Genomic DNA, 53,619 nt, shown 5'->3' with positions numbered 1-53,619 from the left:
CGTGGTCGAGCAGGCCGCCGGTCCCGCGGCGGCCCTGAGTGAGCGCGAAGTCGAGCTGCGCGCCGATCTGGACACCCAGCGCAGCTACGGCGAGGTCGTCTCTGCCCTGGCCCGCGCGGCGGGTGGCCTGGACCGCAGCGCGCGCCTGAGCCTGCTGCCCCTCACCGTGGAAACGGCCGCTGAATTGCAGGCGGCCCAGAACGCCCTGGAAGCCGAGCTGCCGGGGCGCTTTGCCCTGGGGACGGAGCGCGTCAGTGACCGCCTGACGGCCGTGGTCGTGGCGGTGCTGCGCACCGAGCGCGACCGCGCCCGCGTGGCGCTGGGCAAGGCCCGCCTGGGCGAACTGCGCCTGCCGGGCCGCTTCGAGCGCCTGCCGCTGTCCGAAGTGGCTGCGGCCTTTGAGCAGGTCACCCGCACCGCGCCCCAGGCGCTGGAGCAGGTCCAGGCCGAGAAGGGCGCCCTGGCCAAGCAACACGGCCCGCTGCTGGCGGCCATTCGTGACGCCCTGGCCGACCGCGTGGGCATCGATGACGCCCGCGCCCAGACGGCGCGCGGCAAGTACGGCTTCGTGCTGCAGGGCTACGTCCCGGCCGACCGCGTGGCCGACCTGCAGGGCGTCCTCGCACCTTTCAAGAACAGCGCGACCTTCGAGCTGCATCATGTGGACGCCCACCACGGCGACGGGGTGCCGGTGCAGCTCAAAAACAGCAGCTACACCGAGAACTTCGAGTTCATGCTGAACATTTCGGACCCGCCCAAGTACGGCACCTTCGATCCTTCGTGGATCGTGGCGTGGTTCTTCCCGCTGTTCTTCGGCTTTATTGTCGCGGACATCGGCTTTGGTCTGGTCTTCCTGCTGGCGGCCCTCTGGGGCCTGGGCAAGGCGCGCCGCGGCGAGAGCCTGCCGATTGGCCTGCTGGGCATCACCCTGGACCCCGCGACCCTTAAGCGCGTGGGCGTGGTGCTGCGCACCATGTCGCTCTGGGCGATTGCCTGGGGCGTGGCCACCGGCGAATTCTTCGGTAACGTGCTGGAAAAGCTGCATGTCTTCTTCTACGATCCGGCCCTGATTCAGCGGGTCTGGGGCGTGCAGTTCAGCGAACTGACCATTGAACACCTGCAGGAAGAAGGCCACCTCAAGGGCCTGATTCCCATCATCTTCCCGCGCGTGCAGTCGGACTTCTCGAACACCATCATGCTGCTGTGCATCGCCGTGGGCGTGATTTTCATGCTCTGGAGCTGGGGCCTCAAGGCGCAGCTGACCTGGAAGCACAAGCACATGCACCACTTCTGGGAAGCGGTGGGCATGCTGGGCGGCCTGGTGGGCCTGATTCTGCTGGCCTACATCTCTAAGGCGGGCCAGAACTTCGGCGCGCTGGGCAACTTCGCTGATCCCCTGGTGCTGGTCATGCTGGTCGGCTTCGTGGTCTTCGTCGTGGGCCTGATCGCCAGCAAGACGCCGCTGATGCTCATCGAGCTGCTGTCCAACGGCGGCAACATCATCTCCTTTACCCGTTTGTTCGCGGTGGGTGTGGCGGCCGCCATTCTGGCCAACCTCGCCACCGATGTCGGCTGGGGTCTGGGCGGCGTGCTGCCGATCATCGGGCCGCTGCTGGGCATCGTGCTGGGCATCCTGGTGCACACCTTCCTGTTCGTCCTGACCATCCTGGGCCACGTCATGCAGCCCATCCGTCTGGTCTGGGTCGAGTACCTCAATCCCACCGGCTTCTACCAGGAAACCGGCGTTCGCTACTCGCCTTTCGCCCCCGCTGCCCGTAAATAAGTTCCGGAGGAATCACATGAAAAATACTGCTTTTGCCGCTGCCAAGTACCTGCCCGCCCTCACCGCCATGACCCTGTTCGGCTCTGCCTTCGCGCAGGAAGCCGCGGGCGGCGACGCCGGCGCCACCGCTGCGGGCCTCAAGGCCATCGGCGCTGGTCTGGCCCTGGGCCTGGGCGCCGTGGGCACCGGTCTGGCGCAGGGCCCTATCGGCGCCGCCGCTGCTGGCGTCGTGGCCGAGCGCCCCGAGAAGTTCGGTCAGATGGCCATCTGGTTCTTCATCCCGGAAACCCTGGTGATCTTCGGCTTCGTCGGCTTCTTCCTGCTGCGCGGTTAAGGTCGCCATGAGCCTAGGTGACATTCTCGAAACCGAAATTCAGGGCGAAATCGCGCGCATCCGCGCCGATGGGCAGGCCCGTGCGGACCAGATCGTGGCCCAGGCGCAGGAACGCGCCCGCACCATGGTCGACAGCCGCCAGCGCGCCCTGCAAAGCGACTACGCTGCCGGGCTGACCCGCGCGCGCAGCGCGGCTGACCTGGATGCCAACGCCCAGCGCCTCTCGGCGGGCGATACCCTGCAGGTTCAGGCCTTTCAGGCCGCTGAACAGACCCTGCAAGAGGTCACGACCGTCGCTGAATATCCGCAGATTCTCGCCCGTCTGATTGACGAGGGCCTCCAGGCCCTGCCAAGCGCCCAGGTGGTCGAGGCCGCCAGCGCCGAGCACGCGGCCGTGCATCAGGCCCTGGCCCAGCTGGGCCGCTCGCTGGACGTGCGCGTCAACGAGCAGGTCAAGACGGGCGTGCGCCTGGTGGGCGAAGGCGGCAAGACCAGCGTGCAGAACACCCTCCTGGGTCGTCTGAACGCGGGCCGCGCCGACCTGAGCGCCCAGGTGTCCCGCCTGCTCGCCGAGCAGTAAAGGGGGAAAGCAGTGAATAACCCCTACGGGTATATCAACGGCCGCGTGCGCATGATGCGCACCGCTCTGGTCGAGTCTCGGGCGCTGGATGAAGCCGCCAGCACCGTGAACTACCAGGAATTCCTGCGGCAGATCAGCGAGACGCCGCTGCGCGAGGACCTGGGCGACGCCACCGCCCAGGGCGCGGGCCTGGGTCAGCTGGACGAGGCCCTGAGCCGCAACTACCTGCGCTCGGTAGCGCACCTGCGCTCGATTGCCACCGGGCAACCCGCCCGTGAAATCGAAGCCCTGCTGCTGCGCTACGACCTGCAAAACGTCAAGACGCTGGTGCGCGGCGTGCTGACGGGCCGCCAGGCCGACGACATCGTCGCCGGTCTGATTCCCGCCGGCACCATGCCCTGGCCCGTACTGCAAGGCGCGGCTCAGAGTGCAGATGTGCCCAGCTTGGCCCAGACCCTGTCGGTGGCTGGGGGCAAGATCGGCCAGATTCTGCGTGCCGCTGTGGCGGGCGGGGCCAGCAGCCTGCTGGACCTCGAAGTGGCCCTGGACCAGGGGTATTACCGCGCGGTGCTGGCGGGTGTGCGCGGCACCAACGTGCGGCGCTACTTCACCCGCGAGATCGACATTCGCAACCTGCTGATCGCGCGCCAGCTGCGCGGCGGCGCCCCCAATGCCCGGTACTTCATTCCGGGCGGGCGGGACGTCACCGAGAGCGACTTCCTGCGCATTGCTGGCGGCGACAACAGCGTGTCAGCCCAGGACCTGCAGGCCGTGACCGAGGCCGTGGACCTGGGGACAGCCGAAGCCATTGCCCGGCGTCTGCTGGACGAAGCCAGCCGCAACGTAGCGATGGCCGACGCGCTGGGTCCCGGCGTGGCGCTGGACTACCTGCGCCGCAAGGAGCAGGAGATTGCCCGCATGCGCCTGATCGGCCGCGCCAAGTACTACGGCCTGAGCAAGGACGAGCTGGCAAAGGAGCTGGAAGGTGCGTAAAGTCGTCGTTCTGACCGACCACGAAACCGCCACGGGCTTCCGCCTGGCGGGCGCCGAGGTGGTGGACACCACCCCCGAAGCGGCCCAGCGCGAACTGGAACGCCTGATCACGGAAGGGGACTACGGCCTGGTGGCCGTGGACACCGGCCTGATTCCGGACCCGGCCACCGCCACGGCCCGCGTGATGCGCGGCCGTGACCTGCCGATCCTGCTGCCGATTCCGAGCCTGAAAGACGCTTTTAACCCCGATACGGTGGACGCCAAGGCCTACATGGGCAAACTGGTGCGCGACACGATTGGGTTCGATATCAAACTGTAAAGATGTCAAAGCGCTAGACGGTCAAAGGGTCTAAGGACGAGACCACAAATGCGGTGTGTCTTCTTCCCTAGACTCTGAGACCCCAAAGCCTTTTCGACCTCTTCTCAAGGAGACTTAAATGACGCAACAGCAAAAGGGCGTCGTGCAGAGCATCGCCGGGCCGGCCGTGATTGCGGACGGCATGTACGGTGCCAAGATGTACGACATCGTGCGCGTGGGCCAGGAGCGCCTCGTGGGCGAGATTATCCGCCTGGACGGCAACACCGCCTTCGTGCAGGTGTATGAAGACACCTCGGGCCTGACCGTGGGCGAGCCGGTGGAAACCACCGGGCTGCCCCTGAGCGTGGAACTGGGGCCAGGGATGCTCAACGGCATCTACGACGGCATTCAGCGCCCCCTCGACAAGATCCGTGAAGCCTCGGGCGACTTTATCGCGCGCGGCATCGAAGTGAGCAGCCTCAACCGCACCCAGAAGTGGTCCTTCACGCCCAGCGTGCAGGCCGGCGACAGCGTGACGGGCTCCAGCATTCTGGGCACGGTCCCCGAATTCTCCTTCACCCACAAAATCCTGACGCCTCCCGAAGTGCGGGGCAAACTGCGCATGGTGGCGCCCGCTGGCGAGTACACCATTGACGACACCATCGCGGAACTGGAAGACGGCACCAAGCTGCGCCTGGCCCACTACTGGCCCGTGCGCGCGCCCCGTCCTGTCCAGAAGAAGCTCGACCCCAGCCTGCCGTTCCTGACCGGGATGCGCATTCTGGACGTGCTGTTTCCCCTGGTCATGGGCGGCGCCGCGGCGATCCCTGGGCCCTTCGGCTCGGGCAAGACCGTGACCCAGCAGTCGGTGGCCAAGTACGGCAACGCCGACATCGTGGTGTACGTGGGCTGCGGCGAGCGCGGCAACGAGATGACCGACGTGCTGGTGGAATTCCCCGAACTGGAAGACCCCAAGACCGGCGGGCCCCTGATGCACCGCACCATCCTGATCGCCAACACCTCGAACATGCCGGTGGCCGCCCGTGAAGCCTCGGTGTACACCGGCATCACGCTGGCCGAGTACTTCCGCGACCAGGGCTACAGCGTGTCGCTGATGGCTGACTCCACCAGCCGCTGGGCCGAGGCGCTGCGCGAAATCAGCTCCCGCCTGGAAGAAATGCCCGCTGAAGAAGGCTACCCGCCCTACCTGGGCGCCAAGCTGGCGGCTTTCTACGAGCGCGCCGGAGCCGTAACGACCCTGGCCGGCGAAGACGGCGCGGTGTCCGTGATTGGCGCCGTGAGCCCCGCCGGCGGCGACATGTCCGAGCCCGTGACCCAGGCCACACTGCGTATTACCGGCGCCTTCTGGCGTCTGGACGCCGGTCTGGCCCGCCGCCGCCACTTCCCCGCGATCAACTGGAACGGCTCGTACAGCCTGTTCACGCCGATCCTCGACAAGTGGTACCGCCAGAACGTGGGCGAGGACTTCCCCGAACTGCGCCAGCGCATCGGCAACCTGCTGCAGCAGGAAGCCGCGCTGCAAGAAGTGGTGCAGTTGGTGGGTCCCGACGCGCTGCAGGACAACGAGCGCCTGATTATTGAGGCCGGCCGCATGCTGCGCCAGGACTTCCTGCAGCAAAATGGCTTTGACCCGGTGGACGCCTCGGCCTCCATGCCCAAAAACTACGGCCTGATGAAGATGTTCCTGAAGTTCTACGACGAAGCCGACACGGCCCTCAAGGGCGGCGCGACCATCGACGAGATCATCCAGAACCCTGTCATTGAGAAGCTGGCCCGCGCCCGCTACGTCCATGAAAACGAGTTCATGGCCTACGGCGAAGGCGTGATGGACGAGCTGCACACCACCTTCAAGGGAGTGAAAGCGTGACCCTTCTTCAGAAGGAATACAACGACGTCGCGTACATCTCGGGTCCGCTGCTGTTCGTGAACGCGGCCAGCGACTTGGCGTACGGCGCCATCGTGAACATCAAAGACGGCTCGGGCCGCGTCCGTGGCGGTCAGGTCATCAGCGTGACCGACCAGAACGCCGTGATTCAGGTGTTCGAAGAAACCCGTGGTCTGGACCTGGCGACTGCCAGCGTGAGCCTCGTGGAAGACGTGGCCCGCCTGGGCGTCAGCAAGGAAATGATCGGCCGCCGCTTTGACGGCCTGGGCCGCCCCATTGACGGCCTGCCCGAAGTGGTTGCGGAAAAGCGCCTGAGCATCAACGGCCAGGCCATGAACCCGGCCGCCCGCGCCAAGCCCGAAGAGTTCATTCAGACCGGCATCTCCACCATTGACGTGCAGACCAGCCTGATTCGTGGCCAGAAGCTCCCGATTTTCTCGGGCAGCGGTCTGCCTCACAACGAACTGGCCGCGCAGATTGCCCGTCAGGCCAAGGTGCCCGGTCACGAAGGCGACTTCGCCGTGGTGTTTGCGGCGATGGGCCTGACCCAGCGCGAAGTGTCGTTCTTCACGCAGGAATTCGAGCGCACCGGCGCGCTGGCCCGCAGCGTGCTGTTCCTGAACAAGGCCGACGACCCCGCCGTGGAGCGTCTGCTGACCCCCCGCATGGCCCTGACCACCGCCGAGTACCTGGCCTTCGAGCACGGCTACCACGTGCTGGTGATCCTGACCGACCTGACGAACTACTGCGAGGCGCTGCGTGAAATCGGCGGGGCCCGCGAAGAGATTCCCGGTCGCCGCGGCTTCCCCGGCTACATGTACACCGATCTGGCGAGCCTCTACGAGCGCGCCGGCGTGGTGGACGGCAAGCCCGGCTCGGTCACCCAGGTGCCGATCCTCTCGATGCCCGACGACGACATCACCCACCCCATCCCCGACCTGACCGGCTACATCACCGAAGGTCAGATCGTGGTGGACCGCACCCTGAACTCCAAGGGCGTGTTCCCGCCGATCAACCCGCTGCCCAGCCTCAGCCGCCTGCAAGGCAACGGCATCGGCAAAGGCAAGACCCGCGCGGACCACAAGAACATCTCGGACCAGCTGTTCGCGGCCTACGCCAACGGGCTGGACCTGCGCAAGCTGGTGGCCATCACGGGTGAAGACGCCCTGACCGACACCGACAAGCTGTACCTGCGCTTTGCCGATGACTTCGAGCAGTACTTCATCGGCCAAGGTGGCCAGGACCGCAGCATCGAAGACAGCCTGACGGTCGCCTGGGGCATTCTCTCCAAGCTGCCCCAGAGCCAGCTGACCCGCGTGTCCAAGGACTCCATCGATAAGTACTACGGCACCAAGATGGACGAGATGTGGAAGGGCAGCCGGAGCATGGGCTAACCTAGACCCAGATGGGAGGGGCGCTCTGTCCTTCCCAACTTCACCCACCTGGGAGGTGAATATGTATGGCAGGACAGATTAGCCCCACCCGCAGCGCCCTGCTGGCCAGCAAGGCCGGCCTCAAGACGGCGTCCGGCGGCGCCGACCTGCTCAAGCGCAAGCGCGACGCCCTGATCGGTGAGTTTTTTGCTCTGGTCAAAGACGCGCTGGCCGCCCGCGAGCAGCTGTCGGGCGTCAGCAAGGGCGCCTACACCAGCCTGTTCGGGGCCAAGGCCTGGGACAGCCCGGAAGCCGTTGAAAGCCTGAGCCTGGCGGGCAGCAGCGATTACACCGTGGATATGCAGATTGACAGCGTCTACGGCGTGAAGGTGCCCCGCATCAGCATCCCTGAGCGGGGTCAGAGTGCGACGTTCAGCCCGATCAATGTTGGCGCACGCACGATTCAGGCGGCGACCGACTTTGGCGGTGTGATGGAAGCCATCGTGAAGGTCGCGGCGACCGAAACGAAGCTGCGCCGCATCGGCGAGGAAATCAAGAAGACCAGCCGGCGTGTGAACGCCCTGGAGCAGATTGTGATCCCCGGCATTGAGGACGACATCCGCTTTATTCGCAGTGTGCTGGACCAGCGCGAGCGCGAAGCCAGCTACACCCAGAAAAAGATCAAGGCCAAGATTGAGGCCAAGGCTGAAGGCCAGAAGGCCAGCAAGCAGGACGCCCAGAGCGGGAACCACGGCTCTGCGGCCGACTAAAACCCTCTTCTTTGCCCCCAGCGTCTCCAGGCCTGTCCTGGGGGCGTTTTGCTATGGACTCTGGTCGAACCGTTGGTGTCATTGATTCATTTCCAGCAGATTTGGGAAGCGGCGCAGTCGGGTGGACAGGAGGCTCCTCCGGGCCTGGGGTTGATAGCCCGCTGCTGTGCCGATTTCAGAACGACACCCAATCCGGTCTACAGCTTGGCCACCGCCCCGGCCAGGTTCGCCCTTGCTGACGCTTCCAGCTCTGCAAACTCTGGCGTCGAGAAAATTCGCTCCCGCTTCAGGAAGCTTTGTAGGACCTTGCGTCGGCCCAGGCGGTACAGCGGCCCGGGCACGACGTGGCGGTATTCCTGCCGGATGGCCTGGTCGTAGGCCGCGAAGTCGGCGGGAGCGGCCCCCAGAACGCTCAGGTCGGCGTCTACCAGCAGCGCTTCATCGCGCGTGGCCGGCAGGGCTTTGTGCTGGGTCGCCAGAATCAGGGTGCGGACCTCGGCCACCAGAGCGGCGTCCGCCCCCTGCTCGGTCAGCCACTCGCCAAAGACCTGGGCGCTGCGGGCCTCGTTGTCACCCGCACGCGGGTCGTAGATCAGGTCGTGGCCCCAGACGGCCAGAGCCAGGGTGGGGGAGAGGACGCCCCGGCGGCGCAGCGCGTCCAGTACTGCCTCCACATGCGCCGCGTTGTGGTAGGCCCGGTGCGCTTCAGCGTAAAAGGGGCGGGCGTAGTGTTCGGCCGCCGTCAACAGGGCGTCCACGCCCCCTTACCCGTGGCGGGCGGCCAGCGCCGCGCCGATCACGCCCGCGTTGCCGCCCAGTTGGGCGCGGCGGATGGTGACGGGCGCAAAGCCCTGCGCGTATTCGTCGGCCGCCGCCTGCACACCGTGAAAGAAATAGTCGCCCACGCTGGCCACGCCGCCGCCCAGCACGAAGACCTCGGGGTCAATGGTTTTTTGCAGGTCAGCCAGGGCAATGCCGATGTGGCGCATGGCCTGGCTGACCACCCGCCGGGCGCCGGGATGACCCTGCTGCGCCAGACCAAAGGCCTCGGCGGTGGTCACGTCGCGGTTGAGGGCGTAACTGGCGTCGCGCGCGATGGCCGTGCCGCTGGCCACTGCCTCCAGGGCGCCGTCCAGCCCCGCGCCGCTGACCGGGCCGCCCGGCAGGGCGGTGACATGCCCAATCTCGCCGGCAATGCCGTGCCGCCCGCGCCAGATGCGCCCGTTCAGCACGATGCCCGAGCCAATGCCGGTGCTGACCGTCACGTAAATGCTGCTCTCGGCGCCGCGCGCCGCGCCCAGGTGGGCCTCGGCCAGGGCCGCCGCCTTGGCGTCATTTTCCAGCACGGCGCGCTGCCCCAGGCGGTCGCGCAGGCCGTCCACCAGCGGCACATCGGTAAAGCCGTAGATGTTGGGCGCAAACTTGACGCGGGTGCGGTCGGCATTCAGCGGTCCTGGAATCCCCACGCCGATCAGGCGGGCCTCGGGGTGGCGCTCCTGAAGGCGCCTGACCTCGCCGGCAATAGCGTCCAGCACGGCCTTCCAGCCTGTTTCGGGGGTGGGGACGACATGGGGGTCGTGTAGCTCGTCGCCGCGCAGCACGCCGCTGGCGATCTTGGTGCCGCCCACGTCAATGCCAATGCTGATGGATTCGGGAGAAAAAGACTGACTCATGTGCGCTCCAGAAGAAAAGGCAAGGCGCGCCGCGCCGGCGGGCACCAGGACAGAAGGACAGAAAAACTCTTCCGAAACTTTACCCGAAGCGCTTCCACGGCTTGCCGCGCTCGTCTGGAAAGGCGGCGGGGGGTGATCAACGGTTCAGCGAGAAGAGGCCGGGTTACGCCTCGTTCGCCGGGTCTTCATCCAGCCCCAGCAGAGTCAGCGCCTCGGGCAGTTGCACCTCGGGCACATACAGGCCCACGTCGCCCAGGTAACCGCCGGTTTCAATTTCAATCACGGGGCTGCTCATGGACCACTGAAAGGGCGTGCGGACCACGCTGACCACCCCGCCGGCCGACAGGGTGCGCCGCCAGCCCTCGGCGAGCAGACGCGGCAGGGTGTCCAGCCGCACCCAGGGGTCGCCCTGATACAGCACGCGGTCCTCGTAGGCGGCCTGGCCCCTCACGGGCGGACCAGCCACGGGGCCACCTGGGCCTTAAGTTCTTCGGGCAGAGGTTCGGGGCGGCCCTGGTCGTCCACCCGCACCACCACGGAACGCGAAAAGGCGCAGGGCACCTGATCCGCCAGAATCCGGGACACGCTGGTCCAGCTGGTGCGGCCGGTGCGCTCGACCAGCGTTTCGATCAGCACCCGCTGGCCAGGGCGGATATCCCGCACATAGTCCAGTTCCAGCCGCGCCAGCACCGAGCGCCCGGCCAGTTCAATGCCCAGATCACGCGCCAGTGCCAGGCGGGCCACCTCCAGAAATTCGGCGTAGCGGGCGTTGTTGACGTGGCCCATGGCGTCCAGATCGCCGTAGCGCAGCTGAATCTCGGTGTGGTGGGCGTCGCCCCAGTTCAGTTCGGGCACGCGCCCGGTGGCCGCGCCCTGCTCAGGCTTCCCAGTCATGCGGCCCAGTGTAGCCCCGCCGCCCTTTTCCCACCTGTGCAGGGTGCGGGAACGCTATGCTGCCGGGCGTGATACGGGCTGCCGTCTGTTGTGTTGACCACCCGGAACAGGGCCGAGGTGCCCACTCTATGCCCGTCAGTCTGCGGGTGCTCCTACTCGCTTTGCCCAGATTGAATCGTCTGTCCAGACGGTGGGGTCGGCGTTCAGATGAGTGACACTCCCCCCCCGCCCCTGCCGGCGCGGCGCGTCTGGTGGCGGCGCCTTCAGCGCCTGCCCCTGAGCATGATGGTGGCCAGCGTGCTGGCGGCGCTGGGCATCGTGCAGCTAAGTTTTCAGCTGGGGCACCTGGCCTACCGCAGTGTGGTCTGGTCGGCGCAGACCCGCGAGACGCTAGACCGGGTGGCGCTGCTGGAAGGCGACGTGCGGGTGCTCAAAGACGCCATCCAGGCTGCCAGTGACCCGGCCTACTTGGAACAGCTGGCCCGCTGCGAGGGCTACGTGGGCAAGACCGAGCAGGTCATCGTGTCCAGCACCGCCCCAGTCCGGCCGCCCGCACCGGGCACCATCTGTAAGGCGCTGCGGCTCCCATAAGCCGGGGGACGGGCACGCTTCTGGCCGTCCACTTCCCTTAGGCCACGCTGAGCGTGGACCTCAGAGCGGTTGAGGGTTGATGACCTTCACCACTCTGAGACGGACAAAGTGAGCGGAACTTGCAGCCTCAACGGCAATAAGAGGCGTGCCCTCCTCCCCAAGGCAGCGCTGGTAGCCCCTCTCAGTTCACCCGGCCCAGAATCATGGGCTCAGGGGTTGGGGCGGCGGCGCTGATGCTCAGGCCAGCGTCCAGCAGTGTCTGGGCGGTGTCCAGGCCCCGGCCTTCCCGGTGGTAGATGCGCAGCACTGCCTCGCCGGCCGCCACCGCTTCGCCGGGCTTTTTCAGCAGCTCGACACCGACGCCGTGGTCAATGGCCTCGCCCTTCCGTTCACGGCCGCCGCCCAGCGCCAGCACGGCGCGGCCCACCGCCAGCGCGTCAACCTTCTCTACGAAGCCGGCGGTGGGCGCCGTCACGTCGGCGCGGCCGGGGGCCACGTCAAACCGGGTGGGGTCATCCACGTAGGCCGGGTTGCCCCCCTGCGCGGCCACGAAAGCGCGGAAGCGCTCCAGGGCGCTGCCGTCTTGTAGGGTCTGCCGGGCACGCGCCTCGGCCCCCGCCTGAGTCTCACCATGGGCGACGAGGGCTTCAACGGCCAGCGCCACACACAACTCGGTCAGGTCGTGGGGCCCCTGGCCGCGCAGGGTGTCCAGGGCTTCTTGCACCTCCAGGCTGTTGCCCGCCATGTGCCCCAGTGGCGTGTCCATGTCGGTCAGCACGGCGCGCACCTGCCGCCCGGCGCGGGTGCCGATGTCCACCATCGCGCGCGCCAAGCCCTGCCCCGCCTCCAGGGTGCGCATAAAGGCCCCGGCGCCGACCTTCACGTCCAGCACGACGGTATGCGCGCCCGAAGCGAGTTTCTTGCTCATGATGGAACTGGCAATCAGCGGCAGGCAGTCCACGGTGGCGGTCACGTCGCGCAGGGCGTACAGCTTGCCGTCGGCCGGGGCGAGGTCCTTGCTCTGGCCCACCAGCGCGAGACCGATCTCCTGCGCCTGGCGCAGAAACTGTTCCTCGCTCAGCTCCGAGGTCCAGCCGGGAATGCTTTCCAGCTTGTCAATGGTGCCGCCGGTGTGCGCCAGGCCGCGCCCACTCATCTTGGCGACGGTCAGGCCCAGCGCTGCCAGCATGGGCGTCAGGATCAGGCTGGTCTTGTCGCCGACGCCGCCCGTGGAATGCTTGTCCACGGTGCGTTCCAGGCCCGCCAGGTTCATGAGGTCGCCGCTCTCGGCCATCACCACCGTCAGGTCGGCGGTTTCCTGTTCGGCCATGCCGCGCAGGTACACGGCCATCAGCCAGGCGCTCATCTGGTAGTCGGGCACCTCGCCGCGCGTGTAGCCCAGCACCAGCTGCTCCAGGTCGGCGCGGCTGTGGCTCTCGCCGTCGCGCTTCTTGCGAATCAGGTCAGGAATGTTCAGAGCGGTCACAGGCCAGTGTACGCCGGGGCCAGCAGAGGCGGACAGGGAAGGCGCGCAGGGCTGCGGTCCGGGCCGCCGAACCGGCTTACAGTAAGGCATGACCATCACGACCGAAAGCGACCTGAGAGGCATGCAGCGCGCGGGGCAGGTGGTGGCCGAGACGCTGCGCGCGCTCCGGGCGGCCATCCGCCCCGGCGTCACCCCGGCCGAGCTGGACGCGCTGGCCGGTCAGGTCTTTGAACGCCACGGCGCCCAGTCGGCCCCCCGCATGACCTACCAGGCCCCGGTCAACGTCTTTATCAGCGTCAATGACGACATCGTGCATGGTCTGCCGACACGCCGCCCGCTGGCGGCTGGGGACGTGGTGAGCCTGGATGTCACGCCTTTTGTCCACGGCTACATCGCTGACGCGGCGGTAACCGTGGCGGTGCCGCCGGCCTCGCCTGTGGTGATGCGGCTGATTGACTGCACCGAGGCGGCCTTCCAGGCGGGCATGGGCGCCGCGACCGCTGGGCGGCCGGTCCATGCCATCGGGCAGGCGGTCGAAACGGAGGTTAAGCGCCGGGGCTTTACAGTGCTGCGCGATCTCTTTGGACACGGGGTTGGCCGCGCCATCCATGAGGAACCAAACGTTCCGAATTACTACCGTCCGCAGGACCGGAAGAAACTGCACGAAGGGCTGGTCATTGCCGTGGAGCCGATGGTGTCCACTGGCCGCTCGCACCGGGTCAGGACGCGTCGGGACGGCTGGACCCTGAGCACCACGGACGGTGGCCTGGCCGCCCATTTTGAGCATACGGTCATGATTACCAAGGAGAAGCCGCTGATTCTGACGGCCTGAGCGTTGTTGGTGCAGGGACGTGGCCACGGCTGTGGGCCGCCCGTACAGCGAGGTCCGCGACCTAACGGGTCAGCAGTCAGCGAAAAGGTCTATGTCCACCTCTGCACCAAGAGAACCCAGGAGGGCCAGGTGTCGGCCCCTTAAGTGAAGGGCTGGGCTGGCGGTGGTTGCGGGGTCCCATTTCACCACCACGGTTACTTCCAGATTCAGTCCGAGGTCGGCCACAGCCTGACCCAGTGCGCTCAGTCCCTTCTCTGCCAGCGTCAGCAGCTCATCCACGAGCAGTTCCAGATCAAATTCTGGACGTTCAGTGAGGCCAAAAGCCCAGTGGTCACACACGGGGACAGTCCGCCCTGCAAGCTGGGGATCGCGCGCACTCCGTTCACCTCGTCGCCACGTCTGGGAAGGAGACAGGCCCACGCGCGCCGTGAAGTCGTCAGGGTCGAAATCGCCCGTAACGGACAGATAAACCCGCATGCGGGGCGCTGGAAGCACCGTCACTCTTGGCTGCTCGTCCAGCCCACCTTGCTGTGGGTGCCGTCGCAGTAAGGCTTATTGCTGCTTTGGCCGCAGCGGCACAGGGCGGCCCTAACATCGCGGACCTGACCTGCCGGCGTGTCCAGCACCAGGTTGCCGCGCAGCACGAGGGGGCCATCCGGCAGGGCGCGCACCTCGGTGGGCTCCTGGGGGCGTTCCGCCTCCTGACTGTCCAGTACGTAATGCAGCGCCCCCGTGGGGCAGGTCCTGACCACAGCGGCGACGGCCTGCGCCCCCGCATTTTCCGCCTGAATCCAGGGGCGCTCCTTGGGCCTGAACACTTCTGGCAGGCCGCGCACGCAGTTGGCCACATGCACGCAGCGGCGGGCGTCGTAATACACGGTGACGCCCTGGCCGGTGTAGGCCTTGCCCTGCGCCAGGTCGTCGTTGGTAGGCGGTGCTGCGGGGGTCATGGGTCAGTGTACCGGCTCGTTGGCCCCCGCATAGGCGCCGCAGCGCGCGTGCAGCCGCGCGAACTCGGCGCGCAGTTCGGGGGGGTGATCCACCCGGAAGTCGCACTCCAGGCCCAGCAGGAAGGCGGCAAAGCTGTGCAGGTCCTCTCGCTGGGCGCGCAGACGGGTGCCGCCCCCCTCGGCGTCCAGGTCGGTGTCCCACAGCGACACCCGGCCCTGCAAGGCTTCGGGTGGGGCCGCCAGCCACACACTGACCGCATGGGCCGTGGGCGGCGCCCGCAGCTGCGAACGCAAGAACGCGGCGGCGTCAAAGTCAGGCGGCGGGAGGAATGTGGTGTCCAGCACGGCCAGGTCGCTCAGACGGTCAAGGCGGAACGACCGCCGCGCCGCCCGCAGGTGGCACCAGCCCACGGCGTACCAGCGGCCCCCAAAATGCACCACGCGGTACACGTCGGCCTGGCGGGTGGTGGCGGCCCGGCCCGGCGCGGCGTAGCTGAACTGTACGGTGCGCGCCTGCCGCACCGCCCGCAGCAGTTCGGCCAGCACCTGTGCCCCCACCCCCACCACCCAGGGTGCCGGGTCCAGATGCACGCTGCCTTCTAAGGCCTGCACGTCGTCGCGTAGGGCCGTGGGTAAGCTGCGCGACAGCTTGGCCCCGGCACTCTCGGCGGCGGGGGCCAGGGCGTGCAGCCCCAGCTGGCGCAGCGCGCGCAGGCCCAGCGCGGCCGCCAGGGCTTCTTCGGGCGTGAACATGAGGGGCGGCAGCCGAAACCCAGGCTTGAGGCGGTAGGCGCCGCCCACCCCCCGGCGGCCCTCCACCGGAATGCCCAGGTCTTGCAGGCGGGTCACGTAGCGCTGCACCGTGCGCGGGCTGACCTCCAGGCGGCGGGCCAGTTCTGCGCCGGTCACGCTTTCGCGGGCCTGCAAGAGTTCCAGCACGGTGAGCACCCGCATGGCTGGGTCGTACATACCCGCAGTCTAGCCGGCAAAGGCGACACATCCTGACGGGAATCACGATTACGCTGAGGGCAGATTCACCCACAGGAGGTTCACCCATGACCCTGACCGCCGATGCCGTTCTGTCGCTGTCCACCTTTCTGCCCCACTGGCAGGGCCACCGCGCCCTGACCCGCCGCACCATCGAGGCCTTTCCCGAGGGCGAGCTGTTCACCTTCACCCCCGCGCCGCCCATGCGTCCCTTTGGGCAGATGGCCGGCGAACTGCTGTTCGTGAGCGCCATGACGCTGGACGGCCTGCGAACCGGCGAATGGCCCGAACCCGACTGGTCCACCATGCCGCAGACAAAGGCCGATCTGCTGGCCGCCTGGGACGCCCTGAGTGACCGCCTGGCCGCCGAGTGGAGCGGTGTGAAGGCCGAGACGGTGGCCCGCCTCCAGCCGCTGCCCTGGGGCGAGATGCCGGGGTGGGTCGCCGCCATGTACGCCGTGGACAACGAGATTCACCACCGGGGCCAGGGCTACGTGTACCTGCGCGCACTGGGCCAAGAGCCGCCCGCCTTCTACGAGCGCTGATGCTGTCGGCCGAACTCGCCGCCCACTGGCTGGGTCACCACCGCCTGACCGGGCACTATCTGGCGGCGTTTCCAGACAGCGCCCTGTTGACCTACGCCCCAGCCGAGCCCCTGCGGCCCTTCGGCGCGATGCTCTGGGAGGTTCACGGCCAGACCGACTATGTGCTGGCGGGCCTGAGCAGCGGGCACTGGGGAGAGCCGCGCTGGGCCGAGGCGCCGAGCACCGACCCCGCCAGTCTGCGCTCGGCCTGGGCCGAGCAAACCGCGCGGTTGTCCCGCGAATTGCCGGGTATTCCCGACGCCCATTACCTGACCCTGCAGCACACAGGCTGGGGCGAGATGACGGGCCTGGCCGCCGCACTGGGCGCTATTGACAACCAGACCCACCACCGCGCCCAAGGCAGCATCTACCTGCGGGAACTGGGTCTGCAACCGCCTCAGTTCTGGGACAGAGGCGCAGGACCGGCATGAGCGCTGTCGCCAGCGGGACGTTTGCCGTCACCTTCCGGCCACCGGGCGACCTGCCCGCTGTGGTGCCCGGCATCCAGGAACTGGCCTTCGACAAACTCTGGACGGGCGACCTCAGCGGCCACAGCCAGGGGCACATGCTGGCCTACGCGCAGACTGCGTATGTGGCGCTTGAGGTGTTTACGGGCACGCTGGCGGGCCGGACAGGTCAATTCGCCTTTGCACATCTGGGCGACCAGGCTCAGGGGCAGCAGCGGCTGCTCTACCGCATCGTGGAGGGCTCTGGTCAGGGCGACCTGAGCGGCATCTGCGGCGAGCTGAGCCTGAGCATCACGGACCAAGAACACAGGTACGCTGTGCACTACACCCTCTAACCCCCTTTGAAAGGAGCCTCTATGTCGAACCTGGATTTTTTGCTGGAATCGTTTCGCCGCAACGCCCGCGTGAACGAAGTCCTCCTGACGGCCCTGAACCCCGCCGACTTTGCCCTCAGTGACGGTCAGGGCGGCTGGACAGTGGAGCGGCACCTGCGGCACATGGCGGGTTTCCGCGTGAGCTGGCTGTGGAACCTGTCGCGCGACCACGCCATGCCCCTGCTGGACCCCACGCGCACAGACGCCGACGGCGACCCCATGTGGCGCTGGCAGGAGAGCCCGCCCGCCGAGCTGAACGCCGCCTTTACAGCCGGCGACGAGGCGGCAGTTAAGGCCGTCGAAGCCCACCTGGCGTCCGGCGAACCGTTTGCCGATCCCTGGAATGAAGGCAGTTACCGCGCCAGCCCCGCTCACTTCTTGCAGCACACCATCGTGCATGACAGCCACCACCGGGGTCAGGTCATGGCGCTGCTGCGTCAGGGCGGGCACACCAAGGACCAGATGGACGAACTGGACAACCACTGGGCCATCTGGCGCGAGTAAAGGCCGGGCGGCTGGGGCACCACATCCCAGCCGCCCGGCCTGTGTTGCCCGCTACGGCAGGGTGGGCTGAAGGTCGGTGCGTTCCAGCTCGCGCTGCACGCCCGCCGTTTCTTCCAGAAAAGTCAGGCGTTGCAGGGCAGGCAGGCGCTCAACCAGCGCGGTCTGCACCTGCCGGTCCAGGCCAACGACCATGCCGGCGGCAAACAGCACCAGCACAGCGCCAAACACCTGCTGAAGGCCGTTCAGGCGGCCCAGCAGCGCGGGCCGGTGCAGCAGGCGCCGACCGCCCCACATAACGCCCAGCATGGGCAGCGCCACGCCCAGCGCGTAGGCCAGGGTCACAGCGGCGGCAAAGGCTGTCACCTGACCGCTTAGGGCCAGGGTGGTCACGCTGGCCAGAATAGGCCCCACGCAGGGCGTCCAGACTACACCCAGGGTCGCGCCCACCAGCACGCCGCCCAGAAACCCGTCGCCCCCGCCGCCCGCCCGCTGGGGCAGGGCGCGGCTGGCCGCACGTTCAAAGCGCGCTTGCAGAGCGGGCACCGCCAGCGTCAAGCCAAAGCCCGCCAGCATCACCACCGCCACCCAGCGAATGGCATCCGGGCTGAGGTTCAGGGCCGTGACCACGCTGGCCAGAAACAGCGTGAGCAGCACGAACGACCCGAGGAATCCGGCGATGATGCCGGGGGGGCGGCCCCGCCCGCCCACCGTGCCCGATAGCAGCACCGGCAACACGGGCAGCACGCAGGGCGACAGCACCGTCAGCAGCCCCCCCACAAACGCCACAAGCAGCAGCAGCACAGCCGCTCACATCTTCTTGGCGGCGGCCGCGTTGGCCACAATCTGCTTCAGGCCGCCGCCACTCCACTTGCGCAGCGCCTTGCCCTGGGCGTCCACCAGCACGAAGGTGTGCTGGTAGGTAATGCCGTACTGCTTTTTCAGGGCCGCTTCCTTGTCGTAGTCGGTCTTGAACACCACGACGCCTGCGGGCAGGCTCCCCAGATTTTTCTGGATGTCGGCCTCGGCGGCGCGGCAGTTGGGGCACCATGACGCCCAGAAGAACAGCACCCGCTGCTTGCTCTTGGCGGCGTCAAAGGCGGCCTTGCTGTAGGGCTGGTAGCCGGTGGCCTTGGCCATGGTGCTTATGTCGTGGCCGGGCATGCTGGCGGCGGCGGTGGCGGCCAGCGCCATCAGCATGAAAGGGGCGGCGGTACTCAGGGCGGTCAGGGTGAATCGGGTCATGGTCTCCCTCCGGTTTGGGTACGGGTGCAGGGGGCCTGCGGGTTCATTCTGGCGGGCGCCCCACTGCCCGCTGCGTCTGAAGGGCGCCGTCCAGCACGCGCAGGCCGCGCCCGCCCTCGGCCACGGCAAAGGTGCCGTCGGGCAGCACCTCCACGTCCATGGGGTGCGTCAGCTGGGTGCGGGTGGCCGGGCCGCCCCTCAGGGGCACCCGCGTCACGGCGCCGCTGCGGTCGGTCAGCACGGCCACGTCGCCGTTCACGCTCAGCTTGTCGGGGTGGCCGCCCACCGCCCAGGTCTGCGCCACACTCAGGTCGCCCCGCAGCCGCAGCAGGCGGCCCTGCACGTCCAGCACCAGCACGCCGTCCCGCACCGCCGCTAGCGCCACGGGCATCCCGCCCAGGGGCAGGCGGCGGCGCACGGCCAGGGTGTCAGGGTCCAGCACGCAAACCTCGCCCCTCAGGTGGTGCGTCACCAGCAGGTGGCCGCCCAGCAGCAGCACGCCGTCCATCGCGTCGGCCAGGGGCATCCCGGCCTCGCGGGCCAGCGTGACCTGCGCGCCGTCCAGGGTGCCCACCGCGCCGCGCACGCTCTTGAAGTACACCCGGCCGCCCGCCGCGCCGCTGTCGGCGCTCAGGCCCGCCACCCCGTCCGGGACGCGGTGGGTGCGGGTGAGGCGCAGCGGCGTCAGCGTCAGTTCCAGCACCCGGTCGTTGGCGGCGTCAGCCAGGAATACCCGCCGCCCCAGGCGCACCCCCTCGGTAAACCAGGGAGTCTGGGCGGCGGGGGCCGTCAGGGTGGCCTGCACCTGCCCGCCGCGCAGCAGGGTCAGGGTGCCCTGGTGATCGTTGCTGGCCACCAGCAGGTCGCGGCCTGCGCTCACCACCACCGCCGGGTCGGGCAGCGCGCCCGCCACCCCGCGCGAGGGACCCAGAAGGTTCAGGGTGAGCAGTGCGCCCACCGCTGCTGCGGCGCTCAGGGCCGCTGGCCACCAGCGCCGGGCCGGGCGGCGGGCGCGGGCCAGCACCTGGGCGCGCACCGCAGGCGGCGGGGCCATAGAGGGCACCTCGGCCAGCAGCGCAGCCTGCACGCCGCGCAGCAGGGCCAATTCCGCGCGGCACTCGGCGCAGCTGCGCAGGTGGGCCTGGGCCGCTCCACTCAGCGGCTCGTTGTGGGCAACGTGGCGGTGCAATTCGCCCTGCACCAGCGGGCAGTGTGTCTCTAGTCCAGCCACGAACGGGCCTCCTCGCCCAGCAGGCGCCTCAGATGGCCCAGCGCGTGGCTGAGCCGACTTTTGACCGTGCCAACCGGCACCCCCATGCCAGCGGCAATATCTTCACGGGTTTCGCCGCGCAGGTACGCGCGCTCCACCGTTTCGCGGTGCGCCGGGCTCAGGCCGCCCAGGGCCTGACGCACGCGGCGGTGCCGGGCTTCATTCTCACTGCGCTGGGCGGGGCCGGGTTGCTCGTCGGGCAGCGGCCACTCGGCGCCGTCCTCGGTGTATAGCGGCGCGGTGACCTTCGTGGCCCGCAGGCGGTCCAGCGCCCGCGAGCGCGCCACGACCAGCAGGTAGGATCGCAGGCCTGCCCGCGCCGGGTCGTAGGCTTCTGGCCGCTCCCACAGCCGCACGAACACGTCCTGCAAGATCTCCTGGGCGCTGGCGGTGTCCAGCAGGCGGGTCAGCACCCCGTACACCGCCGCCGCGTGCAGGTCGTAGGCCTCGGCTAGGGCCCGTTCGTCGCGGCGGCGCAGCCGGGCCGCCAGAAGCAGCTCTGGGGGCGGCTCGGGCTGAGCCTGCTGGGGTGGGCTCGCCTTAGTCATAAGAGTCCACGTCACGTCCAGAGTACGCAGCGCGGCGCCCTGGGGTTCAATGGGCAAGCAGGCCGGGCCGCTCAGCCGCCTCTGCCGGTGGCGTCAGGGCCTTGCGCATCAGGAAGTTGGTGTGGCCGGGCGGGTAGTCCTGTTCCTCGGCGTAGACCACGTAACCCTGCTGCTCGTAAAAGGGGCGCGCCTGAAATTCCCAGGTGCTGAGCTTGGCGCGGGTGCAGCCCAGCGCCGTGGCCTGGGCTTCCACATCGCGCAGCAGACGGGCGCCCCAGCCTTGGCCGCGCAGGGGCTCACGCAGCCACATCAGGTCAATCTCCAGCCAGCCCCACAGCGGCACAGCCCGGCCGGCGCAGCCGCCCAGCACCTCGCCCGCCTCCGAGAGCAGATAGCTTTCCAGAGGCACACTCAGGCGGTGTTCGGGGGTCAGGCGCTGGCGCAGCATCTCACTGCGCTCGTCGTTGTAGGCGACCAGCGCAGCTGACACAGCCGCCTCACGCTCGGCGTCAGTGCCAGATTCCAGACGGTAGGTGGGCATGGGGCCAGTCTGGCGGGGCACGCGGCATCCGCCAGATTGCCCAGCGAGCAAAGCACCAGCCCCTGACCGCGTGGCCAGGGGCTGGTGGAGGAGAAGGCTGGAGGGGCGTTACGCCGTCGTCTGTGGCATGGCCTGCTGCTCGCCGCTCACGCGGGCCACGGCCTCGCGCACCACATCGCCGGTAATCAGTTCCTGACTCAGCAGGGCCTCGGCGACCTCATTCATCGCCTGGCGGTACTGGGTAACCAGCTCGCGCGCGCGCTCGTAGGCGCGGTTAAGGATGCGCTTTACGTCCTCGTCCACCAGCTGACTGGTGTGCTCACTGAACGCCTTGGGCTTGGCCATGTCCTCGCCCAGGAACACGGGGCCGCTGTCGGTGGTCAGCGCCATGTTCTTGAAGTTGTCGCCCATGCCCCACTCCAGCACCATCTTGCGGGCAATGTTGGTGGCCTTGCGGAAGTCGTCGGCGGCGCCACTGGTCACGCTGCCCATAAAGACTTCTTCGGCGGCGCGGCCCCCCAGCGCGACAATCAGCTGGTTTTCCAGGCGCTCCTTGCTCATCAGCACCTGCTCTTCAGGCAGGTAGAAAGCAGCCCCCAGCGCGCGGCCACGCGGAATAATGCTGACCTTTTGCAGCTTGTCGCTGCCCGGAATCACAGCGGCCGTGACGGCGTGCCCGGCCTCGTGGTAAGCGATGGCCTTCTTCTCCTGCTCGCTCACCGTCAGGCTGCCGTTTTCCAGGCCCAGGGTAATTTTGTCCAGCGCCCGGTAAAAGTCGCTCATGTCAATCTGGGTCTTGCTCAGGCGGGCGGCCTCCAGCGCGGCCTCGTTGGTCACGTTCTTCAGGTCGGCACCCGAGAAATACGGTGTGCTCTTGGCAATCTCGTTGACATCCACGCCCTGCGCCATCGGCTTGTTGCGCAGGTGAACTTTGAGAATCGCCTCGCGCTCTTTCAGGTTGGGCAGGTCGATCGTCACCTGACGGTCAAAGCGGCCGGGACGCAGCAGGGCGGGGTCCAGTACGTCGGGGCGGTTGGTCGCGCCCAGCACAATCACGCTGCTGGCCTTATCAAAGCCGTCCATCTCCGAGAGAATCTGGTTCAGGGTCTGCTCGCGCTCGTCGTGGCCGCCGCCAATGCCGGCGCCGCGCTTGCGGCCAATCGAGTCAATTTCGTCAATGAACATGATGGCCGGGGCGCTCTTGCGGGCGTCCTCAAACAGCGTGCGCACGCGGCTGGCCCCCACGCCCACGAACATTTCCATGAACTCAGAGGCGCTGACGCTGAAGAACGGCACGTCGGCTTCGCCGGCAATAGCTCGGGCCAGCAGCGTTTTACCGGTGCCGGGAGGACCCACCAGCAGCACACCCTTGGGAATCTCGGCGCCAATCTGGTGGTACTTGCCGGGGTTTTTCAGGAAATCCACGACTTCTACCAGTTCGCGCTTGGCTTCCTCGTGGCCCGCCACATCCGTGAACTTGGTGGGCACGCGGTTTTCCTTGCCGTACTTCTTGGCGCGCGACTGGCCAAACTGCATGACGCCGTTCTGGCCGCCCTGAGCGCGCATAAAGAAGAAGTACATCATGGCGAACAGCAGGATGATGGGCAGGAAGTTCAGCAGGATGCCGAGCCACTGGCTGGGCTGCTCGAAGCGCAGCTGCACGCCCCGGTCTTCCAGTTCGTTAATCAGGCCGCCGTCGGGCGTGGCCAGGCTGCTGGGCAGCCGCACGGAAAAGTCACGCAGCTCGCGGGGCTGCAACCCCTGGGCGGTGTTCACCTGCACGTCAGTGGGCGCTTTCAGGGTCACGGCGGCGTTGTTTTCACGCACCACCACGCGCTCGACCTGATCGCGTTCCAGCAGAGACTTGAATTCGTTGTAGTTCACGCTGGAGCGTCCGCTCATGGGGGCCTGCGAGAACATCAGGAACAGGGCCAGGACGAACAGGACGATCAGCCAGGGATTGAGCCGTTTCAAGAACAGTCCTCCAGAAGGGAGAAGAAAAGAGGGGTGGGGCGCGCTTCGCCCCGCTGAACTTGAGTGTACCAGACTCAAGGTGCGTGAGTAGGGTCCGCCTTACACCTGCTCTTTAGGGTTTGACAACTTTGGGCCGCCGGGCGCGCCAGGCCAACAGGATCAGCAGGGTCAGCGGCAGCGCCACGAACAGCGCCAGAAACAGCAGCGGAGGCAGGCCATTCAGCAGGAGGCCGGGCCACGGGCCAGACGGCTCGAAGCGCCATTGCACGCCCTGCTCGTTCAGGTCGTTCATCAGGCGGCTGCCGGGGAGGGCGAGACTGCTGGGTAGCTGCACGCTGAAGTCGCGCAGCTCACGGGGCTGCACCCCCTGAACGGTATTGACCTGCACCTCGGCGGGCGCTGTCAGGGTCACGGCGGCGCCCGTTTCGCGCACCACCACGCGCTCAATTTGTCCGGCGGCCAGCAGGCGCTGAAACTCGGCGTAGGGCACAGGCGCGGCCCGGCCTCCGGCCAGCCACTGCCAGCCCAGGAGGCCCAGCGCGGCAAAACACAGCAGGGCCAGCACCCCGCCGGCAACGGGCCACAGGGAAGGTCTGGGAGGGGTCACCTCGCCATAAGACCGCCTGTGGCCGTCTCAGGCAAGCGGCGAAAGGATGAGCCGGGCACGCGCCTCTGCTGGCAACGGCGCAGTATCCTGCGGGGAAATGATTGATGTGGCGACCACCTGGCAGCAAGTGTGCGCGGCGCTCGCCGGAGGCGACTACGACGCCGCATTCGGGATTCTGGACGCCGCCATGAATGAAGCCCGTAAACCAGCGCAGGCCCGGCTGGCCCTCTACCTGGGCCACCTGCACGCCCTGTACGGCGACGCGGCCACCACAGAACTGGAAGCGGCGCTGCGCGCGGCGCGCACCTTGGACCCGGCCCTGCGGGACGACGCCCTGCTCCTGGCCCTGAGCGCCGAACTGGACGCCCGCACGCGCGGCCCGGAGGCCACCGCCCCGGCCCAGAGTGTGCGTGGGGCCGCCGATCCTCTGGCCCGCTTTCACGCCCTGTGTGCCCTGGCGCTGGGTGAAAAGCCGCAAGAAGCCCTGGACATCGAGCTGACCAGCCGCGACCTGCCGGAACACCTGCGCTGGCGTCTGCGGTCCTGGGAGGCCGACGCCCACGAGAGCCTGGGGCAAAGTGCCGAGGCCGCCGCCCTGTACGCCGAGGCGGCGCACCTGGCCAGCGGGGTGAACCGCGCCGTCATGTTGCAGGAACAGGCGGCGCTGCACCTGCAACTGGGCCAGCCTGATGCCGCCAAGGCCGCGCTCGACCAGGCCCGGCCCCTGTACGCCGCGCGCCCCAGCCCCGACGAGGCCGAGGAGCAGGGCCTGAACCTGGCCACCTGGCACTACCTGCGCGCCCAGGCGCTGCTGAATCTGGGCCAGCCCGAGCAGGCCCACGACATGATTCGGGAAGCGGCCCGCCTGGAAGGCCAGCACGGCGACCCCAGCTACGGGGTGGCGCTGGTGCGCGGCCAGGTGCTGACCCATCTGGGCCGCACCGAGCAGGCCCTGGAGGCCTTCGAGACGGCCCTGAACCTGTCCACCGACGCCGACCGCCCCTTTGCCAACCACGAGCTGGGCGTGGCGCTGCTGGACCTCGACCGCCCGGTTGAGGCCCGCGAGAAGCTGGAAGCGGCGCTGGCCGACCCCGAATACCCCTACCTGCCCGAGGTCCTGGCCGACGTGGCCGAATGCGATTACCGCCTGGGCCGCCTGCCCGAAGCGCAGCTCGGCGCCGAGCAGGCGCTGGCCCAGGGGGCCGTGATTCCGGCCAGTCTGGTGCTGGGCAGCGTGGCCCTGGATTACTTTCAGCTGGATGACGCCCTGGAGCACTACGAGCGCGTGATCCGCGAGGCGGCGCCCGGCAGCCGCGACTGGATCACCGCCCACCAGATGGCCGCCGACGTGCTGGCCCAGCAGGGCTTTCCCAACCCAGCTGCCGCCTACGCCTACGCCCAGCAGGCCCTGAGCCACACCCCTGAAAGCGACGACTGGCACGTCACCTTGCAAGAGCATCTGCGGCGCGCCGGGGACCTGCTGGCCCAGCAGGGCGCGCAGGGCGGCCGAACACTGAACTGAGAGGAACTCCGATTGAATCGTTTTTCTCAACGATTCGGCTGGAGAAAGAAGGGGCACAACGGGTGCGGGCGTGGATGTGTAGGCCGGCGCTCTCCGAAGGTGTCAACGAAACAGACGGAATCCTTATGAGAGTGGGGTAGAGGTTAGAGGAGCGAGCCCCCAACCTCCCACCCCCCTTTATTTCTTGACCGTATAAACCGTGGCGCTGCCCGGCTGGCCCAGCAGGCCGGCCCCCACCAGCAGCTGCGAGCCGTCTGCGGCCCAGGCCAGCAGCGAGGTCCGCAGGCTAAAGGCCCCGGTGCGCGTCAGCAGGGCGCCGCTGGCGGTGTCGTACACCTGAAGGGCATTCTGGTTGTCGCCGGTCAGCACCGCCAGTTGCTTGCCGTCGGGGCTAAAGCGCAGGGCGCGCACCGCCTGACTAAACACCAGAGTCTTGAACGCGGTGGCCGCGCCCGGCTTGATCAGCGCAATGCGGTCATCGTTCTCGCTGCCGTAGGCGACGGCCAGCGTGCCGCCCCGGCTCTGCTGGAACTCGTAGGCTTCGGCCCCGGCCGGCAGCTTGAAGGCCACCGTCTTGCGGCCGCTGGCCAGCTCGTAGCGCAGCAGATCGCCCTCATGTGGGATCAAGAGGAGGCTCCGGCCATCCAGGGTGGGCAGGGCGTCGTGAATGTCCTCAACCTTCAGCTTGGCCGCCGTCACGGTGCCCACCACCTTGCCGCTGCGGCTGTCCAGCAGCGCGGCGCCGCCGTAGCCGCTGACGGCGGCCAGCGTGCCGTCAGGCGAGGTGTGCAGCGTTTCGTATTCGGCGTCCTCGTCCAGGGTGGCCACGCGCGTGACTTTGCCCGCGCGGTACACGTTGACGGTCAGGCCGCTCAGGGTCCACAGGCTCTCGCTGTGGGCCTCGGCGGCCAGCAGGTTGTCCCGGTTGCCGGCGTTCAGGGCCACGCCGGTCTTCAGGTTGAGAAACTCGCCCACTCCCGCGTGCGGCACGCCCCCCACAAACGCGCCGGTCCAGGTGTTGCTGGACGGCAGCGTGACGCGCGGGCGCGGCGGGGCGCTCAGGTCGGCGGTGCTCAGGCGGCCCACCGAGCGGCCCAGGGCCAGCACGGCGCCGTCCGGCCCGCCCAGCAGAGGTTCGTAGGCATCGAATTCCAGGGCCTCGCCTACTGCCTCGCCGGTCTGCACGTCGTACAACTGGCCCTCGCCGTACTCGGCATAGACAAACTGCGTGGGGTTCAGGAAGACCACGCTGCCGCTGAGGCTCAGGTCTTCCCCGCCTTCAACCTCGGTGGCCCCGGTCTGGCCCTCCCGCAGAATCAGGGTCTGCTCGCCCAGGCGCACGACGGCCGCCTTGCCGTCCGGCGCAAAGGTGGCGGCCAGTTCGCTCCAGTCCTCGTCCACCTCGCTGGTGGCCAGCACGGCCCCACTGGTCAGCGCTGTGCCGCCGTCCAGCTTCAGCAGCGAGACCTCGGTGTCAGTGAGGGTCACCAGCCGCTGACCGTCGGGGCTGACCGCCACGTCGCCCAGGTCGCCGCCCCCCAGCAGGGGCGTGCGCTGCCCGGTCGCCACCGCCACGCGCACCAGGGTGCCGCGTTCCAGCAGCAGCAGGTCGCCGCGTGCGTCGAAGGCCACGCGGGCGTCCAGGGCGGGGGTGCCGCTGCGCAGTTCGCGGCCAGAAGCCACGTCCCACACCACCCAGCGGTCACGCGACAGGGCCGCCACCCGCTTGCCGTCGGGGCTGGCGCTCAGGCCCAGCACGTCACCGCGCAGGCTGTACCAGCTGCGCACCGTTTTCAGGGCGGCGTCCAGCACCAGCACGCCGTTGTCGGCGTTGACGACGACCTGGCCGCCCGGCAGAAAGGCGGCGACGCTGGTGTCGGCCCCCGGCACCGTGTACACCTTGGGGTCCGCCAGAGTCAGGGCGCTGGCCGCGCCGGACAGGGCCAGGGTGACGCCCAGCAGGGCGGTGCGCAGCAGAACAGGCGGATTCATGGCTGTCACTGTACTCAAGTTGCCCCTGGGAGGGGGCCGGGTTGAGGGCTGGCGGAGCCGCTGGCCCGACCGGAAGACCCAGGAAGGTTACGGATTCTCTCGGTCATGCCCAGACTCTGCGCTGTGCCTTCTTGCGTGAGGCTGTTCTCCGCCGACAGTCTTCTACGGGCTTGAAGGAGAGAGGGCGGGGCCATCTCTTACAGGCGCGGCTCTCGACCCACTTCGTAAGGTCTCCCCAGCACTGCCCAGGGCCTTGCCCCTGAAGAGCGCTGAGTACTGCGGTCAGCCCGGTTTAGCCCGCCAGCGCCTGATTCAGAGCCGCCGCCACCTGCCCCGGATCGGCCCGGCCGCCCGCTGCGCGCATCACCTGGCCGGTAAAGAAGCCCAGCAGCGCGGTCTTGCCGGCGCGGTAGGCCGCCACCTTCTCGGCGTTCTGCGCCAACACCCCCGCAATGATGGCGTTCAGGTCGTCGTCAGACAGGCCGCCAGCCAGCCCCTCGCGCTCGATAATGCCCAGCGGCGCCTCGCCGGACGCGGCGGCGCGGGCCAGGGCGTCGCGCGCCACGCGGGTCGTGACCCCACCCGAGGCCAGCCGCGCCGCCAGCGGCGAGAGGTCGGCGGCTGTCACCTGCACGTTGCCAGCGCGCAGGCCCGGTGCCAGGTCGTTGACCGTCCACGACACCACCTGCGCCAGGGTCGCGTCCGGCACGGCCCCCGACACAAAGGCCTGCAGCGCTTCATCCCGGACCACGGTGCGCGCGTCGGCCTCAGCGGCGCCCAGTGCCGTCAGGCGGGCCACCTCGGCCTCCTGTTCGGGCAGAAGTGGAGCGTGGGCGGTGGCAACCGGAGCCGGCTTGGCCGGGTCTGCCTTGGCCGGCTTTTTCTCGCCTTTCGGCCCTTTGGCGCCGTCAACCTTTTCCGCTTTCTGCCCCCAGGTGTCTTTCAGGGTGATGATGCGGCCAAACACCAGGGCGTCAGGTCGGCTGTCCACCGGGTCGCGCCAGAAATACCCCTGGCGCTCGAACTGGTAGCGGGTGTCACCGGGATCGTCTGCCACGCTAGGTTCCACAAAGCCGCGCGTGACCCGCAGGCTGTGGGGATTCAGGTACCGCATGAACTCGGTGTTCATAGGTCGGCTCTCGTCCTCGTGCCCGATTTCCTCCGGGTCAAAGTGAGGGGCCTGCGGCTCGGCGCCCGCGTCCTCGGGGTTGGCCGCTTCGGGGTTGGGCACGCGAAACAGGCGGTCATACAGCCGGAATTCGGCCGGCAGGGCGCGTTCGGCGCTCACCCAATGAATCACGCCGCTGGCCTTGGCGTCGTCCCCCAGCAAGGTGGCGACAATGTGCGTGACCTGCCCCTGCTCACCGGTCTCGAAGCGCTCGGCGCGGATGATCCCGGCGCCGCGCAGACGCACCGTGCCGCCGGGGGTCAGGCGCTTGTAGCCTTTGGGCGGCTCGGGGCTGAAGTCCTCGCGCTCGATGTACAGCGTCCGGGTCAGGGGCACTGGGCGCGCGGCCTCCTCGGGGGTTACGCGCGCGCCGCCTGGCCGCCCCACCAGGCCGTCAGGGCTGTCACGCACCACGTCAAAGGGCCAGTAAGGGAGGCTCAGGGTCTGCTCGGCCTCCACGTTCTCCAGGGTCACGCGCACCGGGTCCAGCACCGCCATGACGCGCGGGGCGCGGTGGTTCAGGTCGTCGCGCACGGCATTTTCATACACGCTGATGTCCACGGTGCGGTTGGTGCGGCTCACGCCAATGTGGGCGGCAAAGGCGCGCACGGCCTCCGGCGTCACGCCCAGCCGGCGCTGCGCGCGCAGGGTCGGCATGCGTGGGTCGTCCCAGCCGGACACGGCGCGCTCTTTGACCAACTCGCGCAGCTTGCGCTTGCTGGTGATGGTGTATTCCAGGCCCCGGCGCCCAAACTCGTACTGGTGGGGGCGCGGCGCGAAGCCCAGGCGCTCCATCAGCCAGTCATAAATAGCGCGGTTGTCCACGAATTCCAGGCTGCACAGCGAGTGCGTGACACCTTCGAGGGCGTCTTGCAGCGGGTGCTGAAAGTCGTACATGGGATAGATGCACCAGGCGTCGCCCGCGCGGTAATGGGTGCCGCGCAGAATGCGGTACAGCACCGGGTCGCGCAGCTTCATGTTGGGGCTGCTCAGATCAATCTTGGCGCGCAGCACGTGCTCGCCGTCGGCAAACTCGCCGGCGCGCATACGGCGCAGCAGGTCGAGGTTTTCCTCGGGGGTGCGGCTACGGTACGGGCTGGGCGTGCCGGGCGTCCTGGGGTCGCCGCGCAGGCGCGCCATCTCCTTGCCGCTGACCGAATCCACGTAGGCGTCGCCCTGGGTTACCAGCTGCTCGGCGTACCCGTAATACTTCTCGAAATAGTCGCTGGCGTAGTAAAAATGCTCGCCCCAGTCCCAGCCCAGCCATTTCAGGTCCTCGGCAATGGCATCCACATATTCCTGGGCCGCCAGTTCCGGGTTGGTGTCGTCCATGCGCAGGTGGTAGCGCCCGCCGTACTGCGCCGCCGTCTGAAAATCCAGAAACGAGGCGAAGATATGCCCCAGGTGCGCGTAGCCGCTGGGTTCCGGCGGAAAGCGCGTCACGATCTGCGGGTAGGTGCCGGCTTCCAGGTCACGTTCAATGATCTCGGTGATGAAGTTGGGGGCCACGCGCGGCGTGTCCGGGGCAGGGGTGGGGGACTCGGGGGCCGTCATAGGTCCCAGGATAGCGGGCGGGGGCCTATTTCAACGTGGCCAGCGTCTGCTGAGCCAGCGCCTGCACGTCGCGGTCCAGCGCGTCGGTGGGGGCCAGGGCCGCCGCCTGGGCCAGAATCCGCCCGGCCTGGGGGTCGCGCAGCAGCGCCAGGCTGAGGCCTGCGTGCGTCTGCACAAAGACATTCTCGGGGGCGGCCTGCGCGGCGGCCAGGGCCAGGGTGCGCGCCTGCCCGGCGTTGCCGCCGCTAAAGATCCCCGCTTTGGCCCAGGCTCCCGCGTGCCACTCGGCCAGCACCACTTTCACGTCGGCGCGGGCCGGGGCCAGCGTCAGGGCCTGTTCCAGTGCGGCGCGGGCGCCGTGCGCGGTGCGGAGGGCACCCAGCGTGTAGCCTCCGGCGCGGGCTTGCAGGCCCAGGGCGCTGCCCAGCGCCAGCTGGGCGTCGGGGTTAGAAGGGCTGGCGGCGGCGGCTGCCTGCGCACTGGCCACGGCCCGGTCCACCCAGTCGCGGCCTCCCCGGCGGTACTCGGCCACCGCCGCTGCGGCGCGGCTGGCGGTCAGAGAGTCGCCGCTCGCCTGCGCCGCACTGTAGGCACGGGCATACTCCCCCTGACGGAGCAGGTCGCCTGCCGGGCTGGCCCCGGCCCCCGACCACGGCAGCCCTGACCACAGCAGCAAAGACACCAGAACGCCGCGCTTCATCCCGGTCAGCCTAGCGGGCCAGGGTGAAGCGCGGCTGATGAAAGGCGGGCTTTAGGCGGCGGGTTGTTCGGGGGCCGCTTCGCCCTCGGCGGCGCGCCGGCCGCGGGCCGGGCGCTCGGCGCTGGGTTCGGTGGGGGTGGTCGGCGCCGCCGAGATGCGGGTCAGTGTGGTCTCGAAGGCGCGCAGGGCGTCACTGTCCCCCAGCTCGGTCACGGCGCGGGCGTTGAGGGCGCCCAGTTCCTCGCGGGTCACGGCGTACTCGGGCGCGTCGTGCCCTTTGAGGCCCTGCAACACGCGGTAGGCCGTGGCGGCCTCAATGGTGGCGCCCTTGGTGGTCGTCACCTGCGCGTCGCTGTGCATCTCGGCCCCAATCAGCGTGATGCTGCCGGGGCTGATCAGGGTCACGCGGTCACCGCGCTCCTCCATGTGGGCCGCCAGTTGCAGCAGGCCGCGCAGGTCCAGCATGCGGTGAAACAGCTCCAGGTGGGCCAGCATGGCTCCGGCTTTTTTCAGGGTGTCCATAGCTGCATTATTCTGCTGCGGGCAGAATTGTCAAGACCTGTTACGAGAGTATGAAGATGGCTATGCAAAAGAGCCGAAGGCAAGGCGCCTCCGGCCCTTACTTGGCCGTCAGTTGGAGACGGTGCTGCGGCCCACCAGGGTCAGCTTGACCTCCAGCGGCTTGCCGTCGCGCAGCACGCTCAGGGTGATGGTGTCGCCGGGTTTGTACGCGCGCACCGCGTACTGGAACTCCCCGAAGTTGACGATGCGCTTGCCGTTCACCGCCGTCACGATGTCGCCCGAGACCCGCTCGTCGTTGCCATTCAGGACCAGTGGCCTTAGGCCTGCTTTCTCTGCTGGGCTGTTCTTGGACACGCTGCTAAAAAAGGCCCCTGGCGTGTCGCCCAGTTTCAGCAGTTTAGTGAGCTCTGCAAAGTAGCGCTCGGGCAGGAAACTCAGCTCAGCGAAAGGGCCAGCCAGGGTAATGCCGATAATCGGGGCGTCCAACTTGGCGCCGGCTTTCAGTTGGGTCAGCCGGGGGTCTGTGGCCGTCACTGGCACGGCGTAGGACTGCGGCTGCTTGGACTGCGGGTTCAGGCTGATGTAACTCACGATGCCGGTCAGCTCGCCCCGGGCGTTCACGACTGGGCCGCCGCTGTCCCCAGGAATCAGGGGGGTATCCAGTTCCAGGGTGCCGGGCGGAAAGTCGGCGCGACCAGCGTCGGCGTCCAGGCCAGTCAGGCGGCCCACCTTGGTCTTCAGGAAGGCGCCGTTGCCGTTGCCAATCGCCAGGGCGATGTCCCCAATAACCGGGCGTGCGGCGGCCAGCGGCAGGAAGGGCGTGCCGGCCGGCACCTTCACCCGCAGCAGGGCGAGGTCATCCTGGTCGTTGTAACCCACGACCTGCGCCGTGTAGCGGGTGCGGTTCTCGGTCTGCACACTCAGGATGGTGGCGCCCTGAATGACGTGGTAGGCCGTCAGCACCAGGCCGTCGGCCGAGATCAGTACGCCGCTGCCCACACCGTCGCGGCTCGTGCAACTGGTATTGGCACACTGTTCCACACGCACGGTGGCGGGCCGCACCTTGCTGACCAGGGCCTGCAGCGTGGCCTGCTCCTGCGCGCTCAGCGGCTTGGCGCCCTGCATCCGTGGGTTCTGGCCACTCTGAGGGGCGGGCGCGGCGGTGGGGGCCGCCTGCTGGGCTATGCCCACCGTCAGAAAGGCGGACAGGAGCGTCACAAGGAAAGGACGGACGAGGCCGCCCCGAACTGACCTTAGGTTCATGCGCTATTCTGCCCGGCTGCTCCGGGGGCTGTTGTGGCCAAACTTCCCATGTGAATGCGGTGTGAATCTGGCCTCTGGCTGGGGGCGCAGAGGGCCAGCCGCCTTAGCCCTGGTTGTCCTGCTCAGGGGGCAACCGCAGGCCCAGCTGACGCTCGGTCAGGGCGCTGAGGCGGCCCAGGATGGCCGGGCCACTCCAGCCGGTCACGCAGGCCGCCGCCAGCAGCGCGGCGGGGGCTGGGGCCGGAAAGGCCAGGCTGAGCAGGGCCACCACCGTCAAGGCGGCCACTCCGGCGGCCAGGGCCTGGGCAGCGGTGGGGCGCAGACGCAGCCGGCCAGGACGGGCCAGCAGCCGGGTCAGCTGGGTAAAGCTGCCTGCGGCAAATGCCAGCAGCAGCAGAGGGGCGAGGGTCGGCAGCGTGGGCGGCAGGGATGACGGGTCGGGCATGACAGCCTCCAGCAGGAAAAAGGACGCGGCGCCGCACGAAAACAGGCTCATGCGGTCTGCTCTCAGCATAATATGTCTACAGACATATTGCAATGCAGAGGTATGCAATCGCCTTCTGCTCTGCCGTTTACACTGCATTCATGTCGTCTGAGCTGCCTTCCTCCGACCTCGCCCAGTGGCTGCGGCAGCAACGGCTGCGCCGGGGGGTGGGCCAGGCCCAGCTGAGCGCCCTGACCGCCGAACACGGCGGCGAGGAAGGCCAGGTGGCACAGCCGTACCTCAGCCGCCTGGAGCGCGGCGAGCGTGATCTGGGTGCCCTGACCCCGGCACGTCAGGACGCCCTGCGGCGCGCCCTGGGCCTGTCCCTCAGTGAATGGATGGCCCGCACAGGCCTGCGGCCCCTGGCCTCTCACCCCAGCGAGGACGTGCTGGGCACACTGGAACTGGTGCGGGTGCCGGTGCGCGCCCTGGCCACCGCTGGGCTGCCCACCAGCGAGACCGAGGGCCGCGTGATTGACTACGAACTCGTGCCGCTGCGCGACCACCGCCCCGGCATGCTGGTGCTGGAGGTCCAGGGCGATTCCATGACCACCGAGGCCGGCGGTATCCGGCCTGGGGACCGCGTGTATGTGGACCCCAGCGACCTGGATTTGCGCGAGGGCCGCATCTACGTCCTGCATGTGCCGGGGCTGGGCCTGACCGTCAAGCGGCTGCGCCGCTACAGCGCGCATCTGTGGCTCAGCAGTGACAACCCCGACCATCCCCCGGTGCGGCCCGAGGAAGCGACGGTGGTGGGCCGGGTGTATTTTCACCAGCCGCGCGGCCAGCGGGTCTAGCGCAGAGCAGAAAACCCAGCCCTGCCGAGAGCATTGAGCCTCAAAGGTGCCGGGGCCAACGGACGGGCGAAGCGCAGCAGAATGGGTGTCCGAGTTCAGTCCATAACGCCTGCCAAAGCCAGGACGTCGGCCCTGGTCTCTGGCAGGACAGGATGCGTCTCTCGTCTCTCCAGCCGCCTACCGTCTGCCCCCTATGCACCCATTCCCGGATGACCGTGGGCGAAAGCTCTGGAACGTCCTCCATTCCCTCTGTCAATCAAGCGACCAGGCAGAGCGGAACTGTTCTGCCGGTGTTGAGGCGTGAATGACCGCGTCTCCGCCCTCGCGCTGCAGGAACTGACGAACCAACTCAAACCCCAGGGCGTAGCCTCCCCAGCGGGGCAGGTCCTGACCCACGGACCCTAGGAACCAGGCCTGATGGTCATACGGGCCGTCCAACTGCTCGCGTGCCCGTGCCCACAGGGCGCCCAGGTCGGTGGTGGGCTGGGCATAGAGAGGGGGCTCACCGCGTTCCTCGACCTCGTAATGCTGAGCAAGTCCTTCAAAGACCAGGGCCTCCAGCAACGTTCCGAGGCCTGCGTGACGCCAGCGTTTCGCGTGATGGAGTTCGTGAGCGAGCGTCGCGGGCAGCTCGCGTTGCCAATGGTCAAGGAACTGCGGACTCTGTGGGGTCACGGCGAGATGAACGCTGTAGCCGTCTGGGGCATTGCCCACCATGCCTGTTTCCGGAATCGTCCACGGGCTGGCGTAGAGGACGGCGTCCACCCCATCCAGGCCCAACCGGCCGGTGTGGCGGGTGAACGCTTCGCGGGCCACGGCCTCCACCTATGCCGCCAGTACTTCTGGAAGTTGTTCGCCCGCATTCAGGAAATGGAAGACGTTGGCTTTCATCTGGCCGCCAGCGTCACACAGCGGGGCAGAAGAGTCCACCTGCTTTCAGAAATGCTCTGGGCTTCAGGTTCGGGCGGCAAGGGGAGTGGCCTGGCTGGGATGCGTGGTGCCCTCGTGCCATCCACCGTGATTAGTGCAGGGGCGGCAGGGTCAGGCGGCGCTGCACCGTGCGTTCGGCGCCCAGCTGACCTGCCTGCCAGTCTGGCAAGGCCGCCTCCAGGTCGGGCAGCAGTGGCCCTGGCAACTGGTCTGGGGGATACCAGCCCAGTGCCGCCACCTCGGCGGGGTCTGGCCGGGGCGTGCCCGCCACCACCCGCGCCAGAAAAACGTGGGCCAGAACGTCGGGCCAGCCGCCGCCCTGCAACAGATAGCGGCCGACCAGGCCCGTGACCTCCACGGTCAGGCCCACCTCTTCCTGCGTCTCGCGCACCGCTGCGGCCTGTGGGGTCTCGCCCTCATCCACCACGCCGCCGGGCGCGCCCCACAGCCGAAGCCCGTACTGCTGCTGTACCAGCAGGAGGTGACCCGATGGGTTCACGAGCAGAGCGGCGGCACACTGGCGCAGGGACATAGACCCGAAGATAGGTGAGGGGCTGCCCGGCCGCTACAGTGACAGCCATGACGCCTCAGCCGACCCACGTGTTCGTGTACGGCACCCTGATGCCCGGCGAGCGCAACGCCCACCTGACGGCGGCCGGCGTCCCCCAGGCCCAGCCCGCCACCTTGCGCGGCTTCACGCTGTACCACCTGCACCCCGAAGCCTACCCGGCGCTGCGGCCCGGCCCGGCCGAGGCCCAGGTCCGTGGCGTGCTGCTGACCTATGGGCCAGAGGCCTGGGCCGCCGCGCTGCCGCAACTGGACGAGCTGGAAGGCGTGGACGAGCAGCCGCCTCTGTACACCCGCGAGGTGGCCACACTGCAGCTGGACAGTGGGGAAGAGGTGGCCGCCTGGGTCTATATCTATGCCCGCCCTGACCGGCTGGCCCAGCCCGGCGCAGTCCCGGTGGCCGGCGGGGACTGGCGGGCCGCGCCCCACCGGGAACGCCCCGCTGCCGGCGAGCGGTAAGCCAAAAAAGCCGCCGCCCCCTGCTGGGGGAACGGCGGCCCGAGAGGCGCAGGTGTTAGCGGACGATGCGCTGGCCGCGGCGAATCTTGAGCTGGTCGGTCAGGGCGATGTACTCGTCGTAGCTGGTGCGCTCCAGGTACTTCAGCAGGCGGCGGCGCTGACCGTTCATCAGCTGCAGGCCGCGTTGGCCGTGCTTGTCTTTCTTGTTGGCCGTCAGGTGGGCGGCCAGGTTGCTGATGCGCTCGGTGAGCAGCGCAATCTGCACGGCGGTGCTGCCGGTGTCGGTGCCGTGCTTGGCGTGGGTCTGGATGGTCTGCTTCTTCTCAATCATGGAAAACCTCTCTTGTTGTGGCGTCCCGCACGCATCAGCCAGACAAAAACCGCCCTGGGGCGGGGTCTGACCGCTCGCGGCGGCAAACGTGAGCATACCACGCGCAGGCCTGGGCGCAAGCGGCCCGCCTTGACACTCGCCGCCGACCCCCCTAATATGGCTTCGCCTCTCATGGACTGCTCGGGTGGCGGAATTGGTAGACGCGCACGTTTGAGGGGCGTGTAGCTTAGCTGTGTGGGTTCAAGTCCCATCCCGAGCACCAAACAAAGACGCGCCGGTTTCCTGCCCTGGGAACCGGCGCGCTTCTTGTTCCTCTCTGTGCTATCTTCGCTGCGCATTGCTGGCGCAGCGCAGCGTGAACGCCTGAACCTGGTCAGGGCCGGAAGGCAGCAGCCATAAGGGATGATTCGCGGGTGCCGCTGCTCACCGGCAATGCTTTTTGCTCACCCTATCCGGGCGGCCACCAGAACATTTGGTGGCCGCCTATTGTTGGTGTGGTGGGCTGGCAGAGGTGTGCCGCTGCACTCTGGCCGAACACAGCCATCAGGTGCCGCCTTTTTGCCGGTCATCTCAGGAGCAAGAGGTCGAGAGAACCGGGTTTAGGAAGTGAACCGGCTTGGTTCCGATGTGGTGAGGTGACGGACCGCAGCCGTCTCGTACGACTTCCGCCTTGTTGTGCTGACCCATCGGCGCATTCCCAACTGGCCAACTCCGCGCCTGTCACCTGCTGTCCTCTTTCCCTCTAGTCGGATTGAGGCGCTGGCACAAACGCCTCGACCGCACACGCCGCCTTACTGTGTCAGCCGTTCGAGGTCGCTCTGGGCCAGGCGGCGCCGGGCCTGCCGGGCCTCGCGCTCGGTGTAGACGTGGGCCTGAGCGGTGAAGTGTTCGGTGGGCGCGTGGGCCTCCGGGTCGTGTGTTCCCAGAACGGGACGCAGAACCGGGAGCAAAAAAGACCGCAGGAAATTGGGGTTCTGACTCATGCCCCCAGAGTGCCGGCCACTTGTCACGTCAGGGTCCGCGCGGGGTCAGGGGCAGGTCAGCGCGTTTTGGGCTGAAGCACCAGCGCCTGCGTTTCCTTGACCACGGCCAGGTCGCGCAGCTGATCGGCATTCAGGTCGCCGGCGCCGGCCAGTGCGTCGGCCTTCTTGCGGTCAATGGTGGCCACTTCCAGCGCGGCGGCGTCCCCAAACACCTCACGGAAGCGGTCCAGCGGGTATTCCACGCGCCGCGTGACCTTCAGGGCGGCGCGGTACAGGTCGGTCTCAGCGTGCGCGCCGGCATTCAGGGCGGCTTTCAACTGCGCGCCCAGGGCCTCCCGCTCGGCTTCCAGACCCAGCAGGGTGTCGCGCAGGGTGGCGTACCGCTCCAGCAGCTCGCTGATGGTCGGCTCGGCGGTAGGGTCTAGGGGCAGGTCATGGCTCATGGTGCCGAGGATAGACCCGGTGCAGCCTGGCGCGCAGGCGGGGCGCTACCATGCCGCCCATGAGCGAAAGTGCCGCGCAGATAGCCGCCGACCTGGAACGCCGGATCCTTGACGCCATCCGGCGCGGCGCCAGCATGGCCGATATTGCCGACCTCAAAGAGTCGGATGTGGCCACCCCTGACGCGGCCATTCAGGCCCTCAAAGACGGCAACGCCCGTTTTTTCAGTGGCCAGGCCACCCGCCCCGAGATGAGCGCCAACGAGCGCCGCGCGCAGATTATGGGCCAGACCCCCTACGCCGCCGTACTGGCGTGCAGCGACAGCCGCGTTCCCGTGGAACTGGTGTTTGACCAGGGCCTGGGGCAGCTGTTCGTGGTGCGCGTGGCCGGGCATGTGGTGGGCGAGGCGGGGCTGGGCACCCTGGAATACGCGGTGCGCCACCTGGACGTGCACCTGATTGTGGTGATGGGCCATGAAGCCTGCGGCGCTGTGGCGGCGGCCCTGCTGCCCGAGACGCGCGTGGCCCAGGAACCGGCCCACCTGCAAAACCTGATTCGCTGCATTCAGCCGGCGCTGGTGGGCATGCCGACCATCCGTGATAAGAAGGCCCGCATGCGCGAGGCGGTGCTGAACAACGTGCGGTATCAGGTTCACCTGCTGCGCCAGGAACCCGTCATTCAGGCCGCCGAGGCCAGCGGCCAGATTCGCGTGATTGGTGCGTATTACGAGATAGGCAGCGGCGCCGTGGACTTCTTGACCGAGGAAGAAGACCTGCAGGTGTAAGAGGGAAGGGCAAGACTGCGGTAGCAGATAGTCCTAATCTCTGGGCAGGCCCGCTTGGGGTGCAGAGTCAGGTGGACACAGGGTCGAGGGAGACAATGCCCTTCTGATGGCTTTTGGAAGCCGATGCTGTCCCTTATCAGTGGAACGGAAGAAGGGCAGGCCGGGATTTCCCCTTGGCCTGCCCTTCTTGCTGGTGCGGTTGCCCGTTCACGGCCAATCGTCCATTCTCTGCCCTTACAGTTCCAGCAGCATCCGGGCCGGGTCTTCCAGCAGGTTCTTGATCATGACCAGAAACTGCACCGCTTCTTTGCCGTCAATGATGCGGTGGTCGTAGGACAGCGCGAGGTACATCATGGGGGCAATCACAACCTGCCCGTTCTGGGCAATTGGCCGCTCGATGATGTTGTGCATGCCCAGAATGGCGCTCTGGGGCGCGTTGATGATGGGCGTGCTCATCATGGAGCCGAAGGTGCCGCCGTTGGTGATGGAGAAGGTGCCGCCCGACATGTCGTCCAGCGTCAGTTTCCCGCCCTTGGCCTTGGTCGCAAACTCGGCGATCTGCTTTTCAATGCCCGCAAGGCTCATGGTGTCGGTGTCGCGCAGGATGGGCACCACCAGGCCGCGCTCGCTGGCCACAGCAATGCCTATGTCGTAGTACCCGTGGTAGATGATGTCCTTGCCTTCGACGCTGGCATTGACCACGGGGAAGGCCTTGAGGGCCTCGGTGGCGGCGCGCACGAAGAGGCTCATGAAGCCCAGCTTGGTGCCGTGCTTGGCGACAAACTGGTCCTGGTACTTCTTGCGCAGGTCCATCGCCGGCTTCATGTTCACTTCGTTGAAGGTGGTCAGCAGCGCCGCCGTGTTCTGCACGTCCTTCAGGCGCTCACTGATGCGCTGACGGATGCGGGTCATGGGCACGCGCTGTTCGGGGCGGGCGCCGGCCGGAATGCTGGCGGCGGGCGTCACACTGGCCTGCGCAGGCGCCGCAGCGGTCTGCGGGCCCTGCTGCGTGCCGCCGCCTTGCGCAGCCGCCACAGCGTCGGCCTTGGTGATGTTGCCGCGCGGGCCTGTGGCCGGAATCTGGGCGGGGTTCAGGCCCTGCTCGGCCACAATCTTGCGGACCGCCGGTGACAGGTCGTCGCGGCGGGTGGCCTCGTTGCCCAGCAGGCTGCCGGCCGGGGCGCTGTCCGGCTGGGCAGCAGTTCCGCCCGCGCTTGTTTCATTGGCCACCGGGCCGGCAGCGGGGTCAGCGGCGGCGCTGGCGGTGGGGGCCGGAGCACTGCCCGCCTCGCCCACCACGCCCAGGGTTTCCTCGCTCAGCACGGTGTCGCCCTCGTTCTTGGCAACGCTGACCAGCACGCCGTCTTGCAGGGCCGTGACTTCCAGCACCACCTTGTCGGTTTCAATCTGGGCCAGCACTTCGCCGCGCTTGACTGCGTCGCCGGGCTTCTTGTGCCACTCCAGCAGCGTGCCTTCGCTGACCGACTCGGAAAAAACAGGAACTTTGATATCCGCCATAGCGCCTTCTGTTATACCCCTCTGGCCCTGTGCCTGGGCCGGGGACGCGGGACGGCTGGCGGCAGGAGAACGTCCCTATGGCTGAACTTCAGAAGGCCAAAAAAAGCGCAGCGCCTCAGGGCTCTGAACCCAGGGCGCTTGCCTTTTCCTGATGGCTAGAGAGGGCGCTTCCCCTCCTCTAGTTGCCGTACACCACAAACACGTCGGCCGTATTGGCGGTGCTGGTGCCTTCCTGATACGAGGCCATAGCGATGTATTTGCCGGTCTTGTTGGCGTACACCAGGAACTCGCCGCCGCTCATCTTGCTTCTGGGCACCACGTTGTACTTGGCAAAGCTGGCCTGGTTGTACCCGTAAGCGCGAGTCTTGTAGATCAGGTCGTGAAAGGTAGACCCCCAGCGCCGCGCGCCGTAAATCTCGACCCATTTCACGGCAATCCCCTGGGCTTTGGCACTGGCCATCACGTCACTGGCCAGGCGCTGGGCCCCGGCATCACAGGCCCGCTGGAGCAGCGCGCCCCCATTACTACTGGGATACACAATCGGCACCAGGCCATTAAAAGCGTGGCTGGGCTTCTGCACACATTGGGCACCAGCGGCCGTGGCCAGGCTGAGCAGTATTCCGCTAACACCAATTGACAACATTCGCATAGGGCACCTCCAAAAGGTGTAAGTCGTGGTGTGTCCTCATGAGGCTAGGGTGCCCCCGTGTGCCCCTCTTGAGGAGACAGCCAGGAGTGAACTGCAGGAGGGGTGAAGGTCTACTGGTTTCTCCACCACAGCGTCAAAAAGAGACCAGAAAGCTGAGAGCGAGCTGAGAAGTGCCTCCGCTTGTGAGCCTCTTCATGTGCTGGTCTTGACGCAAAAGAGGACAGAACAAAGGCCGCCGCGTGCAACTCGCGGCGGCCAGAAAGACGCAGGATTAGCCCTGTTGCTTGGCGGTTTCGGCCAGTTCCTTCTGTTCCTCTACGACCTCGCCGCTGACCTTTTCTCCCAGAGCGTCGGCAATGACCTTGGCCTGCTCTTTGGCATGCACGCTGGCATACCCGGCGGCGGTGCTGGCGGCGCGCGGGCGGGTAGACGCCTTCAGGGTCTGTCCGGGGGACAGAATCTTTTCCAGGTCTTCCCAGATCATCAGCCAGGCGCCCTGGTTTTCAGGTTCTTCCTGCGCCCAGACCACCTGCGCGCCGGGGTGCTTCGCCAGTTCTCCGGCCAGAGCCTGAGCCGGGAAGGGATACAGCTGTTCCAGGCGAATCAGAGCCGTGCCCGCGTAGCCGTCCCGGTCGGCGTCGCGCGCCTCGGCCAGTTCCCAGTGCAGCTTGCCCGAGCTGATGACCACGCGCCGGGCGCTCTGCACCGTCTCGTCGCCAATGACCTCGCAGAAACGGCCGGTGGCCAGGTCGGACAGGGGGCTCATGGCCTGCTTGTTGCGCAGCAGGCTCTTGGGGGTCATCACGATCAGGGGCTTGCGGTAGGGCCGCAGCACCTGGCGGCGCAGCAGGTGGAAAATCTGCGCGGCGCTGCTGGGGACCACAACCTGCATGTTCTTCTGGGCGCACAGCTGCAAGTAGCGCTCCAGACGGGCGCTGGAATGTTCCGGACCGGCCCCTTCGTAGCCGTGGGGCAGCAGCAGGGTCAGGCCCGACAGGCGCTGCCACTTGCTTTCCCCGGCGCTCAGGAACTGGTCAATGACGGCCTGGGCGCCGTTGGCAAAGTCCCCGAACTGGGCTTCCCAGGCCACCAGCGCCTTGGGCTCGCTGGTGGAGTAGCCGTATTCGAAGGCCATCACGGCTTCCTCGGAGAGGGTGGAGTCGATGACTTCCACGCGGCCCTGGCCGTCTCGCAGGTGCGCCAGGGCCATGTATTCCTCGTTCATGGGGTCAGCCGCATTCTGGTCGTGCAGGACCGCGTGACGGTGAACAAAGGTGCCGCGCCCCGAGTCCTGGCCCACCAGGCGGACGCCGTGGCCCTCCTCCAGCAGCGTGGCGTAGGCCAGCATCTCGCCCATGCCCCAGTCCAGCGGCTGTTCGCCTCTGGCCATCGCCGCGCGCGGCTTGATGACCGTGCGCTCGATGGTCCGGTGAACCTTGAAGCCTTCGGGCACTGCCGTGAGTTGCAGGCCCAGTTCTGTCAGTTTGTCCTGCGGCACGGCCGTGGGCACCTCGTCGCGCCAGTGGGTGCCGGTGTACTCCTTCCAGTCCACGGCCAGTTTGCTCTGCGCGAGGTTCTCCACTTCCTCAACCACGGCCTCGCCGGCGTCCAGCTGGTCGCGCAGGCGGCCCACCAGGCGGTCGCCCTCGCCGGGTTCCAGCACGCCCGCCGCCTCCAGTTCCTTGGCATACAGCGCGCGGGTGCCGGGATGGGCGTCAATCTCGCGGTACATAATGGGCTGGGTCATGCGCGGCTCGTCGCCTTCGTTGTGGCCGTTGCGGCGAAAGCAGATCAGGTCAATAAAGACGTCCTTGCCAAATTCCTGCCGGTAGGCCAGCGCCAGGTCGCCGCAAAAGGCCACGGCTTCGGGGTCGTCGCCGTTGACGTGCAGCACGGGGGCGTTGGCAATCTTGGCCACGTCGGTGCAGTAGCGGCTGCTTCTGGTGTCGCGAGGGTCCGAGATGGTAAAGCCCACCTGGTTGTTGATGACGATCCGCACCGCGCCGCCCGTAGAAAAACCGCGCAGGCGCGAGAGGTTCAGGGTTTCCATGACCACGCCCTGCCCGCTGACGGCGGCGTCGCCGTGGATGGTCACGGGCAGCACGCTGCGGCGCTCCAGGTCGCCCCGGCGGTCCTGCCGGGCGCGCACGCTGCCGTGGACCACCGGCGACACGATTTCCAGGTGGCTGGGGTTAAAGGCCAGCGCGAGGTGCATGGGACCGCCAGGCGTGCGCACGTCGCTGGAATAGCCCATGTGGTACTTCACGTCGCCGGCCACGTCGGGGTTGTCGCTCAGTTTTTTCTTGCCGTCGAATTCGTCGAACAGGACGGAGCTGGGCTTGCCGAAGATGTTGACCAGGGTGTTCAGGCGGCCGCGGTGGGCCATGCCGATCACGACTTCCTTGACGCCCGCTTTCCCAGCCTGCTGAATGATGCGGTCCAGCAGCGGAATAAAGCTCTCGCCGCCTTCCAGACCAAAGCGCTTGACGCCGGGATACTTGTTTTTCAGGTACAGCTCCAGCCCCTCGGCGGCGTTCAGTTTGACCATCAGGCGGCGGCGTTCCTCGCGGGTGTACTGGCCCCGGCCACGTCCGGCCTCAATGCGCTCCTGAAACCACGCGCGTTCGGGCGCGGGCAGATAGGAGAACTCAAAGCCAATGGCCCCGCAGTAGGTGTCGTGCAGCTGGGCCATCACGTCGCGCAGGGCGCCGGCAAAGGGGCCGTCCTGCACAGGCTGGTTCAGGTCGGCCGCCGACAGGCCGTAGTATTCCGGCGTCAGTTCGGGCACGACCGGCAGGCCGCGCATCTTCAGCGGGTTGGTCCGGGCGCTGATGTGGCCGTAGACGCGGTAGGCCGTCACCAGGGCGCCGGCGGCCTGCTGCGCGCCCCCCACGCCCTGTGGCGCGGGCACCAGGGTCTGGCCCCGGCGCTGGGTACCCAGCTGATAAAAAGCCTGCTGAATGGCCGAGTGGGCAGTTTCCTGCGCCCCGGCGCGCACCTCGTCGAAGTAGGCCCGCCACTCGGCGTCCACACTCTGGGGGTCAGCCAGGTAGGCCTCGTACAGCCCCTCGATAAAGGCCGCGTTCCCGCCGGACATGATGGTCTGCGACTGCGTCATAACGCCTCAGCATACCGCTGGCTGCGGCGCCTGACGCCCGCCCCCTTCACCCCTTCTTTGTTCCTGTGCGCGTAACCATTCGGGCCAGCCGGACAGCCCGGCGCTGGCACTGCTGGCCGCTCAGGCCGCAGCATAGGGCCATGACCCACCCCGCCTTTCAGGCCGCCCATCCCGACTTCCTGCGACTGTTTCCCACCGGCGCGGCGCCTGAATGCCTGGGCCGGGGCTATCAGGCCGGTGAAGGCCCAACCTATGTGCCGGCGCGCAGCGCCGTGATTTTTAGCGATGTGGCGGGCAACCGCACCTGGGCCTACACCGACGCGGGCGAGTTGAAGGAGGAACTGCACCCCAGCAGCTACCAGAACGGACACTGCATCGATGCCGAGGGCCGCCTGATTGCCTGCTCACATGGGCAGCGCGCCCTGCTGCGCCAGGAGGCCGATGGCCACTGGACCGTCCTGGCCGACCGTTTCGAGGGCCAGCGCCTCAATTCGCCCAACGACGTGGCGCTGCACCCTGACGGCAGCCTCTGGTTCAGTGACCCCAGCTACGGCCTGGACAAGCCAGAAGAAGGTGGCACCGGCGCCCCGATGGAACTGCCGGGCCGCTGGGTCTTTCGCCTCGCCCCAGACGGCACCCTGACGGCGCCTATTCGTGACCGCTTCAAACCCAACGGCCTGATTTTTGCCCGCCCCGACCTGCTGCTGCTGGCCGATACCGGCGACAGCGCGACCTACCGTTACCGGGTCACTCCGGATGGGCAGGCCACGCTGGACGGCGAACACTTCCGGGTGGACCCCGGTAAGACTGACGGCCTGCGCCTCGACGAAGCCGGACGTATCTGGAGCAGTGCAGGCGACGGCGTGCATGTCCTCAGCCCAGACGGCCAGGAACTAGGCCGCATCTTGCTGGGGCAGAAGGCCACCAACCTCTGCTTTGGTGGCCCGGAGGGAACCACTCTCTTTATCACCACCAGCACGGAATTCTGGCGGGTGCCGACGGTGGTCCAGAGCCTGAAGCTGTAGGTCAGCCGCCCAATTCAGCCGCCCAGTGCGGCGACCAGCTCGGCCTTGCTCATGCGGCTGCGGCCCGGCACGTCTTTTTCCTTGGCGTGGTTATACAGTTCGTCGCGGCTCAGGTCGGCCAAGGCTGTGTGGGGGTTGCCGGTGCCCTGGGTGCGGGTGTTGGGGGTGCGCCCCTCCTACCGCCGGTGTTTGTTGACGGTGCGGGCGGCGAGTTCCTCGGCGCGGTCCTCGCTCTCGCCGTGTTCCAGGGCGCTGTCTTTAATGTGCTCGTATTGCCGCTCATCTTTCTTGCTCCAGGCGTCGGGCATGGCCCACCTCCTTGAAAGGCAAACGCGCCGGGGCTGCAAGGCTGCTCCGGCGCGCTTATTTCTCCAGACGGTTACTCGGTCAAAGAGCGGTTGAGGCGGCTCTTGTCCTCAATAATCTTGCCGAGAATAAAGAATGTGGGCGCCCAGTGCCCCACGAACAGGCCGTCGCGCTCCTTGTTCGAAGCGTCACTCTGGAAATACTGCGACGCACTCAGCGCGATTGAACCAAAGCCCAGCAGATACAGGATGTTGTGCAGTTTCATGGGGAACCTCTCAGTCAGGACGCAAGGGTCAGGGACAACGGAGCAGACGGCCCCGGCGTGCGCCCAGCAGGCCGCAGCGGTGAACAACTGTCCCCAGCAAAGCGCACCCCCCCGGCCCAGAACGTACCCCCGCCTACCCTATGAAGCCCACCCCAACAGAGCCTCAGCGTTTTGTGGCGCGTGTCTACAACAGCCATGAAAAAGAGCGGCCCGCGTCTTGGCCGCTCTCCCATCTTTGTCCCTTGGCTGCATGCTCAGGAGGGGTACCCGCGTTCTGGCCCTGTCCTCCGCCTGCTCGTTCAGCCGCGCCGCTTTGCTCGTCCGCCCGAAGTTCAGCTCAGGCGTACTGGGCGCGCATCATCATGATTTTCAGTTCGTGGGCGCTGGTGGCACTGGCCAGAGCGTCTTCCTCAGTCATCTGGCCGCTTTGCACCAGGCTGGCGAGGTGCTGGTCAAAGGTGTGCATGCCGCGCGACCCGCCCTCTTGCAGCGCCTGCTTGATTTCCTCGGTGCGTTCGGGGTCTTTGATGCACTCGCGCACGGTGGGCGTGCCCAGCAGGATTTCCAGGCCCAGCACGCGCCCGCCCCCGGCTTTGGGCAGCAGGCGCTGGCTGATGATGCCCACGATGCTCTCGGACAGCCCCTGACGAATCTGGTCGCGCTCGTGCGGGGCGAAAAAGTCGATGATGCGGTTAACGGTGCGCACCGCGTCCTGCGTGTGCAGCGTCGAAAACACCAGGTGGCCGGTTTGCGCCGCGCTCAAAGCCGCTTCCACCGTTTCCTTGTCGCGCATCTCGCCGATCAGGATCACGTCCGGGTCCTGGCGCATGGAGGCGCGCAGGCCGTTGGCAAAGGTCAGGGTGTCCATGCCCAGTTCGCGCTGGCTGATCATGGCCGTCTTGTCCTTGTGCAGCACCTCAATGGGGTCTTCCAGGGTCACGATATTGACGGGCTGCGTGTCGTTGATGTGGTCGAGCAGGCTGGCCAGGGTGGTGGTCTTGCCGCTGCCGGTGGGCCCGGTGACCAGAATCAGGCCGCGCTCGTGCTGCGCGAGCTGCTCAAAGGTCTCGATGGGCAGCCCCAGCTGCTGAAAGTTGGGAATGGCCTTGTCCTCAATGACCCGCATAATCAGGCCGATGGTGCCGCGCTGCCAGTAGGCATTCACGCGGAAGCGCGCCAGTCCCGGAATCCCGTACGCAAAGTCGGCCTCGCGCCGCTGGGTAAAGTCGTCCCACATGGGGGGCGACATCATCTCTCGGGCAAAGGCCTCCACGTGGTCTGGTCCCAGGCGGGTGTCGCCGTAGCGCTTAATCAGGCCATTTACGCGCCCAGCCGGGGCGCTGCCGGTCCGCAGGTGGATGTCGCTGGCTCCGTCTTTCACAATGGCGGTTAGGACGCTGTTGAGGACACTCATGGCTCCCTCAGGGTAGAGGGTCGGGTCTTACAGTTTTGCTGCACTGGTGGGGGCGGCTTCTGGTGCCGCCGCACCACCCCGCAGCCGCCGGCTCTCTAAGTCAGCGTGCTGAATCAGGTAGCGCAACCAGGCTTTGGGGGTCATGGGGCCAAACTGGTTGTGGGGAATGGTCAGGGTGTCGTCGGGCGGGGTGCGGTGCAGGCGCCGGGTCAGGTCCACGGTGGCGGCGCGGGTGGTGGTGACCAGCTGCCGCAACTCGCGCAGGGGCGTGTCCTGCGGCGGGCGGTGGCTGTGGTAACTGCCGTCCAGGTCGGCCTTTGCGCCCAGTGCGGCCCGCAGGCGCCCCTGGCCCCAGCGCTCAATGCCAATGATGTGGCCCAGCACTTCGCGGTTGGCCGGGGTGTCGGCGGCCCGCTCGGCCCGGCCGGTCAGGAATGTGCCGGCACGTTCCAGACTCTGGCCCAGGTCGCTGTACGAACTGCGGGACACGGGCCGTTCCAGCACCCGGCTGACCACCAGGCCTGTGACCTCTTTCTTGCGGGTGCGGGCCAGGTAGGCGGCGCCAGCGGCCACCCCCACCGTGGCAACCGTAACAAGGGCGGGCACGTAGGCGCTGGGGCGTCGGCTCATACCGCATGGTACGCGCCTCAGAGCCCTGAAGTTTCGGCCGGGCAGACGAGCACTCCGCCCGCCGTGCCGATCAGCGCCACCTGCGAGTCGGGCGGACAGGGCAACTGGTCCGGCAGCATCAGCGGGTGGGCCAGGGTGTATTCGGGCAGGTTCAGGCGCAGTCCCCGTGCCCCCCAGCCAAACCCTTTCCCCAGCCGCGCGCCAGACGGGTCTGCCGCCACACAGGCCAGGACGGCGGCCTGGGCGCCCTCTGGTTTTAGTGTGGGTTCACCGTGGGTGGGCATGGCGCTCAGGCGCGCGCCCGCCGGGTCCGAGAGTGTCCAGTACCAGCCTTCTTTTTTCTGGTGAGGGACGTATAGGGTCTTACCGGCCTTGAGGGCCAGCCCCCGCAGCGGATACAGCGCGCGTTCTGGCCCCACGATCAGGGTGTGCAGGGCCGCCACCTGGGGGTGCGCCAGGAGCTGCGCGGCGGCCTTGCGGGCGTGGGTAAAGTTGGGGCAGTGGCCATGCGGCGGGAGGGGATAGGCGCAGGCACGTCTGCGGGCCAGTTCATCCCAGACCTGTTCGCGGTAGGCGCCGGCGGTCAGCATAGGCCGCAAGGTAGCTCTACTTAAACACGTCAGTGAGGAATCCTATCGGTCGGGAGGCCCATAAATTGGTAGATATGAAGCCAGCATATCCCCAAGTAGTTATCCGTGTTGAACGCTATGACCCAGAGGAAGTAGGAATCATACAAGCCTCTACACATCCCGATATTCCTGAGGGAGCATCCGTGAGGGCCGTTTACTATCAACAGCTTGAGATTACTGGCGAGCTAGACGTATACAAGCTTGAAATCGGCTCTAGATCTTACAAAGCAGACCCAGACGAGCAGGACCCGCAGTGGTCACGGAACTGTTTGGTGCTCCTCGTTACCCACCTGTGGCCAAAACAATGGGATGACGGCGAGACCTTGTCCAGCAAGGGTGTTTAAGTAGTGCTAGGGCATCTCCACGCACTCTGTCAGTGGCAGGAAAAATTGGGACCGCCAGAACAGGGGCCCCGTTAGGGTAAGTATGCTTATAGCGCGCTGCGACTCGCTCTCTGGTTTACAGGGTAGCCAGCAGGTCGTGGTGGTTGAGCTTCAGGTGAACGGCGTCCTCGACGTGGGCCACCGTGTCCAGCGGAATAAAATGGTCGCGGGTGTCGTCCGGCAGCCGCATCCGAATGTAGTCGCGGTCAATCTCGACCACCGTGCCGTGCTGAATGCCGTCGGCGCAGAAAATGGGCATGCCCTGGGTGATTTCGTTCATAGGTGGCCTCCTCCCGGCCGCCGCGTGTGGGCGGGTCAAAGTGTTCTCTACTCTGAACCCCTGCCCCTGAATGCAGATGAGCTAAGACTTCAGGGCGGCTTCCCGTTGATGCGGCCGCCCTGCTCCTTGAGAGCAGGTCCTTCTACCGCACTTTGAAGCTACCCGCCTGAGTCCCCTTTCAGAGCCGCCCTCTCCACCTTGGGGCGAGAGGCGCCCCTCAAGTCCACTTCTGCCGCTGTCTGTAACGAAGTCTCACTCCCTTTGCCTGAGAAGCGGCCAAAGGAGAAGCCAGTGGCCGCTCTGGGTGCCGCTGTCAGGCCTGTGCGGCTGCCTGATTAATCGTTGCGGCCAGCGTGGTCAGGTCGCTGTCGGTGGCCTTTTCTTCGGTCTCGGTCACGCGCAGCACTTCGAGATGCTGCTGGTGGCCCAGCACCTGGGCGTAGCGGGCCACGGTGCCGTAGCCGGCGATTTCATAGTGTTCGACGCGCTGGGCGCAGGCAATCAGGCCAGCGTCCTTGACGGCGGGCGCGGCGTTCTCGGCGATCATTTCGGCGCCTTCAGCAATTAGCCCCTGCATGGCCTTACAGGTGTGGCCGCCCGGGGTCTGGCCCAGGTCGGCAAAGATGGTGTCCAGGCGCTGCACCTGCTGCTGGGTCTGGGCCAGGTGCTTGAGAAATCCCTGCTGAAGCAGGGCGTCGTTGGCGGCGGCCGCCATCTTGGGGAGCGCCTCGACCAGCTGCGTCTCGGCGGAATAGAGGTCACGGAGCTGCTCAACATACAGGTCCTGCAGGTTTTTGAGGGTGGTCATGATGACTCCTTGGGAATAGGGAATGAGAAGGGCTCAGCCATTGATGATTTCCCCGCCGTTGGGATGAATCACCTGGCCCGTGATGTAACTGCTGTCGTCGCTGGCCAGAAACACAAATGCCGGGGCCACCTCGGCGGGCTGCCCAGCGCGGCCCAGTGGCACGTCCTGACCAAACTCCCCCACCTTCTTGGCGTCAAAGGTGCTGGGAATCAGCGGCGTCCAGATGGGCCCCGGCGCCACGGCGTTCACGCGAATCTTGTGCTCGGCCAGGCTGCCGCTGAGGCTGCGGGTAAAGGCCACGATGGCGCCCTTGGTGCTGGCGTAGTCCAGCAGTTTGGGGCTGCCCCGGTAGGCCGTCACGCTGGTCGTGTTGACAATGCTGCTGCCCTCTTTCAGGTGCGGCAGCGCCGCCTGCACCAGATAGAACATCGCAAAGATGTTGGTGCGGAAGGTGCCCAGCAGCTGCTCGGGCGTAATGTCCGTGATGCTCTCTTGCGGGTGCTGTTCGGCGGCGTTGTTGACCAGCACATGCAGGCCGCCCAGCGTGTCCACCGTGCGGTTCACCGCGTCCTGGCAAAAGGCCGGGTCGCCCACATCGCCGGCCAGCAGCAGCCCCCGGCGGCCTTCGGCCTCAATCATGGCCAGGGTGGCGCGGGCGTCTTCTGTTTCGTCCAGGTAAACGATGGCCACATCGGCGCCCTCACGGGCGAAGTGAACGGCCACCGCGCGGCCAATGCCGCTGTCGCCGCCGGTAATCAGGGCCACCTTGCCCTTCAGGCGGCCACTGCCCTGGTACCCCTCGCGGATGACCACCGGGGCCAGGCTCATGTCGGCTTCCCGGCCGGGCTGCTGCGCCTGGGTCTCGGCCGGCAGCTGCTCGGGCATGGCGCTGGCGGGGGCAGTTTCGGGGGTCTGGCTGGGGTCGTCTTTGGTCATGGAACCTCCTGGGGTTGGGGACGAACGAACATGCGTCACGGTGACCGCGCCAGTCTTGAAAATTGATGGGCACGCCGGGCAAGAGTTCGCTGAAGAAGGGTTCACCGCGTTTTGTGCTGACTGGGGCGGAGGCTCCGGGCGCCTTCATGTGGAGTCGTGCAGCGGTGCTCTGCTGCTTCTGGCGTTCCTGGGACGGCCAGGCGGGTCTGCGATGATTCAGCGCCAGACCACCGCAGTCCCTGAGCGGCTGGCGGGGCTAGGAAAAGCGGAGAGCAGCAACGGGCGGTGACGGTGGAAGAAGCACACCCGTCCCCTTTCAGTGCGCCCTGCCTCCAGCACCAACCTGTCGCACCCAAAAGGCGGTCCTGACTCAAGGCGGCAGGGGCAGGCCAGATCATCCAGAGACACTGGGCCATGTGCGCCATGCCGGCGCAGTTCCGCCGGGCTAGCCTGCCGGGCATGACGACGGACGCTTCAGCCAGCCCCACGACCCCGCCCAGCTTCGTGCGGCCACCGCGCCTGGGGCCCGGCTCGCGGGTGGCGGCCCTGAGCCTGTCCAGCGGCTTTGTCACTGAAGTCATGCACCGCTACCGCGCGGGTGTGCGTCAGGTGGCCGGCGCCTTTGGCTGGGAGGTGGTGCCCGCGCCAAACGCCCTGCGCGGCCCCGACTACTTGGCGGCCCACCCCCAGGCCCGCGCCGACGACCTGCACTGGGCGCTGACGCAGGGGGACATTCACGGCATGGTCAGCGTGATCGGCGGCGACGACAGCGTGCGGCTGCTGCCCCACCTGGACCCTGACCTCCTGCGGGCGCACCCCAAGGCCTTCCTGGGCTTCAGCGACAGCACCGTCACCCTGACCCAGTTTCTGCGCGCGGGTGTTATGGCTTACCACGGCCCGGCCCTGCTGACCGACCTGGCCGAGAACGGCGGCCTGCACCCCTTTACCGTCCGGGGCCTGCGCCGGGCGCTGATAGACGAGCCCGCCCCCTTTGACCTGGAGCCGGCCCCGGAATGGACCGCCGGGGGGCCCGACTGGCGCGACGAGGCGGCCCAGGAGGTGCCGCGCACGTTCACGCCGGTTTCCCCCGCAGAGGGCTGGACCTGGCTTCAGGGGGACGCCCCCGCCCAGGGGCACCTGATGGGCGGCTGCCTGGAGGTGCTGGACATGCTCAACGGCACGCCGGGCTGGCCGTCGCCAGCGCTGTGGCGCGGCGCTGTGCTGGCCCTGGAAACCAGCGAGGATATGCCCCCGCCGCATCAGGTGGGCTATTGCTATTGGCTGCGCAACTACGCGGCTCAGGGCATCCTGGGCGCGGCCGCCGGGCTGCTGCTGGCCCGCCCACGCGGCTATACCCCCGAGATGACAGCCGAACTGCACGGCTGGGTGAGGCGCGTGCTGGCCGAAGCTGGCCGCCCGGAACTGCCAGTGGTCGCTGGCCTGGAGTTCGGTCACACCAGTCCGCAGCTGACCCTGCCCCTGGGCGCCCAGGCGCGGTTAGACCCGCAGGCCAGGCGCGTCACCATCTGGCCCTGAGGGCAGGCTGCCCACGCGGTGAAGGTCCGGGCTTGCCAGGCCATGCGGGTCCAGAACTCAGGGGCTACCTCGGGTCACGGGTTCTGTGTTCCAGGCCGTCACCAGGCAAGCGAACAGCCCGACGCCGCCTCAGAACGTGGAAGGGTCATGCAGAAGGCTCTAGAGCGACCCGGTTCAGAAATCCAGCTCACCGAATCGGCGTCTGGCGCGGTACTATGGGGCGGTGCGGCTGCTGTTGCTGTCTGATATTCATGCCAACCACACCGCGCTGCAGGCGGTGATGGCCGATGCGGCCGGGCGCCGCTACGATCAGGTCATCAGCCTGGGGGACGCGCTGGGGTACGGGCCCCACCCGCGCGAGGTGCTGGACGCCCTGCGCGACCTTGACGCCGTGTGCATCCTGGGCAACCACGACGACATGCTGCTGCAGTACGCCGGGGGCCGCAAGGAAGCCAAGGACAGCGTGGTTTCCATGGCCCTGCGCTGGCAGCTGGCGCGCCTGTCCGAGCGGGATATCGAGTGGGTGCGGCTGTGGCGCGACGGCATTGACGACCCCGATGTCGGCGCGCGCTACCGCCACGGCACCCCAAGCAGCCTGGACGACTACACCGATTCGGTGCCGGCGGCCCGCGAGGCCTTTACCCAGTGGCAGGGCCGGCTGGGCTTTGTGGGCCACACCCACAACCCGGCCGTCTACGCCACCCTGAATTCTCCGGTGGGCGACTGGATCAAGGTGCAGCACTTTCAGGACGGCGGCAGCTACATGGTGCCGCCCAGCACGCGCGTCATCCTCAACCCCGGCAGCGTGGGCCAGCCGCGCGACGGCAACCCACAGGCCAGTTACGCCGTCTACGATTCCTCGCGGGCGCACTTTGAGGTCTTTCGCGTGAACTATGACATCGAGCGCGCGCAGGAAGCCGCCCTGGAAGCGGGCCTGCCGCAGGTGCTGGCGGCGCGACTGGCCATCGGGAAGTGAGCGCCCCGGCCGCTGGGCTGCACAGCGCCCTGCTGGAACAGACCCTCCCCTTTGGGGGCAACGCTCTGCTGCTGACTGGCCCCGCGCGTGTGGGCAAGCGCGCCCTGGCCTGGGCCATCGCCGCCCAGCACAACTGCAGCGGCACGAAAGGCATGGCGGGCGAGGCCTGCGGCGCCTGCGCGTCGTGCCGCGCCCTGGCCGCTGGGGGCCACCCCGACACGCTGCTGGTCGAGCCTCGCGCCACCACCGCTACTGGCAAGGCGGCGCGGCGCAAACTGATTCCGATTGGTGCGGTGCTCTCTGGCCGCGACAAGGCGCGCGAATACGACACCCATGTCTTTGAATTTTTAGAGATGCGCCCCACCTTTGCCCGCCGCGTGGTGATTGTGGACGGGGCCGAGCATCTGGGCCAGGAGGCTGCCAATGCCCTGCTGAAGTTGGTCGAGGAACCGCCGCACCGGGCGCTGTTCGTCTTTCTGGCCGAGGACCTGCGCGCGGTGCTGCCAACCATCGTCAGCCGCAGCGCCCGCCTGAGTGTCACGCCAGTGGCTGACCGCCTGCTGGAACGCGCCCTGACCCTGGCCGGTCAGGAACCAGACGCCGAGCTGGTGGCCTTCGCCGCAGGCCGTCCCGGCGTGCTGGAGGTGGCCGAGGCCGTGCGGGCCGCTCTGGAAGACGCCCGCACCTTCACGCTGGCGCTGGACACGGGGCTGCTGCCTGCCCTTCAGGAAGCCGAGGGTCTGGAAAAGCGCTGGAATCCCACCTGGCACCCCGAAGCGCTGCGCTTTGCCTGGCGCGTGGCCCCGCCCCACGCCCGCGCCCGCGCCGACGCGGCCCTGAGCGCCTTGCAAGACGCGCTGGAAGCGTATGCCAGCCCCAGTCTCAGCTTTCAGGTGTTCGCCCTGAGCCTGCGCGACGCCTTTGGCTACGCTTAGCCGCCGGGTGTTGCGGAATTCCAGCCTCTCTGATGTAGCTTTCGTCAGCAATGCCCACACCGCTGCGCCTGAAAGTAGAGTCTTCCTGCCTGCTCCGATTGAACCGTGGACAAAGCGGCTTAGCCAGAGTTGGCCTGGACTGGCCTCTCCCTA

General features: G+C 67.5%; 61 protein-coding genes, 1 tRNA gene and 1 other RNA gene (1 of these 63 only partly in view). 25 read left to right on the top strand and 38 right to left on the bottom strand.

The features are described 5' to 3' along the window. From GO986_RS17115 to GO986_RS17080, 8 genes are all read left to right on the top strand, one after another. Positions 1–1,783, top strand: the 3' portion of a protein-coding gene (locus GO986_RS17115) for a V-type ATP synthase subunit I (protein WP_369409446.1). The gene continues 263 nt to the left of window position 1, outside the view; only the last 1,783 of its 2,046 coding nucleotides appear in the window; its start codon lies beyond the left edge, outside the window; its stop codon occupies positions 1,781–1,783. Between the two features lie 16 nt (positions 1,784–1,799). Then, the gene (locus GO986_RS17110; RefSeq protein WP_157460515.1) at positions 1,800–2,117 is read left to right on the top strand and encodes an ATP synthase subunit C-like protein; all 318 of its coding nucleotides are present in this window, start codon (positions 1,800–1,802) and stop codon (positions 2,115–2,117) included. 7 nt (positions 2,118–2,124) lie between these two features. After that, positions 2,125–2,697, top strand: coding sequence for a V-type ATP synthase subunit E (locus tag GO986_RS17105; RefSeq protein ID WP_157460514.1), 573 nt, complete (start codon positions 2,125–2,127; stop codon positions 2,695–2,697). A 12-nt stretch (positions 2,698–2,709) separates the two neighbouring features. Beyond that, a complete protein-coding gene (locus GO986_RS17100; RefSeq protein ID WP_369409445.1) occupies positions 2,710–3,690 on the top strand; it encodes a V-type ATPase subunit in 981 nt (326 codons plus the stop codon). Next, positions 3,683–4,009 carry a V-type ATP synthase subunit F gene (locus GO986_RS17095; RefSeq protein WP_224573290.1) on the top strand — a complete coding sequence of 109 codons (327 nt, stop codon included), beginning with the start codon at positions 3,683–3,685 and terminating at the stop codon, positions 4,007–4,009. Before GO986_RS17100 ends, GO986_RS17095 begins: the two co-directional genes overlap by 8 nt. A gap of 118 nt (positions 4,010–4,127) precedes the next feature. Further along, the gene (locus GO986_RS17090) at positions 4,128–5,876 is read left to right on the top strand and encodes a V-type ATP synthase subunit A (protein WP_157460513.1); all 1,749 of its coding nucleotides are present in this window, start codon (positions 4,128–4,130) and stop codon (positions 5,874–5,876) included. Then, a complete protein-coding gene (locus GO986_RS17085; protein ID WP_224573287.1) occupies positions 5,873–7,288 on the top strand; it encodes a V-type ATP synthase subunit B in 1,416 nt (471 codons plus the stop codon). Before GO986_RS17090 ends, GO986_RS17085 begins: the two co-directional genes overlap by 4 nt. A 65-nt stretch (positions 7,289–7,353) precedes the next feature. After that, positions 7,354–8,037, top strand: a complete 684-nt coding sequence (locus GO986_RS17080) for a V-type ATP synthase subunit D (RefSeq protein ID WP_157460512.1) — start codon at positions 7,354–7,356, stop codon at positions 8,035–8,037. A gap of 197 nt (positions 8,038–8,234) precedes the next feature. On the opposite strand, the gene GO986_RS17075 is transcribed toward GO986_RS17080, so the two are convergent. The 4 genes from GO986_RS17075 to GO986_RS17060 all read right to left on the bottom strand — a co-directional run bounded on the left by GO986_RS17075 (position 8,235) and on the right by GO986_RS17060 (position 10,604). Continuing rightward, positions 8,235–8,795 (bottom strand): HD domain-containing protein, encoded by a 561-nt coding sequence (locus GO986_RS17075; RefSeq protein WP_369409444.1) that lies wholly within the window; start codon positions 8,793–8,795, stop codon positions 8,235–8,237. Between the two features lie 6 nt (positions 8,796–8,801). Next, complete coding sequence (locus GO986_RS17070) at positions 8,802–9,710, bottom strand: ROK family protein (RefSeq protein WP_157460511.1); 909 nt, start codon at positions 9,708–9,710, stop codon at positions 8,802–8,804. Between the two features lie 163 nt (positions 9,711–9,873). Then, positions 9,874–10,176, bottom strand: coding sequence for a hypothetical protein (locus tag GO986_RS17065; RefSeq protein WP_369409443.1), 303 nt, complete (start codon positions 10,174–10,176; stop codon positions 9,874–9,876). Further along, entirely contained in the window at positions 10,158–10,604 is a 447-nt protein-coding gene (locus GO986_RS17060) for an acyl-CoA thioesterase (protein WP_157460510.1), read from the bottom strand. Before GO986_RS17060 ends, GO986_RS17065 begins: the two co-directional genes overlap by 19 nt. A gap of 207 nt (positions 10,605–10,811) precedes the next feature. On the opposite strand from GO986_RS17060, the gene GO986_RS17055 reads away from it, so the two are divergent. Next, entirely contained in the window at positions 10,812–11,195 is a 384-nt protein-coding gene (locus GO986_RS17055) for a cell division protein FtsB (RefSeq protein ID WP_157460509.1), read from the top strand. Positions 11,196–11,376: 181 nt separating this feature from the next. On the opposite strand, the gene GO986_RS17050 is transcribed toward GO986_RS17055, so the two are convergent. Then, the gene (locus tag GO986_RS17050; protein ID WP_369409442.1) at positions 11,377–12,681 is read right to left on the bottom strand and encodes a thymidine phosphorylase; all 1,305 of its coding nucleotides are present in this window, start codon (positions 12,679–12,681) and stop codon (positions 11,377–11,379) included. 88 nt (positions 12,682–12,769) lie between these two features. Here GO986_RS17050 and map point away from each other — a divergent pair, with 88 nt between their 5' ends. Further along, positions 12,770–13,513 (top strand): type I methionyl aminopeptidase, encoded by a 744-nt coding sequence (gene map / locus GO986_RS17045; protein ID WP_157460507.1) that lies wholly within the window; start codon positions 12,770–12,772, stop codon positions 13,511–13,513. Positions 13,514–13,582: 69 nt separating this feature from the next. On the opposite strand, the gene GO986_RS17040 is transcribed toward map, so the two are convergent. From GO986_RS17040 to GO986_RS17030, 3 genes are read right to left on the bottom strand one after another with little or no spacing between them, the layout of a single operon-like run. Beyond that, positions 13,583–14,014, bottom strand: a complete 432-nt coding sequence (locus GO986_RS17040; RefSeq protein ID WP_157460506.1) for a DUF4279 domain-containing protein — start codon at positions 14,012–14,014, stop codon at positions 13,583–13,585. Continuing rightward, positions 14,011–14,463 (bottom strand): (4Fe-4S)-binding protein, encoded by a 453-nt coding sequence (locus GO986_RS17035; RefSeq protein ID WP_157460505.1) that lies wholly within the window; start codon positions 14,461–14,463, stop codon positions 14,011–14,013. The genes GO986_RS17040 and GO986_RS17035 overlap by 4 nt, the downstream gene beginning before the upstream one ends. Before the next feature lie 3 nt (positions 14,464–14,466). Further along, positions 14,467–15,432 (bottom strand): helix-turn-helix transcriptional regulator, encoded by a 966-nt coding sequence (locus GO986_RS17030; RefSeq protein WP_157460504.1) that lies wholly within the window; start codon positions 15,430–15,432, stop codon positions 14,467–14,469. Between the two features lie 86 nt (positions 15,433–15,518). Here GO986_RS17030 and GO986_RS17025 point away from each other — a divergent pair, with 86 nt between their 5' ends. From GO986_RS17025 to GO986_RS17010, 4 genes are read left to right on the top strand one after another with little or no spacing between them, the layout of a single operon-like run. Then, entirely contained in the window at positions 15,519–15,995 is a 477-nt protein-coding gene (locus tag GO986_RS17025; protein WP_157460503.1) for a DinB family protein, read from the top strand. Then, complete coding sequence (locus GO986_RS17020) at positions 15,995–16,465, top strand: DinB family protein (RefSeq protein ID WP_157460502.1); 471 nt, start codon at positions 15,995–15,997, stop codon at positions 16,463–16,465. Before GO986_RS17025 ends, GO986_RS17020 begins: the two co-directional genes overlap by 1 nt. Further along, complete coding sequence (locus tag GO986_RS17015; RefSeq protein ID WP_157460501.1) at positions 16,462–16,836, top strand: DUF3224 domain-containing protein; 375 nt, start codon at positions 16,462–16,464, stop codon at positions 16,834–16,836. Before GO986_RS17020 ends, GO986_RS17015 begins: the two co-directional genes overlap by 4 nt. 21 nt (positions 16,837–16,857) lie before the next feature. Next, positions 16,858–17,379, top strand: coding sequence for a DinB family protein (locus tag GO986_RS17010; protein ID WP_157460500.1), 522 nt, complete (start codon positions 16,858–16,860; stop codon positions 17,377–17,379). Between the two features lie 51 nt (positions 17,380–17,430). On the opposite strand, the gene GO986_RS17005 is transcribed toward GO986_RS17010, so the two are convergent. The 7 genes from GO986_RS17005 to GO986_RS16975 all read right to left on the bottom strand — a co-directional run bounded on the left by GO986_RS17005 (position 17,431) and on the right by GO986_RS16975 (position 23,561). After that, entirely contained in the window at positions 17,431–18,180 is a 750-nt protein-coding gene (locus tag GO986_RS17005) for a cytochrome c biogenesis CcdA family protein (RefSeq protein WP_157460499.1), read from the bottom strand. A gap of 6 nt (positions 18,181–18,186) precedes the next feature. After that, the gene (locus GO986_RS17000; RefSeq protein ID WP_157460498.1) at positions 18,187–18,621 is read right to left on the bottom strand and encodes a peroxiredoxin family protein; all 435 of its coding nucleotides are present in this window, start codon (positions 18,619–18,621) and stop codon (positions 18,187–18,189) included. Between the two features lie 43 nt (positions 18,622–18,664). Further along, entirely contained in the window at positions 18,665–19,852 is a 1,188-nt protein-coding gene (locus GO986_RS16995) for a YncE family protein (protein ID WP_157460497.1), read from the bottom strand. Beyond that, entirely contained in the window at positions 19,840–20,439 is a 600-nt protein-coding gene (locus GO986_RS16990) for an RNA polymerase sigma factor (protein WP_157460496.1), read from the bottom strand. The genes GO986_RS16995 and GO986_RS16990 overlap by 13 nt, the downstream gene beginning before the upstream one ends. A gap of 46 nt (positions 20,440–20,485) precedes the next feature. Next, positions 20,486–20,980 carry a GNAT family N-acetyltransferase gene (locus GO986_RS16985; RefSeq protein WP_157460495.1) on the bottom strand — a complete coding sequence of 165 codons (495 nt, stop codon included), beginning with the start codon at positions 20,978–20,980 and terminating at the stop codon, positions 20,486–20,488. A gap of 108 nt (positions 20,981–21,088) precedes the next feature. Further along, entirely contained in the window at positions 21,089–22,954 is a 1,866-nt protein-coding gene (gene ftsH, locus GO986_RS16980) for an ATP-dependent zinc metalloprotease FtsH (RefSeq protein WP_157460494.1), read from the bottom strand. A 112-nt stretch (positions 22,955–23,066) separates the two neighbouring features. Then, the gene (locus tag GO986_RS16975; RefSeq protein ID WP_157460493.1) at positions 23,067–23,561 is read right to left on the bottom strand and encodes an ATP-dependent metallopeptidase FtsH/Yme1/Tma family protein; all 495 of its coding nucleotides are present in this window, start codon (positions 23,559–23,561) and stop codon (positions 23,067–23,069) included. A 97-nt stretch (positions 23,562–23,658) separates the two neighbouring features. Between GO986_RS16975 and GO986_RS16970 the strand changes: the two genes are divergently transcribed. Further along, positions 23,659–25,083 carry a tetratricopeptide repeat protein gene (locus GO986_RS16970; RefSeq protein ID WP_157460492.1) on the top strand — a complete coding sequence of 475 codons (1,425 nt, stop codon included), beginning with the start codon at positions 23,659–23,661 and terminating at the stop codon, positions 25,081–25,083. A gap of 177 nt (positions 25,084–25,260) precedes the next feature. On the opposite strand, the gene GO986_RS16965 is transcribed toward GO986_RS16970, so the two are convergent. From GO986_RS16965 to GO986_RS16940, 6 genes are all read right to left on the bottom strand, one after another. Continuing rightward, positions 25,261–27,075 (bottom strand): WD40 repeat domain-containing protein, encoded by a 1,815-nt coding sequence (locus tag GO986_RS16965; RefSeq protein ID WP_157460491.1) that lies wholly within the window; start codon positions 27,073–27,075, stop codon positions 25,261–25,263. 292 nt (positions 27,076–27,367) lie between these two features. Further along, entirely contained in the window at positions 27,368–29,797 is a 2,430-nt protein-coding gene (locus tag GO986_RS16960; RefSeq protein ID WP_157460490.1) for a glutamine--tRNA ligase/YqeY domain fusion protein, read from the bottom strand. A 25-nt stretch (positions 29,798–29,822) separates the two neighbouring features. Continuing rightward, entirely contained in the window at positions 29,823–30,497 is a 675-nt protein-coding gene (locus tag GO986_RS16955; protein WP_157460489.1) for a hypothetical protein, read from the bottom strand. 51 nt (positions 30,498–30,548) lie between these two features. Then, entirely contained in the window at positions 30,549–31,019 is a 471-nt protein-coding gene (locus GO986_RS16950) for a multidrug DMT transporter (protein ID WP_157460488.1), read from the bottom strand. Between the two features lie 108 nt (positions 31,020–31,127). Further along, entirely contained in the window at positions 31,128–32,237 is a 1,110-nt protein-coding gene (locus tag GO986_RS16945; RefSeq protein WP_369409441.1) for a S1C family serine protease, read from the bottom strand. A 148-nt stretch (positions 32,238–32,385) separates the two neighbouring features. Continuing rightward, positions 32,386–32,778: a hypothetical protein gene (locus tag GO986_RS16940; RefSeq protein WP_157460486.1), complete on the bottom strand. Its 393-nt coding sequence runs from the start codon at positions 32,776–32,778 to the stop codon at positions 32,386–32,388. A gap of 89 nt (positions 32,779–32,867) precedes the next feature. Between GO986_RS16940 and GO986_RS16935 the strand changes: the two genes are divergently transcribed. Next, positions 32,868–33,563 (top strand): XRE family transcriptional regulator, encoded by a 696-nt coding sequence (locus tag GO986_RS16935; RefSeq protein WP_157460485.1) that lies wholly within the window; start codon positions 32,868–32,870, stop codon positions 33,561–33,563. Positions 33,564–33,815: 252 nt separating this feature from the next. Here GO986_RS16935 and GO986_RS16930 read toward each other — a convergent pair whose 3' ends face one another. Beyond that, positions 33,816–34,379 carry a DUF2268 domain-containing putative Zn-dependent protease gene (locus GO986_RS16930; RefSeq protein WP_369409440.1) on the bottom strand — a complete coding sequence of 188 codons (564 nt, stop codon included), beginning with the start codon at positions 34,377–34,379 and terminating at the stop codon, positions 33,816–33,818. A gap of 205 nt (positions 34,380–34,584) precedes the next feature. Further along, the gene (locus GO986_RS16925; RefSeq protein ID WP_157460484.1) at positions 34,585–35,025 is read right to left on the bottom strand and encodes an NUDIX hydrolase; all 441 of its coding nucleotides are present in this window, start codon (positions 35,023–35,025) and stop codon (positions 34,585–34,587) included. A 47-nt stretch (positions 35,026–35,072) separates the two neighbouring features. Here GO986_RS16925 and GO986_RS16920 point away from each other — a divergent pair, with 47 nt between their 5' ends. Continuing rightward, positions 35,073–35,519 carry a gamma-glutamylcyclotransferase family protein gene (locus GO986_RS16920; protein WP_157460483.1) on the top strand — a complete coding sequence of 149 codons (447 nt, stop codon included), beginning with the start codon at positions 35,073–35,075 and terminating at the stop codon, positions 35,517–35,519. A 55-nt stretch (positions 35,520–35,574) separates the two neighbouring features. On the opposite strand, the gene rpsO is transcribed toward GO986_RS16920, so the two are convergent. Beyond that, positions 35,575–35,850, bottom strand: a complete 276-nt coding sequence (rpsO, locus tag GO986_RS16915) for a 30S ribosomal protein S15 (protein ID WP_157460482.1) — start codon at positions 35,848–35,850, stop codon at positions 35,575–35,577. A 178-nt stretch (positions 35,851–36,028) separates the two neighbouring features. On the opposite strand from rpsO, the gene GO986_RS16910 reads away from it, so the two are divergent. Then, positions 36,029–36,112: transfer RNA gene (locus GO986_RS16910), tRNA-Leu, on the top strand. A 75-nt stretch (positions 36,113–36,187) separates the two neighbouring features. Continuing rightward, positions 36,188–36,286, top strand: an RNA gene (gene ffs / locus GO986_RS16905) — signal recognition particle sRNA small type. Positions 36,287–36,641: 355 nt separating this feature from the next. Here the strand turns inward: ffs and GO986_RS16900 are convergent. Continuing rightward, complete coding sequence (locus tag GO986_RS16900; protein WP_157460481.1) at positions 36,642–36,833, bottom strand: hypothetical protein; 192 nt, start codon at positions 36,831–36,833, stop codon at positions 36,642–36,644. A gap of 56 nt (positions 36,834–36,889) precedes the next feature. Further along, entirely contained in the window at positions 36,890–37,276 is a 387-nt protein-coding gene (locus GO986_RS16895; RefSeq protein WP_157460480.1) for a hypothetical protein, read from the bottom strand. 59 nt (positions 37,277–37,335) lie between these two features. Between GO986_RS16895 and GO986_RS16890 the strand changes: the two genes are divergently transcribed. Further along, positions 37,336–38,058, top strand: a complete 723-nt coding sequence (locus GO986_RS16890) for a carbonic anhydrase (protein WP_198170763.1) — start codon at positions 37,336–37,338, stop codon at positions 38,056–38,058. Positions 38,059–38,292: 234 nt separating this feature from the next. On the opposite strand, the gene odhB is transcribed toward GO986_RS16890, so the two are convergent. From odhB to GO986_RS16875, 3 genes are all read right to left on the bottom strand, one after another. Further along, positions 38,293–39,576, bottom strand: coding sequence for a 2-oxoglutarate dehydrogenase complex dihydrolipoyllysine-residue succinyltransferase (gene odhB, locus GO986_RS16885; protein ID WP_157460478.1), 1,284 nt, complete (start codon positions 39,574–39,576; stop codon positions 38,293–38,295). Positions 39,577–39,754: 178 nt separating this feature from the next. Continuing rightward, positions 39,755–40,156, bottom strand: coding sequence for a hypothetical protein (locus GO986_RS16880; RefSeq protein ID WP_157460477.1), 402 nt, complete (start codon positions 40,154–40,156; stop codon positions 39,755–39,757). A gap of 340 nt (positions 40,157–40,496) precedes the next feature. After that, the gene (locus GO986_RS16875; RefSeq protein ID WP_157460476.1) at positions 40,497–43,343 is read right to left on the bottom strand and encodes a 2-oxoglutarate dehydrogenase E1 component; all 2,847 of its coding nucleotides are present in this window, start codon (positions 43,341–43,343) and stop codon (positions 40,497–40,499) included. Positions 43,344–43,483: 140 nt separating this feature from the next. On the opposite strand from GO986_RS16875, the gene GO986_RS16870 reads away from it, so the two are divergent. Further along, entirely contained in the window at positions 43,484–44,368 is an 885-nt protein-coding gene (locus GO986_RS16870; RefSeq protein ID WP_157460475.1) for an SMP-30/gluconolactonase/LRE family protein, read from the top strand. 14 nt (positions 44,369–44,382) lie between these two features. Here GO986_RS16870 and GO986_RS23265 read toward each other — a convergent pair whose 3' ends face one another. The 6 genes from GO986_RS23265 to GO986_RS16845 all read right to left on the bottom strand — a co-directional run bounded on the left by GO986_RS23265 (position 44,383) and on the right by GO986_RS16845 (position 47,573). Then, positions 44,383–44,490, bottom strand: a complete 108-nt coding sequence (locus GO986_RS23265; protein ID WP_255449398.1) for a Rho termination factor N-terminal domain-containing protein — start codon at positions 44,488–44,490, stop codon at positions 44,383–44,385. 54 nt (positions 44,491–44,544) lie between these two features. Continuing rightward, the gene (locus GO986_RS23260) at positions 44,545–44,676 is read right to left on the bottom strand and encodes a hypothetical protein (RefSeq protein WP_255449397.1); all 132 of its coding nucleotides are present in this window, start codon (positions 44,674–44,676) and stop codon (positions 44,545–44,547) included. A 71-nt stretch (positions 44,677–44,747) separates the two neighbouring features. Continuing rightward, a complete protein-coding gene (locus GO986_RS16860; RefSeq protein ID WP_157460474.1) occupies positions 44,748–44,939 on the bottom strand; it encodes a hypothetical protein in 192 nt (63 codons plus the stop codon). A 337-nt stretch (positions 44,940–45,276) separates the two neighbouring features. After that, a complete protein-coding gene (locus GO986_RS16855) occupies positions 45,277–46,353 on the bottom strand; it encodes a PilT/PilU family type 4a pilus ATPase (protein ID WP_157460473.1) in 1,077 nt (358 codons plus the stop codon). 27 nt (positions 46,354–46,380) lie between these two features. Further along, positions 46,381–46,983, bottom strand: a complete 603-nt coding sequence (locus tag GO986_RS16850; protein WP_157460472.1) for a DinB family protein — start codon at positions 46,981–46,983, stop codon at positions 46,381–46,383. A 17-nt stretch (positions 46,984–47,000) separates the two neighbouring features. Further along, complete coding sequence (locus tag GO986_RS16845) at positions 47,001–47,573, bottom strand: 5-formyltetrahydrofolate cyclo-ligase (protein WP_157460471.1); 573 nt, start codon at positions 47,571–47,573, stop codon at positions 47,001–47,003. A 74-nt stretch (positions 47,574–47,647) separates the two neighbouring features. Between GO986_RS16845 and GO986_RS23045 the strand changes: the two genes are divergently transcribed. Further along, the gene (locus GO986_RS23045; protein ID WP_157460470.1) at positions 47,648–47,956 is read left to right on the top strand and encodes a hypothetical protein; all 309 of its coding nucleotides are present in this window, start codon (positions 47,648–47,650) and stop codon (positions 47,954–47,956) included. 115 nt (positions 47,957–48,071) lie between these two features. On the opposite strand, the gene GO986_RS16835 is transcribed toward GO986_RS23045, so the two are convergent. The 3 genes from GO986_RS16835 to GO986_RS16825 form a co-directional block, all read right to left on the bottom strand. Beyond that, on the bottom strand, positions 48,072–48,275 hold the full coding sequence (locus GO986_RS16835) for a DUF2171 domain-containing protein (RefSeq protein WP_157460469.1): 204 nt from the start codon (positions 48,273–48,275) through the stop codon (positions 48,072–48,074). A gap of 313 nt (positions 48,276–48,588) precedes the next feature. Beyond that, entirely contained in the window at positions 48,589–49,083 is a 495-nt protein-coding gene (locus tag GO986_RS16830; protein WP_157460468.1) for a YciE/YciF ferroxidase family protein, read from the bottom strand. 33 nt (positions 49,084–49,116) lie between these two features. Beyond that, positions 49,117–50,019, bottom strand: coding sequence for an SDR family oxidoreductase (locus tag GO986_RS16825; protein WP_157460467.1), 903 nt, complete (start codon positions 50,017–50,019; stop codon positions 49,117–49,119). Between the two features lie 459 nt (positions 50,020–50,478). On the opposite strand from GO986_RS16825, the gene GO986_RS16820 reads away from it, so the two are divergent. From GO986_RS16820 to GO986_RS16810, 3 genes are all read left to right on the top strand, one after another. Then, positions 50,479–51,555 (top strand): S66 family peptidase, encoded by a 1,077-nt coding sequence (locus GO986_RS16820; RefSeq protein ID WP_157460466.1) that lies wholly within the window; start codon positions 50,479–50,481, stop codon positions 51,553–51,555. 223 nt (positions 51,556–51,778) lie between these two features. Next, positions 51,779–52,531 (top strand): metallophosphoesterase family protein, encoded by a 753-nt coding sequence (locus tag GO986_RS16815; protein WP_224573220.1) that lies wholly within the window; start codon positions 51,779–51,781, stop codon positions 52,529–52,531. Further along, positions 52,528–53,466 carry a DNA polymerase III delta subunit-related protein gene (locus GO986_RS16810; RefSeq protein WP_369409439.1) on the top strand — a complete coding sequence of 313 codons (939 nt, stop codon included), beginning with the start codon at positions 52,528–52,530 and terminating at the stop codon, positions 53,464–53,466. The genes GO986_RS16815 and GO986_RS16810 overlap by 4 nt, the downstream gene beginning before the upstream one ends. Positions 53,467–53,619: the final 153 nt, after the last annotated feature.

It is taken from the genome of Deinococcus arboris, assembly GCF_009755355.1.
Taxonomy (GTDB): Bacteria; Deinococcota; Deinococci; order Deinococcales; family Deinococcaceae; genus Deinococcus; species Deinococcus betulae.
This window is presented reverse-complemented; position numbering and strand designations above follow the sequence as displayed.

What these genes read in the sequence shown, in the direction of transcription:
- GO986_RS17055 (WP_157460509.1), top strand. Translation starts at nt 10,812, where the DNA reads ATGAGTGACACTCCCCCCCCGCCCCTGCCGGCGCGGCGCGTCTGGTGG.
- GO986_RS17000 (WP_157460498.1), bottom strand. Translation starts at nt 18,621, where the DNA reads ATGACCCGATTCACCCTGACCGCCCTGAGTACCGCCGCCCCTTTCATG.
- GO986_RS23260 (WP_255449397.1), bottom strand. Translation starts at nt 44,676, where the DNA reads ATGCCCGACGCCTGGAGCAAGAAAGATGAGCGGCAATACGAGCACATT.
- map (WP_157460507.1), top strand. Translation starts at nt 12,770, where the DNA reads ATGACCATCACGACCGAAAGCGACCTGAGAGGCATGCAGCGCGCGGGG.
- GO986_RS23045 (WP_157460470.1), top strand. Translation starts at nt 47,648, where the DNA reads ATGAAGCCAGCATATCCCCAAGTAGTTATCCGTGTTGAACGCTATGAC.
- GO986_RS17020 (WP_157460502.1), top strand. Translation starts at nt 15,995, where the DNA reads ATGCTGTCGGCCGAACTCGCCGCCCACTGGCTGGGTCACCACCGCCTG.
- GO986_RS17110 (WP_157460515.1), top strand. Translation starts at nt 1,800, where the DNA reads ATGAAAAATACTGCTTTTGCCGCTGCCAAGTACCTGCCCGCCCTCACC.
- GO986_RS16860 (WP_157460474.1), bottom strand. Translation starts at nt 44,939, where the DNA reads ATGAAACTGCACAACATCCTGTATCTGCTGGGCTTTGGTTCAATCGCG.
- GO986_RS17080 (WP_157460512.1), top strand. Translation starts at nt 7,354, where the DNA reads ATGGCAGGACAGATTAGCCCCACCCGCAGCGCCCTGCTGGCCAGCAAG.
- GO986_RS16960 (WP_157460490.1), bottom strand. Translation starts at nt 29,797, where the DNA reads ATGACGGCCCCCGAGTCCCCCACCCCTGCCCCGGACACGCCGCGCGTG.
- GO986_RS16950 (WP_157460488.1), bottom strand. Translation starts at nt 31,019, where the DNA reads ATGGACACCCTGAAAAAAGCCGGAGCCATGCTGGCCCACCTGGAGCTG.
- GO986_RS17015 (WP_157460501.1), top strand. Translation starts at nt 16,462, where the DNA reads ATGAGCGCTGTCGCCAGCGGGACGTTTGCCGTCACCTTCCGGCCACCG.
- GO986_RS16970 (WP_157460492.1), top strand. Translation starts at nt 23,659, where the DNA reads ATGATTGATGTGGCGACCACCTGGCAGCAAGTGTGCGCGGCGCTCGCC.
- GO986_RS17090 (WP_157460513.1), top strand. Translation starts at nt 4,128, where the DNA reads ATGACGCAACAGCAAAAGGGCGTCGTGCAGAGCATCGCCGGGCCGGCC.
- GO986_RS16925 (WP_157460484.1), bottom strand. Translation starts at nt 35,025, where the DNA reads ATGTCCCTGCGCCAGTGTGCCGCCGCTCTGCTCGTGAACCCATCGGGT.
- GO986_RS16965 (WP_157460491.1), bottom strand. Translation starts at nt 27,075, where the DNA reads ATGAATCCGCCTGTTCTGCTGCGCACCGCCCTGCTGGGCGTCACCCTG.
- GO986_RS16955 (WP_157460489.1), bottom strand. Translation starts at nt 30,497, where the DNA reads ATGAAGCGCGGCGTTCTGGTGTCTTTGCTGCTGTGGTCAGGGCTGCCG.
- GO986_RS16855 (WP_157460473.1), bottom strand. Translation starts at nt 46,353, where the DNA reads ATGAGTGTCCTCAACAGCGTCCTAACCGCCATTGTGAAAGACGGAGCC.
- GO986_RS17010 (WP_157460500.1), top strand. Translation starts at nt 16,858, where the DNA reads ATGTCGAACCTGGATTTTTTGCTGGAATCGTTTCGCCGCAACGCCCGC.
- GO986_RS16990 (WP_157460496.1), bottom strand. Translation starts at nt 20,439, where the DNA reads ATGACTAAGGCGAGCCCACCCCAGCAGGCTCAGCCCGAGCCGCCCCCA.
- GO986_RS17035 (WP_157460505.1), bottom strand. Translation starts at nt 14,463, where the DNA reads ATGACCCCCGCAGCACCGCCTACCAACGACGACCTGGCGCAGGGCAAG.
- GO986_RS16900 (WP_157460481.1), bottom strand. Translation starts at nt 36,833, where the DNA reads ATGAGTCAGAACCCCAATTTCCTGCGGTCTTTTTTGCTCCCGGTTCTG.
- GO986_RS16895 (WP_157460480.1), bottom strand. Translation starts at nt 37,276, where the DNA reads ATGAGCCATGACCTGCCCCTAGACCCTACCGCCGAGCCGACCATCAGC.
- odhB (WP_157460478.1), bottom strand. Translation starts at nt 39,576, where the DNA reads ATGGCGGATATCAAAGTTCCTGTTTTTTCCGAGTCGGTCAGCGAAGGC.
- GO986_RS16820 (WP_157460466.1), top strand. Translation starts at nt 50,479, where the DNA reads ATGACGACGGACGCTTCAGCCAGCCCCACGACCCCGCCCAGCTTCGTG.
- GO986_RS17030 (WP_157460504.1), bottom strand. Translation starts at nt 15,432, where the DNA reads ATGTACGACCCAGCCATGCGGGTGCTCACCGTGCTGGAACTCTTGCAG.
- GO986_RS16920 (WP_157460483.1), top strand. Translation starts at nt 35,073, where the DNA reads ATGACGCCTCAGCCGACCCACGTGTTCGTGTACGGCACCCTGATGCCC.
- GO986_RS16985 (WP_157460495.1), bottom strand. Translation starts at nt 20,980, where the DNA reads ATGCCCACCTACCGTCTGGAATCTGGCACTGACGCCGAGCGTGAGGCG.
- GO986_RS17105 (WP_157460514.1), top strand. Translation starts at nt 2,125, where the DNA reads ATGAGCCTAGGTGACATTCTCGAAACCGAAATTCAGGGCGAAATCGCG.
- GO986_RS17070 (WP_157460511.1), bottom strand. Translation starts at nt 9,710, where the DNA reads ATGAGTCAGTCTTTTTCTCCCGAATCCATCAGCATTGGCATTGACGTG.
- GO986_RS16875 (WP_157460476.1), bottom strand. Translation starts at nt 43,343, where the DNA reads ATGACGCAGTCGCAGACCATCATGTCCGGCGGGAACGCGGCCTTTATC.
- GO986_RS16870 (WP_157460475.1), top strand. Translation starts at nt 43,484, where the DNA reads ATGACCCACCCCGCCTTTCAGGCCGCCCATCCCGACTTCCTGCGACTG.
- GO986_RS17025 (WP_157460503.1), top strand. Translation starts at nt 15,519, where the DNA reads ATGACCCTGACCGCCGATGCCGTTCTGTCGCTGTCCACCTTTCTGCCC.
- GO986_RS16940 (WP_157460486.1), bottom strand. Translation starts at nt 32,778, where the DNA reads ATGAGCCTGTTTTCGTGCGGCGCCGCGTCCTTTTTCCTGCTGGAGGCT.
- GO986_RS17060 (WP_157460510.1), bottom strand. Translation starts at nt 10,604, where the DNA reads ATGACTGGGAAGCCTGAGCAGGGCGCGGCCACCGGGCGCGTGCCCGAA.
- GO986_RS16850 (WP_157460472.1), bottom strand. Translation starts at nt 46,983, where the DNA reads ATGAGCCGACGCCCCAGCGCCTACGTGCCCGCCCTTGTTACGGTTGCC.
- GO986_RS16830 (WP_157460468.1), bottom strand. Translation starts at nt 49,083, where the DNA reads ATGACCACCCTCAAAAACCTGCAGGACCTGTATGTTGAGCAGCTCCGT.
- GO986_RS16845 (WP_157460471.1), bottom strand. Translation starts at nt 47,573, where the DNA reads ATGCTGACCGCCGGCGCCTACCGCGAACAGGTCTGGGATGAACTGGCC.
- GO986_RS16835 (WP_157460469.1), bottom strand. Translation starts at nt 48,275, where the DNA reads ATGAACGAAATCACCCAGGGCATGCCCATTTTCTGCGCCGACGGCATT.
- GO986_RS16825 (WP_157460467.1), bottom strand. Translation starts at nt 50,019, where the DNA reads ATGACCAAAGACGACCCCAGCCAGACCCCCGAAACTGCCCCCGCCAGC.
- GO986_RS16935 (WP_157460485.1), top strand. Translation starts at nt 32,868, where the DNA reads ATGTCGTCTGAGCTGCCTTCCTCCGACCTCGCCCAGTGGCTGCGGCAG.
- rpsO (WP_157460482.1), bottom strand. Translation starts at nt 35,850, where the DNA reads ATGATTGAGAAGAAGCAGACCATCCAGACCCACGCCAAGCACGGCACC.
- GO986_RS16890 (WP_198170763.1), top strand. Translation starts at nt 37,336, where the DNA reads ATGAGCGAAAGTGCCGCGCAGATAGCCGCCGACCTGGAACGCCGGATC.